Origin of the sequence: Curvibacter gracilis ATCC BAA-807, from assembly GCF_000518645.1 — a bacterium.
Taxonomy (GTDB): domain Bacteria; phylum Pseudomonadota; class Gammaproteobacteria; order Burkholderiales; family Burkholderiaceae_C; genus Curvibacter; species Curvibacter gracilis.
The window spans coordinates 340564-396780 of record NZ_JADZ01000006.1; the positions used below are offsets into that span (position 1 = coordinate 340564).

51 protein-coding genes and 1 riboswitch (2 of these 52 cut by a window edge) are annotated in these 56217 nt (G+C 67.9%); of the genes, 33 read left to right on the top strand and 18 right to left on the bottom strand.

The genetic code is table 11. The features are described 5' to 3' along the window. A protein-coding gene (locus L880_RS0106195) for a LysR family transcriptional regulator (RefSeq protein ID WP_027474937.1) crosses the window boundary here: on the bottom strand, window positions 1-948 show its 5' portion. The gene continues 12 nt to the left of window position 1, outside the view; 948 of the gene's 960 nt are visible here — the first part of the coding sequence; its start codon is at window positions 946-948; the stop codon falls past the left edge of the window. Window positions 949-1077: 129 nt separating this feature from the next. Here L880_RS0106195 and L880_RS0106200 point away from each other — a divergent pair, with 129 nt between their 5' ends. Then, on the top strand, window positions 1078-1518 hold the full coding sequence (locus L880_RS0106200; RefSeq protein ID WP_019573640.1) for a hypothetical protein: 441 nt from the start codon (window positions 1078-1080) through the stop codon (window positions 1516-1518). Window positions 1519-1714: 196 nt separating this feature from the next. On the opposite strand, the gene L880_RS0106205 is transcribed toward L880_RS0106200, so the two are convergent. The 3 genes from L880_RS0106205 to L880_RS0106215 form a co-directional block, all read right to left on the bottom strand. Beyond that, on the bottom strand, window positions 1715-3583 hold the full coding sequence (locus L880_RS0106205; RefSeq protein ID WP_027474938.1) for a phosphoenolpyruvate carboxykinase (GTP): 1869 nt from the start codon (window positions 3581-3583) through the stop codon (window positions 1715-1717). A gap of 377 nt (window positions 3584-3960) precedes the next feature. Next, window positions 3961-4104, bottom strand: a complete 144-nt coding sequence (locus L880_RS36005) for a hypothetical protein (protein WP_019573638.1) — start codon at window positions 4102-4104, stop codon at window positions 3961-3963. A 61-nt stretch (window positions 4105-4165) separates the two neighbouring features. Continuing rightward, entirely contained in the window at window positions 4166-5404 is a 1239-nt protein-coding gene (locus L880_RS0106215) for a threonine ammonia-lyase (protein ID WP_281174756.1), read from the bottom strand. A 108-nt stretch (window positions 5405-5512) separates the two neighbouring features. Between L880_RS0106215 and L880_RS0106220 the strand changes: the two genes are divergently transcribed. After that, window positions 5513-7090 (top strand): methyl-accepting chemotaxis protein, encoded by a 1578-nt coding sequence (locus L880_RS0106220; RefSeq protein ID WP_027474940.1) that lies wholly within the window; start codon window positions 5513-5515, stop codon window positions 7088-7090. Window positions 7091-7099: 9 nt separating this feature from the next. Here the strand turns inward: L880_RS0106220 and recQ are convergent, their stop codons facing one another. Both recQ and L880_RS34265 read right to left on the bottom strand, forming a co-directional pair. After that, window positions 7100-8977 (bottom strand): DNA helicase RecQ, encoded by a 1878-nt coding sequence (gene recQ / locus L880_RS0106225; protein ID WP_245614979.1) that lies wholly within the window; start codon window positions 8975-8977, stop codon window positions 7100-7102. A gap of 198 nt (window positions 8978-9175) precedes the next feature. Next, window positions 9176-10618 carry a GGDEF domain-containing protein gene (locus tag L880_RS34265; RefSeq protein ID WP_051443108.1) on the bottom strand — a complete coding sequence of 481 codons (1443 nt, stop codon included), beginning with the start codon at window positions 10616-10618 and terminating at the stop codon, window positions 9176-9178. 215 nt (window positions 10619-10833) lie between these two features. On the opposite strand from L880_RS34265, the gene L880_RS0106235 reads away from it, so the two are divergent. After that, on the top strand, window positions 10834-11919 hold the full coding sequence (locus L880_RS0106235; RefSeq protein WP_027474942.1) for a homocysteine S-methyltransferase family protein: 1086 nt from the start codon (window positions 10834-10836) through the stop codon (window positions 11917-11919). 27 nt (window positions 11920-11946) lie between these two features. On the opposite strand, the gene L880_RS0106240 is transcribed toward L880_RS0106235, so the two are convergent. Then, window positions 11947-12864, bottom strand: a complete 918-nt coding sequence (locus L880_RS0106240; protein WP_027474943.1) for a LysR substrate-binding domain-containing protein — start codon at window positions 12862-12864, stop codon at window positions 11947-11949. Between the two features lie 215 nt (window positions 12865-13079). Between L880_RS0106240 and L880_RS0106245 the strand changes: the two genes are divergently transcribed. Both L880_RS0106245 and L880_RS0106250 read left to right on the top strand, forming a co-directional pair. Next, window positions 13080-14036 carry a Bug family tripartite tricarboxylate transporter substrate binding protein gene (locus L880_RS0106245; RefSeq protein WP_043328758.1) on the top strand — a complete coding sequence of 319 codons (957 nt, stop codon included), beginning with the start codon at window positions 13080-13082 and terminating at the stop codon, window positions 14034-14036. Next, the gene (locus L880_RS0106250) at window positions 14033-14908 is read left to right on the top strand and encodes an N-formylglutamate amidohydrolase (RefSeq protein ID WP_027474945.1); all 876 of its coding nucleotides are present in this window, start codon (window positions 14033-14035) and stop codon (window positions 14906-14908) included. Before L880_RS0106245 ends, L880_RS0106250 begins: the two co-directional genes overlap by 4 nt. Before the next feature lie 25 nt (window positions 14909-14933). On the opposite strand, the gene L880_RS0106255 is transcribed toward L880_RS0106250, so the two are convergent. After that, window positions 14934-15344, bottom strand: coding sequence for a hypothetical protein (locus tag L880_RS0106255; RefSeq protein ID WP_027474946.1), 411 nt, complete (start codon window positions 15342-15344; stop codon window positions 14934-14936). After that, window positions 15341-15628: a hypothetical protein gene (locus L880_RS0106260; protein ID WP_027474947.1), complete on the bottom strand. Its 288-nt coding sequence runs from the start codon at window positions 15626-15628 to the stop codon at window positions 15341-15343. The genes L880_RS0106255 and L880_RS0106260 overlap by 4 nt, the downstream gene beginning before the upstream one ends. A 195-nt stretch (window positions 15629-15823) precedes the next feature. Between L880_RS0106260 and L880_RS36790 the strand changes: the two genes are divergently transcribed. Together L880_RS36790 and L880_RS0106270 are read left to right on the top strand one after the other, a co-directional pair. Further along, entirely contained in the window at window positions 15824-16159 is a 336-nt protein-coding gene (locus L880_RS36790; protein ID WP_157462633.1) for a DUF2834 domain-containing protein, read from the top strand. Between the two features lie 183 nt (window positions 16160-16342). Then, on the top strand, window positions 16343-17065 hold the full coding sequence (locus L880_RS0106270) for an SDR family oxidoreductase (protein WP_027474948.1): 723 nt from the start codon (window positions 16343-16345) through the stop codon (window positions 17063-17065). Between the two features lie 22 nt (window positions 17066-17087). Here L880_RS0106270 and L880_RS0106275 read toward each other — a convergent pair whose 3' ends face one another. Beyond that, on the bottom strand, window positions 17088-18032 hold the full coding sequence (locus L880_RS0106275; protein ID WP_245614981.1) for a response regulator transcription factor: 945 nt from the start codon (window positions 18030-18032) through the stop codon (window positions 17088-17090). Continuing rightward, window positions 18004-21444: a hybrid sensor histidine kinase/response regulator gene (locus L880_RS0106280; RefSeq protein WP_027474950.1), complete on the bottom strand. Its 3441-nt coding sequence runs from the start codon at window positions 21442-21444 to the stop codon at window positions 18004-18006. Before L880_RS0106280 ends, L880_RS0106275 begins: the two co-directional genes overlap by 29 nt. An 11-nt stretch (window positions 21445-21455) precedes the next feature. Between L880_RS0106280 and L880_RS35490 the strand changes: the two genes are divergently transcribed. The 12 genes from L880_RS35490 (at window position 21456) to L880_RS31790 (ending at window position 32674) form a co-directional block, all read left to right on the top strand. After that, a complete protein-coding gene (locus L880_RS35490) occupies window positions 21456-21743 on the top strand; it encodes a BrnT family toxin (RefSeq protein ID WP_157462635.1) in 288 nt (95 codons plus the stop codon). Between the two features lie 12 nt (window positions 21744-21755). Then, window positions 21756-22073: a BrnA antitoxin family protein gene (locus L880_RS31785; protein ID WP_084461062.1), complete on the top strand. Its 318-nt coding sequence runs from the start codon at window positions 21756-21758 to the stop codon at window positions 22071-22073. Between the two features lie 159 nt (window positions 22074-22232). Next, a complete protein-coding gene (urtA, locus tag L880_RS0106295; protein WP_027474951.1) occupies window positions 22233-23501 on the top strand; it encodes an urea ABC transporter substrate-binding protein in 1269 nt (422 codons plus the stop codon). Between the two features lie 209 nt (window positions 23502-23710). Beyond that, a complete protein-coding gene (gene urtB / locus L880_RS0106300) occupies window positions 23711-24625 on the top strand; it encodes an urea ABC transporter permease subunit UrtB (protein WP_019573624.1) in 915 nt (304 codons plus the stop codon). 84 nt (window positions 24626-24709) lie between these two features. Further along, window positions 24710-25915, top strand: a complete 1206-nt coding sequence (gene urtC, locus L880_RS0106305) for an urea ABC transporter permease subunit UrtC (protein WP_027474952.1) — start codon at window positions 24710-24712, stop codon at window positions 25913-25915. 17 nt (window positions 25916-25932) lie between these two features. After that, on the top strand, window positions 25933-26676 hold the full coding sequence (gene urtD, locus L880_RS0106310) for an urea ABC transporter ATP-binding protein UrtD (protein WP_027474953.1): 744 nt from the start codon (window positions 25933-25935) through the stop codon (window positions 26674-26676). A 24-nt stretch (window positions 26677-26700) separates the two neighbouring features. Next, complete coding sequence (gene urtE / locus L880_RS0106315) at window positions 26701-27390, top strand: urea ABC transporter ATP-binding subunit UrtE (RefSeq protein ID WP_019573621.1); 690 nt, start codon at window positions 26701-26703, stop codon at window positions 27388-27390. 57 nt (window positions 27391-27447) lie between these two features. Beyond that, on the top strand, window positions 27448-28677 hold the full coding sequence (fmdA, locus tag L880_RS0106320; protein WP_027474954.1) for a formamidase: 1230 nt from the start codon (window positions 27448-27450) through the stop codon (window positions 28675-28677). A 27-nt stretch (window positions 28678-28704) separates the two neighbouring features. Then, the gene (locus L880_RS0106325; RefSeq protein ID WP_027474955.1) at window positions 28705-29070 is read left to right on the top strand and encodes an FmdB family zinc ribbon protein; all 366 of its coding nucleotides are present in this window, start codon (window positions 28705-28707) and stop codon (window positions 29068-29070) included. Window positions 29071-29105: 35 nt separating this feature from the next. Next, on the top strand, window positions 29106-30146 hold the full coding sequence (locus L880_RS0106330) for an aliphatic amidase (RefSeq protein ID WP_019573618.1): 1041 nt from the start codon (window positions 29106-29108) through the stop codon (window positions 30144-30146). Continuing rightward, window positions 30130-30984, top strand: a complete 855-nt coding sequence (locus L880_RS0106335; protein ID WP_027474956.1) for a CbbQ/NirQ/NorQ/GpvN family protein — start codon at window positions 30130-30132, stop codon at window positions 30982-30984. Before L880_RS0106330 ends, L880_RS0106335 begins: the two co-directional genes overlap by 17 nt. After that, window positions 30968-32674, top strand: coding sequence for a nitric oxide reductase activation protein NorD (locus L880_RS31790; protein WP_157462638.1), 1707 nt, complete (start codon window positions 30968-30970; stop codon window positions 32672-32674). The genes L880_RS0106335 and L880_RS31790 overlap by 17 nt, the downstream gene beginning before the upstream one ends. Before the next feature lie 14 nt (window positions 32675-32688). Here L880_RS31790 and L880_RS0106345 read toward each other — a convergent pair whose 3' ends face one another. Both L880_RS0106345 and L880_RS0106350 read right to left on the bottom strand, forming a co-directional pair. Next, entirely contained in the window at window positions 32689-33783 is a 1095-nt protein-coding gene (locus L880_RS0106345) for a porin (protein WP_027474957.1), read from the bottom strand. Between the two features lie 260 nt (window positions 33784-34043). Beyond that, the gene (locus L880_RS0106350) at window positions 34044-34955 is read right to left on the bottom strand and encodes a LysR family transcriptional regulator (protein WP_027474958.1); all 912 of its coding nucleotides are present in this window, start codon (window positions 34953-34955) and stop codon (window positions 34044-34046) included. A 146-nt stretch (window positions 34956-35101) separates the two neighbouring features. Here L880_RS0106350 and L880_RS0106355 point away from each other — a divergent pair, with 146 nt between their 5' ends. Next, on the top strand, window positions 35102-35521 hold the full coding sequence (locus L880_RS0106355) for a PACE efflux transporter (protein WP_027474959.1): 420 nt from the start codon (window positions 35102-35104) through the stop codon (window positions 35519-35521). Window positions 35522-35540: 19 nt separating this feature from the next. Here L880_RS0106355 and L880_RS0106360 read toward each other — a convergent pair whose 3' ends face one another. Then, window positions 35541-36113, bottom strand: a complete 573-nt coding sequence (locus tag L880_RS0106360; RefSeq protein WP_027474960.1) for a cyclic nucleotide-binding domain-containing protein — start codon at window positions 36111-36113, stop codon at window positions 35541-35543. A gap of 86 nt (window positions 36114-36199) precedes the next feature. Further along, window positions 36200-36281: riboswitch (S-adenosyl-L-homocysteine riboswitch) on the top strand. A 26-nt stretch (window positions 36282-36307) separates the two neighbouring features. Here L880_RS0106360 and metH point away from each other — a divergent pair. Further along, entirely contained in the window at window positions 36308-39055 is a 2748-nt protein-coding gene (gene metH, locus L880_RS31795; RefSeq protein ID WP_084461064.1) for a methionine synthase, read from the top strand. A 134-nt stretch (window positions 39056-39189) separates the two neighbouring features. Further along, window positions 39190-40062, top strand: a complete 873-nt coding sequence (locus tag L880_RS0106370; protein ID WP_157462641.1) for a hypothetical protein — start codon at window positions 39190-39192, stop codon at window positions 40060-40062. A 26-nt stretch (window positions 40063-40088) separates the two neighbouring features. Here the strand turns inward: L880_RS0106370 and L880_RS0106375 are convergent, their stop codons facing one another. From L880_RS0106375 to L880_RS0106390, 4 genes are all read right to left on the bottom strand, one after another. Further along, window positions 40089-41213, bottom strand: a complete 1125-nt coding sequence (locus tag L880_RS0106375) for a serine hydrolase domain-containing protein (protein ID WP_027474962.1) — start codon at window positions 41211-41213, stop codon at window positions 40089-40091. A 77-nt stretch (window positions 41214-41290) separates the two neighbouring features. Beyond that, entirely contained in the window at window positions 41291-42490 is a 1200-nt protein-coding gene (locus tag L880_RS0106380; protein ID WP_019573608.1) for an amidohydrolase family protein, read from the bottom strand. Window positions 42491-42552: 62 nt separating this feature from the next. Continuing rightward, complete coding sequence (locus L880_RS0106385; RefSeq protein WP_027474963.1) at window positions 42553-43272, bottom strand: TetR/AcrR family transcriptional regulator; 720 nt, start codon at window positions 43270-43272, stop codon at window positions 42553-42555. Window positions 43273-43328: 56 nt separating this feature from the next. After that, window positions 43329-44102 carry a ferredoxin--NADP reductase gene (locus tag L880_RS0106390; RefSeq protein ID WP_027474964.1) on the bottom strand — a complete coding sequence of 258 codons (774 nt, stop codon included), beginning with the start codon at window positions 44100-44102 and terminating at the stop codon, window positions 43329-43331. 408 nt (window positions 44103-44510) lie between these two features. Here L880_RS0106390 and L880_RS0106395 point away from each other — a divergent pair, with 408 nt between their 5' ends. From L880_RS0106395 to L880_RS0106445, 11 genes are all read left to right on the top strand, one after another. Beyond that, entirely contained in the window at window positions 44511-46115 is a 1605-nt protein-coding gene (locus tag L880_RS0106395) for a hypothetical protein (protein ID WP_027474965.1), read from the top strand. Window positions 46116-46125: 10 nt separating this feature from the next. Beyond that, window positions 46126-47046, top strand: a complete 921-nt coding sequence (locus L880_RS0106400; protein ID WP_027474966.1) for a UPF0280 family protein — start codon at window positions 46126-46128, stop codon at window positions 47044-47046. 21 nt (window positions 47047-47067) lie between these two features. Next, complete coding sequence (locus L880_RS0106405; RefSeq protein ID WP_019573603.1) at window positions 47068-47709, top strand: amino acid synthesis family protein; 642 nt, start codon at window positions 47068-47070, stop codon at window positions 47707-47709. Between the two features lie 59 nt (window positions 47710-47768). Further along, window positions 47769-48353, top strand: coding sequence for an amino acid synthesis family protein (locus L880_RS0106410; RefSeq protein ID WP_027474967.1), 585 nt, complete (start codon window positions 47769-47771; stop codon window positions 48351-48353). An 87-nt stretch (window positions 48354-48440) separates the two neighbouring features. Next, window positions 48441-49646, top strand: a complete 1206-nt coding sequence (locus L880_RS0106415; protein WP_027474968.1) for an ABC transporter substrate-binding protein — start codon at window positions 48441-48443, stop codon at window positions 49644-49646. A gap of 119 nt (window positions 49647-49765) precedes the next feature. Further along, on the top strand, window positions 49766-51709 hold the full coding sequence (locus tag L880_RS0106420; protein WP_027474969.1) for an ABC transporter permease: 1944 nt from the start codon (window positions 49766-49768) through the stop codon (window positions 51707-51709). After that, window positions 51706-52479, top strand: a complete 774-nt coding sequence (locus tag L880_RS0106425) for an ABC transporter ATP-binding protein (protein WP_019573599.1) — start codon at window positions 51706-51708, stop codon at window positions 52477-52479. The genes L880_RS0106420 and L880_RS0106425 overlap by 4 nt, the downstream gene beginning before the upstream one ends. Beyond that, window positions 52476-53225 carry an ABC transporter ATP-binding protein gene (locus L880_RS0106430; protein ID WP_019573598.1) on the top strand — a complete coding sequence of 250 codons (750 nt, stop codon included), beginning with the start codon at window positions 52476-52478 and terminating at the stop codon, window positions 53223-53225. The genes L880_RS0106425 and L880_RS0106430 overlap by 4 nt, the downstream gene beginning before the upstream one ends. 107 nt (window positions 53226-53332) lie before the next feature. Continuing rightward, window positions 53333-54070 carry a bifunctional nicotinamidase/pyrazinamidase gene (gene pncA, locus L880_RS0106435; RefSeq protein WP_245573580.1) on the top strand — a complete coding sequence of 246 codons (738 nt, stop codon included), beginning with the start codon at window positions 53333-53335 and terminating at the stop codon, window positions 54068-54070. 127 nt (window positions 54071-54197) lie between these two features. Beyond that, complete coding sequence (locus L880_RS0106440; RefSeq protein WP_027474971.1) at window positions 54198-54689, top strand: (2Fe-2S)-binding protein; 492 nt, start codon at window positions 54198-54200, stop codon at window positions 54687-54689. Window positions 54690-54709: 20 nt separating this feature from the next. Then, on the top strand, window positions 54710-56217 hold the start of the coding sequence (locus L880_RS0106445) for a molybdopterin cofactor-binding domain-containing protein (RefSeq protein ID WP_027474972.1). The gene runs 2206 nt beyond the window's last position; only the first 1508 of its 3714 coding nucleotides appear in the window; the start codon lies at window positions 54710-54712; its stop codon lies off the right edge, out of view.

Here is a 56217-nt window from a genome sequence, read left to right on the forward strand (position 1 = left end):
TGGGTTGCGCTGGGCCGCGCGCGCGATCGCCTGGCGCAGCCAGTCGTGCCCGGGGCCGTTGCGCAGCCGTTTGTGCCACAGCGCATCCACGTGCACGGTGGGCACCTTCAGCGGCAGTTCGCGCCAGACCAGCCGGTCGGCAATGCCGGTCACGTTGATGAAGTGCCGCGGCAGCACGGTCAGCAGGTTGGAGTTGGCCACCACCCGCCCGGCCGTGAAGAACTGGTTGACCGTGAGCACGATGCGCCGTTCGCGCCCCACGGCGGTCAGGGCCTCGTCGATGAAGCCATAGGGCCTGCCCGAGAAGCTGACCAGCAGGTGACGCGCTGCACAGTAGCGGTTGAGGGTGAGCGGGCCACTGGCCAGGGGGTGATCGAGCCGCATCACGCACACGTATTCGCCGTCGTACAGGCGCTGATTGGCATAGGCCACGGCCTCGCCGGCCTGGCTGCGCGCGGTGAGGTCGGCCAGCACGGCGGGAAAGTAGCCGATGGCCATGTCCACCGATTCCTCGTCCAGCAGCCGGCGCGGGTCGCGGGTGGACAGGGGCACGACCCGGATCGACACCCCCGGCGCCTCCTCCTCGATGATGTCCACCAGGCCCGGGATCAGCGAGGCAGCGGTGGCGTCGGCCATGGTCAGCACAAACGTGGTGTTGGCCTCGGCCGGGTCGAAGGTTTCGGGCACCAGGGCCGACTGCAGGCGCTGCAGCGCCTCGCGCACCGTGGGCCACAGGGCCAGCGCCATCGGCGTGGGCTCGACACCGGCGCCCTGGCGGCGCACCAGTTCGTCACCCAGGCTGTCACGCAGGCGCCGCAGCGCGTTGCTGACGGCGGGCTGGGTCAGGGCCAGTTTGTGGGCGGCGCGGGTCAGGCTGCGCTCGGCCATCACCTCATCAAAGACGCGCAGCAGGTTGAGGTCAAGGTTTCTGAATCGGCCCTGGTGCATGGGGTTTCCTGGAAACATCATCAATGTGAATGATCATCATCAGCAATATAAATTTGAACAAGTCTAGGGTTAACCCTAGTATTCGTTCCATGACTCGGGCCACTGTCCCGATTGCGAAAGGAAAACACCATGTCCAGCTTTGTTCACACCCCTCATTCTTTCCACCACGCCGGTGTCGCCCGTGCCGAAAAGGCCGCCGAAACCCTGCGTGATGCATCCCGCCAGTTCGATGGCCCGCGCGGTACCGCCACGCTGCTGCTGGCGGCCGTGGTCGCCGCCCTGGTGGTGGCTGCCAACCAAGTGATCGACACCTGGTCGGATGGTCATCTGCTGGCCGCCTGGATCGGCCTGTGGACCGTGGCCTTTGCCGCGCTGGCCCTGCTGGCCACCCCGATCCGCCGCGCCTCGGTGGGCCTGCGTGCCGGCCTGGCCTCGTGGAAGCGTGCCCGCCACGAAGCTGCTGAAGACCGCAAGCTGTGGAGCCTGGCCCTGACCGATGCCCGCGTGATGGCCGACATCAGCCGCGCCATGAGCCGAGACGCAGCCCGCGACGTGCGCGGCTACTTCTGATGCGAGCCGGGCCCGAGCCCGGTGACCCGCTGAGATAGAACAGGCTTCAAGCCGTGTCCCGCAAGGGCCACGGCTTTTTTCTTGTCCGGCGGATTGCGGGTCGGGCGGGGCTGGATCGCCCAAGAAAAAGCCGCCGGCCCTGGCGGGGCGGCGGCGGTGTCCGGCCCACTCGGAGCCGGTGCGCTGTGGGCCTGAATCAGGCGGCCAGGCGCTTTTCGAGTTCGGCCTTGGTGTCCACCAGGGCTTGGGGCAGGTGGTAGGCCAGCTGCTCGAAGTGGGTGGCGTGCAGCTTGAGCTCGTCGGTCCAGGCCGCGCGGTCGATGCTGGTCACGGTGTTGAACTGGGCTTCGGAGAAGTCCAGGCCGTTCCAGTTGATTTCAGCGTAGGCGGGGGCCACGCCGAACATGGTGTCGGTGCCCTTGGCCTGACCTTCGATGCGGTCGATCATCCACTTCAGCACGCGCATGTTCTCGCCGTAGCCGGGCCACACGAACTTGCCGTCTTCACCCTTGCGGAACCAGTTGGTGGTGAAGATCTTGGGCTGCTTGCCACCGGCGGCGGTGATCTTGTCGCCCATGTTGAGCCAGTGCTGGAAGTAGTCGCTCATGTTGTAGCCGCAGAAGGGCAGCATGGCGAAGGGGTCGCGGCGCACCACGCCTTGCTGGCCGAAGGCCGCAGCGGTGGTTTCAGAGCCCATGGTCGAGGCCATGTACACGCCTTCGGTCCAGTTGCGGGCTTCGGTCACCAGGGGCACGGTGGTCGAGCGGCGGCCGCCGAAGATGAAGGCGTCGATCGTCACGCCAACCGGATCGTCCCAGGCGCTGTCCAGGGCCGGGTTGTTGGTGGCCGCCACGGTGAAGCGGGCGTTCGGGTGAGCGGCCTTGGCGCCGGTTTCCTTGGCGATGGCGGGGGTCCAGTCCTTGCCTTGCCAGTCGATCAGGTGGGCCGGGGTGCTGCCGCTGTCCTTTTCCATGCCTTCCCACCACACGTCGCCGTCGTCGGTCAGGGCCACGTTGGTGAAGATCACATCCTTGTCCAGGCTGGCCATGCAGTTGGGGTTGGTCAGCGTGTTGGTGCCGGGGGCCACGCCGAAGTAACCGGCTTCAGGGTTGATGGCGCGCAGCGAGCCATCGGCCTGGGGCTTGATCCAGGCGATGTCGTCACCGATGGTGGTGACCTTCCAGCCGTCGAAGGCGGCCGGGGGCACCAGCATCGAGAAGTTGGTCTTGCCGCAGGCGCTGGGGAAGGCCGCTGCCACGTGGTACTTCTTGCCTTGCGGGTTGGTCACGCCCAGGATCAGCATGTGCTCGGCCAGCCAGCCTTGCTCGCGGCCCATGTTGGAGGCGATGCGCAGGGCCAGGCACTTCTTGCCCAGCAGCGCGTTGCCGCCGTAGCCCGAACCGTAGGACCAGATCTCGCGGGTTTCCGGGTAGTGGACGATGTACTTGACGGTGGGGTTGCAGGGCCAGCTGGTCTTGTCGGTCTCGCCTGCGGCCAGGGGGGCACCCACGGTGTGCAGGCAGGGCACGAACTCGCCGTCCACACCCAGCACGTCGTACACGGCCTTGCCCATGCGGGTCATCAGCTTTTGGTTCACGGCCACGTAGGCGCTGTCGGTCAGCTCGACGCCGATGTGGGCGATGTTGGAGCCCAGCGGGCCCATGCTGAAGGGCACCACGTACATGGTGCGGCCAGCCATGCTGCCGTCAAACTGGGGCTGCAGCAGGGCGCGCATTTCGGCCGGGGCCTTCCAGTTGTTGGTCGGGCCGGCGTCTTCCTTCTTTTCGGAGCAGATGAAGGTGCGGTCTTCCACGCGGGCCACGTCGCTCGGGTCGGAGCAGGCCAGGAAGCTGTTGGGACGCTTGGCGGGGTTGAGTTTCTTGAAGGTGCCGGCGTCGACCAGTTGCTGGCACAGGCGTTGGTACTCTTCGTCGCTGCCGTCACACCACACCACGTTGGCGGGCTTGCACAGGGCCACCATGTCGGCCACCCAGGCGATCAGCTTGGCGTTCTTGACGTACGAAGGGGTGTTGAGGGTCAGGCCCTGCATCACGGGTGAGTTCATCGGAGGCTCCTAGTTTGAAAAGTCGTCTTTTCAAAAGGGCTCGATGAGGGGCCTGATGGGCTGTCCGCGTGGGGCGATGAGCATTCGCGGGAGCCTGATCTGCCGGTTGGCCACCTGGGCGCCACGGAACCTTTTGAGAAAACGGCTTGACTGCTCAGTCGGCGGGCGGGTCTCGGGGTGAACGGACTGGCTTCCGGGCACCGCGGGTCGGCTGGGATGACGATTTTATGAAGCCGGCCGCAGAAAGTCTCGCAGTTACTTTGAAAGTTCATGCAAAACTTGCATGGGGTTATGTTTGGTTTGATGGGGTCTGCCGGCCGCACAGGCATGAAAAAACCGCCTCGGAGGGCGGTTTTTGCGGGGCGTCGGGGAGGGCTTCAGGCCATGGTCACGGCAATGAAAGCCAGCAGGAAGATCAGCAGGCCGCCCACGATGGGCAGCACGAAGGGGATCAGGGGGACGACGGCTTCGACCGGATCCTGAGGCGCGTCGGTGGAGGCTGCGGCGTGGTGGTTGGACATGTGTCTCCTCGTGGGTGGGGTTGTGCCGTGCATTCTACCCAGGCCGGGCTTTTGCGTCTTCTCAGTGATGACCCTGCAGCACGGCTTCCAGCCCGGCCTCGTGCAGATGATCGAGCAGCGCGTCGATGTGGTCGGGTCCACGGGTCTGCACCACCAGTTCGATTTCGACGTTCTGCGCCGCCAGGCTGGTGAAGGCGCGCTGGTGGTGCACCTCTTCGATGTTGGCGCCCAGTTCGGCCACGATGGTGGTGATGCGCGCCAGCATGCCGGGCACGTCGCGCGCGCTCACGCGGATGCGGGCCAGTCGGCCCGAGCGCACCAGGCCGCGTTCGATGATGGCGGCCAGCAGCAGCGGATCGATGTTGCCGCCGCACAGCACCAGGCCCACCTTGCGGCCGCGGTAGCGTTCAGGTTGCTTCAGGATGGCGGCCAGGCTGGCGGCACCGGCGCCCTCGACCAGGGTCTTCTCGATTTCCAGCAGCATCACCAGCGCCTGCTCGATGTCGCCCTCGTCGACCAGCACCAGGTCGTCGATGCGCTCGGCCAGCACCTCTCGTGTGAGCTGCCCGGGCGAGCCCACGGCGATGCCCTCGGCAATCGTGCTGCTGCCCTGGGGGTGGTGGGTGCCGCGCAGGGCATTCACCATGGCCGGAAAGCGCGAGGTCTGCACCCCCACCAGTTCGATCTGCGGGCGCAGTGCGCGCGCCACTGTGGCCACCCCGGCCATCAGGCCGCCACCGCCCACGGCGATCACCAGGGCGTCGAGGTCGGGCACCACCCGCAGCATCTCGAGCGCCACCGTGCCTTGCCCGGCCATGATGGCCTCGTCGTCGTAGGGGTGCACAAAGGTCAGCTGCTGCGCTGCGGCCAGGGCCTGGGCATGCTGGCGGGCCTCGTCCAGGGTGTCGCCGTGCAGCACCACCTCGGCGCCGAAGCCGCGTGTGCGCTCCACCTTCACCCCCGGGGTGAAACGCGGCATCACGATCACGGCCCGCAGGCCCAGGCGCTGCGCGTGGTAGGCCACACCCTGGGCATGGTTGCCCGCGCTCATCGCGATCACGCCGCGCTGGCGTTGCTCCTCGCTGAGTTGGGCCAGCTTGTTGCAGGCCCCGCGTTCCTTGAAGGAGGCGGTGAACTGCAGGTTCTCGAACTTCAGGAAGATCTGGGCGCCGGTCAGTTGTGACAGCGTGCGCGATTCGACGAAGGGGGTGTCCAGCACATGGGGGGCCACGCGTGCGGCAGCCTGCTCGACGTCTTGCAATGAAAGCATGTTGGAATCCTTAGCGTGATCAAGGGTCACTTATGAGACTGGCTGAGGGGGTTATGACTTTCGTCAAGTCTTTCGGGGGTGTCCCGCGTTCCAATCGGAACCTAGCATGCCATGACCCCCACGGCGGCGGAATACCCCATGAAAATCAATCTCCCGGTCACTCAGACCGAAGTCGAAATGGCCGAAGGCATGGTCCTGGTGTCCACCACCGACACCCAGGGCCGCATCACCCACTGCAACCGGGCCTTTGTGCAAATGAGCGGCTTCTCCTATGAAGAACTGCTGGGCCAGCCACACAACCTGGTGCGCCACCCCGACATGCCCCCCGAGGCCTATGCCGACATGTGGTCCACCATCGGGCGCGGCCGCCCATGGTCGGGCATCGTCAAGAACCGTTGCAAGAACGGCGACTTCTACTGGGTGCAGGCCAACGTCTCGCCCGTGATGGAGGGCGGCAAACCCGCAGGCTACATGTCGGTGCGCCTCAAGCCCACGCGCGAGCAGGTTCGCCAGGCCGAGCAGCTCTACCGCGACATGGCCGAAGAAAAGGCCAGCGGGCGGCGCTCGTTTCGCCTGCATGCCGGCGGCATCCGTGGCGTGGGCTGGCGCGACTGGCCCAAGCGCCGATACCGGCTGACCTTGTCCCAGCGCACTGGTCTGGCCACAGGGGCGGCCCTGGCCGCGGCGGTGTGGGGTGGTTCGGCGCTGGCCGAGGGGCTCGCAGGCCTCGGCATGCCGGTGCTGCTCTGGCAAGGCCTTTGTGCGGCCTTGGCCTGGGCGGGGTTTCAGACCTGGTTTGTGCACAGCACGGCAAAACCGTTGGCCGAAGCCGCCGATGTGGCCGGCAACCTGGCCGCCTGCAACCTCGACGGCATGCTTGATTACGACCCGACCAACCCGATTGGCCAGATCAAGCGCCAGCTGTGGCTGGTGAACCTGAACATGCGCGCCATCGTGACCGATGTGCGGGCCGAGGTGGATGAAATGGTGGCCGAGGCGCGCGCCATCCGCGACGGCACGCTGGATCTGTCGGCCCGCAGCGAGCAGCAGGCCCAGGCCGTGGCCGAGACCGTGGCTTCGGTGACCCAGATGACCGCCTCGCTGAGCGAGACGTCGGCCACCGTGAGCGAGTTGTCCCAGCTCAGCGCCGACGCCCATCAGCACGCCGACGCCGGAAGCCAGGCCACCGGCGAGGTGTCGAGCTCGATGGAGCGCATCCGCGGCTCGTCCAAGCGCATCACCGACATCATCGAGCTGATGGAGCAACTGGCCTTCCAGACCAATCTGCTGGCCCTCAATGCCGCGGTCGAGGCGGCCCACGCCGGTGACCAGGGCCGCGGCTTTGCGGTGGTGGCGGCCGAGGTGCGCGCCCTGGCCCGCCGCAGCACGGACGCGGCCACCCAGATCCGCAGCCTGATCGATGCTTCGGTTTCGGATGTGGATACCGGAGGCCACCGGGTCGACGAGGCCGCCCGCACCATCCAGGATGTGGTGGGTTCGGTGCAGCGTGTGAGCAGCATGCTGCAGTCGATCGAGACGGCCGCGCGCGAGCAGCTGCACGGGGTGACGCAGATCGATCAGGCCATGCAGCTGATAGACGATGTGACGCACCGCAATGCCGAACTGGCCAGCGCTTCGGCGGTGTCCAGCGAAACCCTGGAGCGCCGCGCCGACACGCTGCAGCGCGCCGTGCGCATCTTCCGGGTCAACGCCTGAACCCGGGCTTCAGAGCTGGCACACGCGCAGCACCTCGGCGCCATAGGCCTCCAGCTTGCGCGCGCCGATGCCGCTGATGCCTTGCAGGTCTTCGGGCGTGGCCGGAAAGCGCTCGGCGATGGCCGCCAGGGTGGCGTCGTGGAAGATCACGTAGGCCGGCAGGTTGTGCTCGCGGGCCACCTCGGTGCGCCATGCCTTGAGGGCTTCGAAGCGGCGCAGCGCGCCGCCTTCCAGTGCGATCGCCGCCTTGGCCGGGCTGCCGCTGCCGGTGCTGCTGCGCGTGCGTCGGCTGCGCGGCGCTGCCGCCGTGCTTTCGCGCAGTTGGATCGGCACCTCGCCGCGCAGCACGGCGCGCGCGGCGTCGGTGAGCTGCAGGGTGTTGAAGGCCTGGGCATCCACGGCCAGCGCGCCGATGGCGATCAGCTGGCGCAGCACGCCGCGCAGCTGCTGCTCCGAGAACTCGGCCCCGATGCCGAAGGTGCTGATCTGCTCGTGCCCGTACTGCGTCACCTTGTCGGTCTTCTTGCCGCGCAGGATGTCCATGATGTGGCCGGCACCAAAGCTGATGCCGCTGGCCTGCTGCACCCGGTAGATGGTGGACAGCAGCTTGCGCGCGGCATCCGTGCCATCCCACACGGCCGGCGGCGTCAGGCAGTTGTCGCAGTTGCCACAGGGCTCGCTGTGCTGCCCGAAATAGCTCAGCAGGCGCACACGCCGGCAGTCGATGGCCTCGGCCAGGCCCAGCAAGGCGTCAAGCTTGCCCACCATCACCTGCTTGAACTCTTCGCTGGCCGGGCTCTCGTCGATCATGCGGCGCTGGTTCACCACGTCTTGCAGGCCGTAGGCCATCCAGGCGTTGGCGGCGGCCCCATCGCGGCCGGCGCGACCGGTCTCCTGGTAGTAGCCCTCGATGTTCTTGGGCATGTCCACGTGGGCGACAAAACGCACATCGGGCTTGTCGATGCCCATGCCGAAGGCGATGGTGGCGCACATGATGATGCCGTCCTCGCGCAGGAAGCGGTCCTGGTGGTGCTGGCGCACGCCGGCGTCCAGGCCCGCGTGGTAGGGCAGGGCGTTCAGCCCGTTCTCGCACAGGGTCTGGGCCAGTTCTTCGACCCGCTTGCGCGACTGGCAATACACCACGCCCGCATCATGCCCCTGCGGGGTGGTGTGCTCGTTTTCGATGAAGCGCAGCAGCTGCTGCGTCACGTCCTTCTTCTCGACGATGGTGTAGCGGATGTTGGGTCGGTCAAAGCTGCTGACGAACTGGCCCGCCTCCTGCAGTTGCAGGCGCTCCACGATGTCGGCGCGCGTGGTCGCATCGGCGGTGGCGGTCAGGGCCATGCGCGGCACGCCGGCATAGCGCTCGTGCAGCACCGTCAAGGCCCGGTACTCGGGGCGGAAGTCATGGCCCCACTGGCTCACGCAGTGCGCCTCGTCGATGGCAAACAGGCTCAGCATGCCGCGTTCGTGCAGCGAGTCGAGCTGGGACAGAAAGCGCGGCGTGGTCACCCGCTCGGGCGCCGCATACAGCAGCGTGATCTCGCCGCGCAACAGCCGGCGCTCCACCTCGCTGGCCTGGTCGTACGACAGCGTCGAATTGAGGAAGGCTGCGTCCACCCCCGACTCGTGCAAGGCCCCGACCTGGTCGTGCATCAGGGCAATCAGCGGCGACACCACCACGGTGATGCCCAGGCCTGCGCGCTGGCGCACGATGGCCGGCACCTGGTAGCACAGCGATTTGCCGCCGCCCGTGGGCATCAGCACCAGGGCGTCGCCCCCGGCCACCACGTGGTCGATGATGGCCTGCTGGGGGCCGCGAAACTGCTCGTAGCCGAACACCTCACGCAACACGGACTGGGCAGAGGACTCGGTAATGTGTGGCAAGGCGGACTCGGGTGGGGTGGGTGGCAAAGCGGCTATTCAACAGCGATTCAGCGTCGGCTGGCGCAGGCGCGCGTGCGCCGCAGGCTGACTGGGCGAGCCGGCACGACAGCGTGTCGCCCGGTGGCCGATCAGGGGCTGCCTGGTGCCGAGGCTCAGGATTATCTCAGGCCCGATGGCCCGTCCGTGTCGGTGGGCGCTTCAGCCCGCAGGGGAGAGTTGGCTTTCCAGCACCTGGATGCCCTGCGGGTAGGCCAGACCCACCCGATTGCGCCCCTGGTGCTTGGCGCGGTACAGCGCGCTGTCGGCCCGCTCCAGGAAGGCGTGGGCGGTGGCATCGCGGCGCGGGTCGAACTCGGCCACGCCAAAGCTCAGCGTGAGCAGCTTGCCCTCGGGTGAGGTGGCGTCGGGCAGGCCGCGTTCGTGCAGTGCTTGCTGGATGCGTTGCACCAGATCAAGACCCCCATTGAGCACGGTGTTGGGCAGCACCAGGGTGAATTCCTCACCGCCATACCGCGCCACCATGTCGGTGGCGCGCTGGATCACCCCGCTCAGCACCTGCCCCACTTCGCGCAGGCAGTCGTCGCCGATCAGGTGACCGTAGAAGTCGTTGAAGGCCTTGAAGTGATCGATGTCGCACATCACCAGGGCCAGGGGCTCGCTCAGGCGCAGGCTGCGCGCCACCTCGCGTTCCAGGATCACATCGAGCGCGCGCCGGTTCAGCAAGCCGGTCAGGCCGTCGCGCCAGGCCAGCTGGCGCAACTGCTCGTTGTCGGCCTGCAGGCGGCGTGCGTTGTCGTGCAGCGCCTGTTCCTTGTCCTTGATCGCGGTGACGTCGGTCAGGCGCACCATGCAGCCGTCCAGCAAGGGGCCGATGTGCACCTTGAACCAGCGGCTGGCACCGTCCTGGGTGAGTTCCAGCTCGCGCTCGCGCGGGTTGCGGGTCTGCACCACGGCCAGGCAATCGGCGTCCAGGCCCAGTCGGGGCCAGTTCGGAAACACCTCATGGGCCAGGCGCCCCTGGGCCGGCTCGTCGGTCTGGCCCGCCAAGGTCGCAAACGGGAGGTTGGCCACCGTCACCAGCCAGTGGGTGCTTTCGGGCCCGGCGCTGCGCACACGGCGCAGCGCCAGCAAACCTTCGCTGGCGCAGTTCAACACCGTCTCCAGCAGCTTGGCGCGGGCCTCCATGGGCTGGTTGAAGACCAGGATCCAGGGCTGGCCGTCGTCGCCTCGCGCCGGCATCACCAGGCGCTCCCAGGTCAGTACCCAGGGGTTGCTGTGCGCAAAATGCACCACGTACAGCGGCAGGCAGCGCGCGGCCACCTCGTCGAAATGGCTGCGCTGGAAATCGGCCAGCTCGGGCGCCTGCTGGCTCAGGCGCAGGCCGGTCGGGTCGCTCAGGGAGTCGTGGCGGAATTCGTCACCGCAGAAGTGGCCCAGGTAGTCGCCATCCGGCAAGGGCCGGTACACGGTCATGCGGGCCGCAAACGGTGACAAGGGCCCATCCAGGGCCAGGTCGGACAGGGCCGGAAGCTGCCCCGGGACAGGGCTCAGCCCCCGCCACAGGCGATGCAAGGCGACCACGTCGGCGTTGTCAACCGCGCTTTCGATGGGGCTCCAGACTTGCTTGTGCCAGATGGCCATGCGTTTCCTTGGGTCGAAGGCAGCTCCGGGCCCGAGGGGCCGCAGGCTGGTCTGCAGGGACGTGGGCAGACCTGAGTTTGAAGCCAACAAACCTGCACCGAGTAACCAATCAGTCTAGCAAAATGTCCTCGTTTGTAACAGCGAAATAGATAGCCCATTTGGGGGTAGTTCTGCCGCACGGAAATGTGCAGTGGGCGACTTTCTACAATGGCGGGATGAAACCCGTTGTCTACACGCGCGCCCAGGCGCTGCCCGAAATCCTGTCCCGTCGCATCGTCATCCTCGATGGCGCCATGGGCACCATGATCCAGCGCTTCAAGCTCAGCGAAGAGCAGTACCGCGGCGCCGGCTACACCGGTGCGGGCCACCAGGGGGAGCGCTTCAGCGCCTTCCACAAGGACGTCAAGGGCAACAACGAGCTGCTCAGCCTGACCCGGCCGGACGTCATCACCAGCATCCACGAGAGCTACCTGGCCGCTGGCGCCGACCTGATCGAGACCAACACCTTCGGTGCCACCACCATCGCCCAGGCCGACTACGACATGGCGCCGCTGGCGCGCGAGATGAACCTCGTGTCGGCCCGCCTGGCCCGCGCCGCCTGCGACAAGTACAGCACGCCCGACAAGCCACGCTTTGTGGCCGGTGCCCTGGGCCCCACGCCCAAGACCGCCAGCATCAGCCCCGATGTGAACGACCCGGGCGCCCGCAACGTCAATTTCGAAGAGCTGCGCGCGGCCTACTACGAGCAGACCGAGGCGCTGGTCGAAGGCGGCGCCGACGTGCTGCTGGTCGAGACCATCTTCGACACCCTGAACGCCAAGGCCGCGCTGTTCGCCATTGACGAGTACTTCGAGGCCAGCGGCCAGCGCCTGCCCATCCTCATCAGCGGCACCGTCACCGACGCCTCGGGCCGCATCCTGTCGGGCCAGACCGTGACCGCCTTCTGGCACAGCGTGCGCCATGCCCAGCCCCTGGCCATCGGCCTCAACTGCGCCCTGGGCGCCACGCTGATGCGCCCCTACATCCAGGAGCTCAACCGCGTTGCCCCCGACACCTTCATCAGCTGCTACCCCAACGCCGGCCTGCCCAACCCCATGAGCGACACCGGCTTTGACGAGACCCCCGAGGTCACCAGCCGCCTGATCCACGAATTTGCTGCCGAAGGCCTGGTCAACATCGTGGGCGGCTGCTGCGGCACCACCCCCGACCACATCGGGGCCATCGCCCAGGCGGTGCAGCCCCTGGCCACCCGCGAACTGCCGGTGGCCGGTCGGTTTGCGGCTTACCGCGAGGCCGCCTGAGGCGAGCGGGGCCTGTTCAGGCGCCCTTCAGTCGCCTGTGAGATGCGCCTGGATGGCGGCCACATCGGCCTGGGCCGTCTGCAGCAGCCAACGCCGGAACGCCACCAGCGCCGGCTTGGGGCGCTGCCCTGAGGGCGCGCACAGAAAATACCCCCGCGCCAAGGTGATCGGCAGGTCAAACGGCGCGGCCACGGCCCCCGAGGCCAGCTCGGTGCTGACCAGGCAGCGCTGAACCAGGGCCACCCCCATGTCGGCAATCACCGCCTGGATCAACATGGCCACCTGGTCGAAGGCCGTGCTCAGTCGCGGCGTTCGCCCGGGCGCCCCGGCCGCCTGCAGCCATTGCGCCCAGTTGCCGGGCGCGGTCGTGTGGTACAGCAAGGGCTCGTCGGCCAACTCGCCAGGGGCTTGCCAGGCCCCCACGGCCCGCCGTTGCGCCAGCCGGGCCGGGTGGCAGATCGGCACCACCTCGCGCCCGATCAGGTAATCGCAATCCCAGTGCGGCCACTGGGTGGGCCCCAGGCCGGTCAGCACCGCGGCGTCGGGCGTGGGGCCCGAGAAATCCTCGTCCTTGCGGTAGGGCACAAAGTTGATGTGTACCTCGGGGTGTTGCTGCTGAAAGGTCTTCAGGCGTGGGATCAGCCACACGCTGGCCAGGGTCGGCACCACCGACAGGTTCAGCGGCTGGTCGGCGGGGCTCTCACGCAAGCGGGCGCTGGCGGCCTCGATCGCGGCCAGCGGCTCGCGGACCGCGTCCAGCAACTGCTGCCCCGCGGCGGTCAGTGCCATCGCGTTGGCCCGGCGCAGCAGCAGCGGCTTGCCGTAGTGAAACTCCAGGCGCGCCACCGCCCGGCTGATGGCGCTCTGGGTCACGCACAGCTCCATCGCCGCCTTGGAGAAACTGCCCAGCCGCACGGCAGCCGCAAAGGCGTGGAGTTCTGACATCGAGGGCGAATGCAGGCGCATGGTGGGCGAGGGCTCAAAGAGGGGGCCGGTATGCCTGTTGCGCATACCCGTTGACCGGATTGTCGTTTGTGCTGCGGGGCGTCTGTCCGGACACTGGCCACCTCCCATCCAATGCCGAGTTGAGCACGAATGCCATGAAACCCGCCGCCCCCTTCATCGTCGCCCCGAACCTTGCGCTGATCACCCGCCGCCTCATGGTGCTGGGCCTGGCGGGCTCGGCCACGCTGGCCCCCGCCCTGGCCCGGGCCGAGTACCCTGACAAGCCGATCCGCCTGATCGTGCCCTTTGCCCCCAGCGGCTCCACCGACCTGGCGGCGCGCCTGATCGCCGAGTTCGCGGGCCGGGCCCTGGGCCAATCCATCATCGTGGACAACCGCGCCGGCGCCGGCGGCTCGCTGGGCATGGAGCAGGTGGCCAAGGCCCGCCCCGACGGCTACACCCTGGGCATGGCCACCATGAGCACCCATGGCTCCAACGTGGCGGCCTACGGCAGCCGCCTGAAATACGACCCGCTGAAAGACTTCGCCCCCATCAGCAATGTGGCCACGGTGCCCAGTGTGTTGGCCGTGAACGTCCGCACCCCCTACAAGAGCCTGGCTGATTTCATCGCCGCGGCCCGAAAGGAGCCTGGCAAGATCACCTTCGCCTCGCCCGGCACCGGCTCGCTGGGGCACGCCAATGTCGAGTACTTCTCCAGCCTGGCCAAGATCGAGTTGCTGCACGTGCCCTACAAGGGCTCGGGCATGGCCCTGAACGACGCGGTGGCCGGTCAGGTCGAGGCCATCACCGACAACCTGCCCTCCGCCCTGCCGCACATCCAGTCGGGACGACTGCGGGCGCTGGTTGTGTTGTCTGACAAACGCTCACCGGCCTTGCCCGACGTGCCCACCTATGGCGAGCTGGGTTTTCCGCAGATGGGCAACGGCGGCTGGTTCGGCGTGGTCGCGCCTGCCGGCACACCAGCCCCGGTCGTGCAAAAGCTCAACCAGGCCATCCACCAGGCCATGAAGCAGCCCGACTTCGTCAAGAAGATGAACGAGGCCGGCGCCACCCTGATCCCCACCACCCCGGCGCAGTTCCAGACCCAGATCCAGCAGGCCGTGGCCCGCTACCTCGAAGTGGCCAAGGTGGCCAAAATGGAGGCCGAATGAGCCCGCAGACCCCCGCCCTGTTCACCCTGCACCAGCCCAGCGTCCCCCAGTTGCCGTTGGTGTGCGATTCGCCCCACAGCGGCACCACCTACCCGGCTGATTTCCAGACAGTGCTGCCCCTGTCCGAACTGCGTGCCGCGGAGGACACCCACGTCGAAGCGCTCTGGGGCGCGGCACCCGCCCTGGGGGCCACCTTGCTCGAAGCCCACTTCCCGCGCAGCTACCTGGACCTGAACCGCAGCCTGGACGACATCGACCCGGCCCTGCTCGACGGCCCCTGGCCCGCGCCTCTGTCGCCGGGGGAGAAGACCCGCCTGGGCTCGGGCCTGATCTGGCGCAGCGTGAAGGGCCTGCCCCTGTACGACCGCCCGCTGTCGGTGGCCGAGGTGCAAGCCCGCATCGAGCGCTGCTACCGGCCGTATCACGCGGCCCTGTCTGACGCGGTGGCCCAGACCCAGGCCCGCTTTGGCGCCGTCTGGCACCTGAACCTGCACTCCATGCCCAACAACGCCTACGAGCGCCTGCAGATCAAGAGCCCCCACCCCCTGGCCGACTTCGTGCTGGGCGACCGCGACGGCAGCACCTGCGAGCCGGCCTTCGTCGCGCTGGTCGAAGCGCATCTGCGGGCCAAGGGCTACACCGTGGCCCGCAACGACCCCTACAAGGGCGTGGCCCTGATCGCCCGCATCGGCCAGCCCGCCCTGAACCGCCACAGCCTGCAGATCGAGATCCGCCGCCCCATCTACATGGACGAGCAGACCCGCGAGCGCAGCGCCGACTTCGGCACCGTGCAGCGCGACATCACCGAGTTGCTGCAGGCCATAGCTGGGTACCTGAGGGCGCATCCGGCGCTGCGGGCTGAGCAGGATTGAGTCAGGTCGTCTGAGCTGGGTCACCTCATGCCTTCGTGGCACGGTAGGCGGCCTGAACGGCTGGCACCAATGAAGGATGCAGCGTGCCCAGCTTGGGGTTCTGGCCATGCGGGGCGGCCGGTGGTACCGAGAACCAGACGGTGTTGTAGGGTAGAACCAAGGTGTTGTTGAGATCGAACTTGGTGTCGTAGCTGAGTCCTGCGGCTTGGTAGGCTGCAGGGTGCTTGCTTTTCAGAATCGCAAATTCGCCTTGGTACAGCACTGTTGTGCGTTGGCTGGTGCCGTAGGCGACCTGGATGTGGAACTCCGGCTCATCATCATCGAACACCGCCAGAACCAGAGCCGGCCGAGGCTTCGGGCGAGGATGGATGTTGTCGGGGAAATGGCACCAGACCAGCTCGCCTGCCGCGGGCTCCGGCCACCAGACCGGGCTCATGTCGATTCGGTTTCCAACAGGCTCGAGCGCACCGACCGCTTGCGGCCTTGCGGTACGGCCTTCTTGATCTGATCCAGCTGGGCGGCCGTGAGCGCTCCGTCGTCCGCTTCGTATTGCGGCAGCAGCTTGACGGCCAACTCGTGCAGCGCCATGTGGATGGCCTGGGTTTCATCGACACCCAGATGGTCCGCCAGGCGCTTGGCGGTTTCGCGTGTGACGCCAAAGGCGCTGTCCGTGGCGCGGTAGCGAAAGGCAATTTGCGGGGCCGGGGAACGTGTGGGCAAGGCAGCCTCCTGTATCTGTATATCTAAAAGATATCTCGGGCGGTTTGGCAAGTCAAGGCAGCTTGTCCTGCGCGATGGGCCCGTCGAGGCGGCCTTCTGACCATTCGGCGACTTTTCACCCGAGGCTGCTGCCCGAAATGCCGGTCCGGCCGAACGCACCCGTAGCCCTTCCCTCTTTTGAAACGTCCATTGGAGATGAAGACGCTTTACCTCATCTTGTGCTTGTTGGGGGCTTCCGTGCCTCTGGGGCTCTTCTTGCCTTGGCTGGGGCAGCATGGGCTGAATTTTCCTTTGTTGATTCAACAGGTGTGGGCCTCCCCGGTGGCAGCATTTGCCTGGGCCGATGTGGGGGTGTCGGCTTTGGCCTTGCTCGCTTTCATGGCGCATGACAACAAACGTCGCCCTGTCAGGCACCGAGGGTGGGTTGTCGCAGCCTTGTGCCTCATCGGCCAGTCCTTGGCTTTGCCGCTGTATCTGTGGCTTCGCGAGCCCGTGGATTCCCATGGAGTGGACGGTGGCAAAGGGTCATGAACCGCCTTTGATCTGATTTTCCTAACCGATGGGCGCCTTTTGGGCCCGATGGGAGGTAGCGAGCCCGGGGCCTTGGTTTCCAGTCGGCAGACTGAGCGGGGCATTTTCGGGCCCCTGTCCCCATTGGTGTCCAGCAGGGGCGCCATGCCATCGTCTTGCATTCCCAATTGGAGATCATCAGCCATGTTCGATTCATTTTTGCAAGGCCAGCAGGTGCTGGTCTTGGGCGGCACTTCCGGCCTGGGCCTGGCCACGGCGGCAGGGGCCTTGCGGGCGGGTGCGCAGGTGCATGTGGGCGGGCGCGATCCGCAGCGGCTGGCCGACGCGCTGGCCCCGCTGGGGCCGAAGGCCAGCGGGGCTTGCGTGGATCTGACCGACGAGGGCTCGGTGCAGGCTTTCTTCGCCTCCTTTCCCCGGGTCGATCACCTGGTGGTCTGCGCCGCCAACAACCTGCCTGCGCGCTTGATCGATGGCGATCTGGCGGCCCTGCGCACCAGCCTCGACTCGCGCTTCTGGGGGGCGGTGCATGCCCTGCGTGCCGTGGCCCCTCGCCTGGCGCCCGAGGGCTCGGTCGTGCTCACCTCGGGCATGGTCAGCCAGCGCCCGCGGCCGGGCATGGCCATGGTGGCGGCGGCGGCCTGTGCGGTGGAGTCGCTGGCGCGCTCCCTGGTGGGTGAGCTGGCGCCCCGGCGCATCAATGTGATCAACCCGGGCCCCATGCACACGCCCTTGCTGGAGCGCGCGCTGGGGGGCCAGGCCCAGGCCCTGCAGGGCCTGGCCGATCTGCAGCCGCTCAAGCGCCTGGGCCAGGCCGAAGACTTTGCGCAGACGGCGCTGTTCGCCATGGGCAACCGCCAGCTCAATGGGGCGGTGCTGCACCTCGATGGCGGGGCCCGCTGGGCCTGAGCGGGCCCGCTCCGACCCGCCCTCAGCCCGGCAGCAGCCGGGCTGCCACCGCCGCCGCGGCGGTGCGGGTCTCCACCCCCAGCTTCTCGAAGATGTGCTCCAGGTGTTTGTTCACCGTGCGCGGGCTCATGCCCAGGATGTCGGCGATGTCGCGGTTGGTCTTGCCCTTGGCCAGCCACGACAGCACCTCGGTCTCGCGCGGGGTCAGGGCCACTTCGGGCCGCTCGCGGGCGGGCGGCGTGTCGGCCGGGCCCAGGGTGAGCAGCAGCATGGATTCGGCCAGGCCGCTTTCGCCCAGGTGGCGTGCCGTTAGGGCCTGGTGGCCAGGCAGGGGCAGGCTGGCGGGGGTGCCCTGGGCCGCGCTGCGCAGCCATTGGCGGGCGGCATCGCCGGCCAGGCCCTCGGGTGCGAAGGCCTGCTCCAGCCATTGCGTGGCCTGGGGGGAGCGCCAGGCGGCGCGCCCCTGGGCGTCGAGCATCAGCACCCCCATGCCGGCCACGTCCACCGCCTCGCGGGCCAGGCGTGCCGCCTGCGCGTTGCGCACATGGGTGGCCAGGCGGGCCAGCACCTCGGGGATGCGCAGCGGCTTGACCACGTAGTCCACCCCGCCGCTGGAGAAGCCCTGCAGGATCTGCTCGGTGTCCGACAGCCCGGTCATGAAGATCACCGGCACGTGCGACCAGGGCGGGGTGGCCTTGAGCTGGCGGCACAGTGCAAAGCCGTCCTGCCCCGGCATCACCGCGTCCAGCAGCACGCCGTCGGGCACGGTGAGTTCAAAGCGTTGCAGCGCCTCTTCGGCGTCGCGTGCCACCAGCACGGTGTAGCCCTCGCCGGCCAGGGCCTCGCACAGCATGCGCAAGGTGTCCAGGGCATCGTCCACCACCAGGATCACGCGGGCGGGGGCAGGTGTCGCCGGGGGCGGGCCGATGGACTGGCTTTCAGCGGCGGGGTTCGGGGTCTTGATCATCTTCGGGCTCGGGGTCGCGCAGTTCCTGGGTGATGGCGGCAAAGTCAAAACGTTCGGCCCGGGTCAGCAGGCGGCTCAGGCAGGGCTGGTGCGTGGCCGGCAACTGCTCGCGCGCCTGCTGCAGGGCCTGTTTGAGGGCACTGGCCTGGCCTTGCCGGGCCAGGCGTGCCAGTTGCTCGCGCCAAGGCTCGGGCAGTGGTATCGGCAGGGTTGCCTCTGGCGGCTGGGCGGGGCGCTTCAGCGGCGTGTTGTCGCGGATCCACTCCAGCTGCAGGGCACGCTCCAGCGCCTCCAGCAGCTCGGACTCGATCACCGGCTTGCCGACAAAGCCCTGGCATTGCAGGGCCTGCAGGCGCTCGGGCTGGTGGTCGAACAGGTTGGCCGAGACGAACACGATGGGCAGCTCGGCCGCACTCCAGCGCTCGCGCAGCCGGGTGGCGGTCTGCCAGCCGTCCAGGTCGTCCATGCTGATGTCCAGCAGCACCAGGTCGGGGGCTTGGGTCTGCACGATGTCCAGGCACTCGCGGCCGCTGGCTGCCTCGCGCAGCTCGAAGCCCAGGGGCATCAGCAAGGCGGCCAGCAACTGGCGCTGCAGGGGCTGGTCGTCCACCACCAGCAGGGTGCGGCGCGGGGCCAGGTAGCCGATCACCGGGTGCAGCGATTCGCCGCGCAGGCGCCGCCAGCTCGGGTCGGGTGGCACGCCCGGCAGGTACAGGCGCACGCTGAAGGTGCTGCCCTGGCCCGGGGTGCTGGCCAGCACCAGCTCGCCGCCCATGAGCTGGGTCAGCAGGTGGGTGATGGTCAGGCCCAGGCCGGTGCCGGCCTCGCTCACGCGGCGGCCGGCGCTGCCGCGCTCGAAGGGGTGGAAGATGCGCTCCTGGTCTTGCGGCTCGATGCCGATGCCGGTGTCGCAGACCTCGAAGCGCGTCACATGCTGGCGAAAATCCATGCGCAGGCGCACCTCGCCGCGCTCGGTGAAGCGCACCGCGTTGGACAAGAGGTTGATCAGGATCTGGCGCAGCCGCTTGGCGTCCACCCGCACCCAGCCCGGCATCATGCCCACCGTCTCGACCACGAAGCGCAGGCCACGGGCTTCCGCCTGCGGCCGCATCATGCCTTCGAGCTGGGCCACCAGTTCGGCCAGTGGCAAGGGGGCCGGGTCCAGGCGCAGGCGACCGGCCTCGATGCGCGCCAGCTCCAGCGAGCCATCGATCAGCGCATGCATGTGTTCGCCGCTGTGCTGCATGGTCTGCAGGGTCTCGCGCGTGGCGCTGTCCAGCCGCGCGCTCTTGAGCAGGATCTGGGTGTAGCCCAGGATGCTGTTGAGCGGCGAGCGCAGCTCGTGGGTCATGCCCGCCACATAGCGCGTCTTGGCCAGGCTGGCGGATTCGGCCAGGTCCTTGGCCGACTGCAGCGCGGCATCGGTGCGCTGGTGGGCGTCGATCTCCTGCAGCAGCAGCTGGGTCTGGCGTTCGGATTCGTCCTGCGCCATGCGGCGGCTGTCGGTGCTCAGCACCACCCACCAGGCGCACACCGCGGCCAGCAGGGCCAACAGGGCAAACACCTTGAGAAAGGGCACGCGCAGGGCTTCCGAAGGCATGTTCAGGCTCTCCTGCACATACACCACGCCCAGCACAAAGGTGATCAGCGCGCACAGCGACAGCGTCACCATCAGGTACTGACCCAGGCGGAAGTTGACCTTCAGCGCCCAGCGCGCCGGCAGCAGCCGCGCGGCCAGGGCGCGCAACTGGTCCGAGGCGCGCGAGCCCGTCTTGCAGCGGTCGTGGCAGCGCGATTCCAGCGAGCAGCACAGCGAGCAGATCGGCGCCGCATAGGCCGGGCAGCGCGCCATGTCCTCGGCCTCGAAGGCGTTCTCGCAGACGGCGCAGCGCACGATCTCGCCGCGCTGCCATTGCGTGTCGGGCTGGCGCGCCAGGTAGTAGCGGCCCCCGGTGGCCCAGGCCAGCAGGGGCGACAGCAGCATCGACAAGGCCAGTGCGATCAGCGGCGAAAACGCCGCGGCCATCTCGCCCAGCCAGCCCGCGTAGGCGCAGCCGGCCACCGCGGCGCCCAGCACCATGGCACCCAGGCCCACCGGGTTGAAGTCGTACAGGTGGGCGCGGCGGAACTCGATGCCCGGCGGGCTCAGGCCCAGCGGCTTGTTGATGACCAGATCGGCCACCAGCGCGCCCACCCAGGCAATGGCCACGTTGCTGTACAGGGCCAGCACCTTCTCCAGCGCGCCGAACACGCCCAGCGTCATCAGCAGCGTGGCAATGCCCACGTTGAACACCAGCCACACCACGCGCCCCGGGTGGCTGCGCGTGACCCGGGCGAAGAAGTTCGACCACGCCAGCGAGCCCGCATAGGCATTCGTGAGGTTGATCTTGATCTGCGACACCACCACGAACACCACCGTGATCACCACCGCCAGCGTGGGCATGCCCAGGGCCTGGGTGAAGCCGGCCAGGAACATCTGCGTCGGCTCGGCCGCGCGTTGCGCCCCCACCTCGAACTGCAGTGCGGCAAAGGCCAGGAAGGCCCCGCCCGCCATCTTCAGCATGCCCATCAGGATCCAGCCCGGGCCGGCCAGCAGCACCGCGCCCCACCACTTGGCGTTGTTGGCCGGCGTGCGCGCCGGCAGAAAGCGCAGAAAGTCGACCTGCTCGCCGATCTGCACCACCAACGAGAAGATCACCGCGGTGGCGGCGCCGAACATCAGCGGGTCGAAGCCACTGCTGCCACTCTTGAGCCCCGACAGGCCGGTGAACTCGCGGTACAGCTCGGGCTGCGACAGGGCGATCCACACAAAGGGCAGCACCAGCAGGAACAGCCACAGGGGCTGCGTCCAGGCCTGCAGCTTGGAGATCAGGGTGATGCCGCGCATGGCCAGGGGCAGCACCACCACCGACGACAGCACGTAGCACCAGTTCAGCGGCCAGTCCACCACCATCTGCAGGGCCAGCGCCATGATGGCCGCCTCCAGCGCGAAGAAGATGAAGGTGAACACCGCGTAGATCAGCGAGGTGAGGGTCGAGCCCAGGTAGCCAAAGCCCGCGCCGCGGGTCAGCAAGTCCATGTCCAGCCCGTAGCGCGCCGCGTAGTACGCGATGGGCAGGCCGGTCAGAAAGATCACCAGCCCCACCACCAGGATGGCCCACATCGCGTTGCTGAAGCCGTAGTTCAGTGCGATGGCCCCGCCAATGGCCTCCAGCGCCAGAAACGACAGCGAGCCGAAGGCCGTGTTGGCCACGCGGAACTCGCTCCAGCGCCGGAAGCTCTTGGGCGTGTAGCGCAGCGCGTAGTCCTCCATGGTCTCGTCGGCCACCCAGGAGTTGTAGTCGCGCCGGAAACGAAAGATCGTCTGCGGGGCGGCCTGGGCGGTGCTGCGGTGTGGGCTGGCGCTGGACATGACGCCGAGCCATGCAAGAAGTGTTCTCGCCCCGTGCTGGTGCGTGGTGTGGGCCAAGCCTGTGGGGAGCTCATTTCGTTGGGGTGATCAGCCAGGCCTTCGGTCTGGTCGCCACCGACGCGCTGGTCAAAGCCGGGAATATAGGGGCTCCCCTGTGTCGGCGCGCGGGCTCGCCCGGTGCTTTACCCCTCATCAAATTGCATCTACATTTTTCGATGATCCTCTGGCACGAAAACAAACGTCAGACCCATCTGCGCAAGCATGGGATCGACTTGGCCGCATTGACCACGCGCACCTGATTTCCTGCCGCTATGCCGATCGCCAAGAAGCCAAAGCCTATTTCGCCCGCGTCCAACGCTGAGACCGGGCCGGTGCCTGTCGACTGGTCGCAGGCCGTCCTCACCACCGGAGGCGGTGTTCAGCAGACGCTGGATCAATTGCGCCGCACCCGCGGAAAGAACCGCCTGCCCACCAAGCAGCAAGTGCCCATCCGCCTGGACCCTGATGTCCTGGCCGCTTTCAGGGAAGGCGGCCGTGGTTGGCAGACGCGTATCAATGCCGCGCTGCGTGAGTGGCTGCAACAGAGCTCGGCGGCCGGTCTGCCGTCCACGCGCAAAAAACCGGGGTGACAAGCCTGGCACGGGGCCGGCTTTTGCTCATTGAAACCACCCTGCGCATGCCTCTACGTTAATTGACGTATGGGCTGCTCCCAGGGTTCTCCCTAATCTTTGCACCAGCGCGGCGATTCCCGCCGTCCGGTTTCAAAACCCTGTTGCAAGGAGCGTTTCATGAAGCACGTTTTCGACGTTCAAGACCCCCGGTCCACCCAGGCTGAGATCAGCCGCCGCCGCCTGCTGCAGGCCCTGGCCACGGCCTCTGCGGCCGGCCTGCCCGCCTGGTCCTTTGCCCAGCCCACCGACAAGGTCAACACCACCAAGCTGGCCGTGACCGACACCGAAGTCACCGTGGGCCAGCTGCACTCGGCCACCGGCACCATGGCCATCTCCGAGACCGGCTCCATCCAGGCCGAGCAACTGGCCATCGACCAGATCAACGCCATGGGCGGCATCCTGGGCCGCAAGATCAAGGTGATCAAGGAAGACGGCGCCTCCGACTGGCCCACTTTCGCTGAAAAATCGAAGAAGCTGCTCATCAACGACCGCTGCGCCGCCGTCTTCGGCTGCTGGACTTCGGCCTCGCGCAAGGCCGTGCTGCCGGTGTTCGAGAAGGAAAACGGCCTGCTGTACTACCCCACCTTCTACGAAGGCCTGGAGCAGTCCAAGAACGTGATCTACACCGGCCAGGAAGCCACGCAGCAGATCCTGTACAGCCTGGACTGGGCCCAGAAGGAGAAGAAGGCCAAGACCTTCTTCCTGATCGGTTCGGACTACATCTGGCCGCGCACCTCGATGAAGATCGCGCGCAAGCACATCGAGAACTTCCAGAAGGGCAAGGTCGTGGGCGAAGAGTACTACCCGCTGGGCAGCACCAACTTCGGCTCGCTGATGAACAAGATCAAGGTGCAAAAGCCCGACTGCATCTTTGTCGCCGTGGTGGGGGGCTCGAACGTGGCCTTCTACAAGGCGCTCAAGGCCGCCGGCATCACCGGCGACAAGCAACTGCTGGTGACCCTGGCCGTGACCGAGGACGAAATGACCGGCGTGGGTGGCGAGAACTTCGCGGGCTTCTACTCGTCGATGAAGTACTTCCAGTCGCTGGACAACGAGAACAACAAGAAGTTCGTGGCCGCCTTCAAGGCCAAGTACGGCGCCAGTGCGGTGATCGGTGACGTGACCCAGGCCGGCTACCTGGGCCCCTGGCTGTGGAAGGCCGCCGTCGAGAAGGCCGGCAGCTTCGATGTGGACAAGGTGGTGGCGGCGTCGGAGACCGGCATCGAGCTCAAGACCGCGCCCGAGGGCTACGTGAAGCTCGACAAGAACCACCACCTGTGGAGCAAGTCACGCATCGCCATGGGCCTGCCGGACGCGACCTTCAAGGTGGTGTCGGAGTCGCCGGACCTGATCAAGCCGGATCCGTTCCCCAAAGGGTATCAGTGACCCCCTGGCTGTGCCCCCCCTGTTGCCGGCTCACTGCGTGTAGCCGGCCTCCCCCCCAGGGGGCGATGCGTGCCGACCGGCAAAGCCGGTCCGCCGCATCCCCGAACGGGCTTCGCTTCGCTTGCCGAGGCCCGGCTTTTGGCGACACAAGCACTGCGCCCTGAGCGTGCTTTCGATTTTGCAGACCCACCCCTTCGGGAGTTCGTGCCATGACCTTTTCTGAAATGCTCAACATCGGCCTCATGCAGGGCTTTGCCGGCTTGAGCCTGTTTGCGGTGCTGCTGCTGATGGGGCTGGGCCTGGCGATCATCTTCGGGCAGATGGGCGTGATCAACATGGCGCATGGCGAGTTCATGACCATTGGCGCCTACACCATCTACCTGGGCTCGACGCTGGCGTCCACGCATGCGCCGCAGATGGTGCCCTATTACTTTCCGCTGGCCATTGCGGCGGCCTTCGGGTTTTCGTTTGCGGCGGGCTGGCTGGTGGAGTGGGGGCTGATCCGCCACCTCTACAAGCGCCCGCTGGACACCTTGCTGGCCACCTGGGGCGTGAGCCTGGCGATCCAGCAGATGTTCCGCACCTTCATCGGGCCCAAAGAGGTGAGCCCCACGCTGCCCGACTGGCTGCTGGGCTCGTGGGCGCCGGCCGAGGGGCTGGACATTCCCATCAACGGCCTGTTCGTGCTGGGCCTGACCACGGTGGTCACGTTGGGGGTGTTGCTCGCTCTGCACCGCAGCCGCTGGGGCCTGCGGGTGCGGGCCACGGTGAGCAACCGCGTGATGGCCAACGCCATCGGCATCGATACCCAAAAGACCGACCGCCTGACCTTTGCCATCGGCTGCGGCATTGCCGGTGTGGCCGGTGCCGCCTTCACCACCATCGGCTCCACCGGGCCCACCTCGGGCTCGCTCTACATCGTCGACGCCTTCCTGGTGGTCACCTTCGGCGGTGCGGCCAGCCTGCTGGGCACCGTGGTGTCGGCCTTTGGCATCGCCCAGACGCAGTCGATCACCGAGTTCTTCCTGGCCGGCTCGATGGCCAAGGTGATCACTCTGTCGCTGATCGTGCTGATCCTGATGGTGCGCCCGCAAGGCCTGTTCGCCTCCAAGGTGCGTCGCTGAGCGGCTGCGCTGAGTCGCTGAGTTGAATCGCTGCGCTGACTTGCCACCTGTTTCCCTGTTCCTGAGTTCACCGGAGTCCTCCCCATGAATGCCCTCAAAGCCTGGATCCAGCGCTACCAGCTTGCCAGCCTGGTGCTGCTGGCCGTCTTGCTCGCCGTGGTGCTGCCCCTGACGCTCGACATCTTCCGCCTCAACCTGGTGGGCAAGTACCTCACCTATGCCTTCGTGGCCATCGGCCTGGTCATGGTCTGGGGCTACGGCGGCGTGCTCAGCCTGGGGCAGGGCGTGTTCTTCGGCCTGGGCGGCTACGCCATGGCCATGTTCCTCAAGCTCGAGGCGTCTGACCCCATCAGCACCAAGATCCAGTCCACACCGGGCATCCCCGACTTCATGGACTGGAACCAGATCACCGAGCTGCCGGCCTTCTGGCTGCCGTTCAAGAGCCTGCCCCTGTCGTTGGCTGCGGTGATCGTGGTGCCCACGCTGCTGGCCTGGCTGGTGAGCTTTGCCATGTTCAAGCGCCGCGTGGGCGGGGTGTACTTCGCCATCATCACGCAGGCGGTGGCCCTGATCCTCACCGTGCTCATCATCGGCCAGCAGGGCTACACCGGCGGCGTCAACGGCATGACCGACCTGAAGACCGTGCTCGGCTGGGACACCCGCACCGACAGCGCCAAGTACATCCTGTACTACCTGTGCGTGGCCTTGCTGATCGGCGCCATCGTGCTGTGCCGCTTCATCCAGACCAGCAAGCTCGGCACCCTGCTGCTGGCCATGCGCGACAAGGAAGACCGCGTGCGCTTCTCGGGCTACGACGTGGCCAATTTCAAGATCTTCACCTTCTGCCTGGCGGCGGCGCTGTCGGGCATCGGCGGGGCGCTGTTCTCGCTGCAGGTGGGCTTCATGTCGCCCAGCTTCGTGGGCATCGTGCCCTCGATCGAGATGGTGATCTACGCCGCCGTGGGTGGGCGCATGAGCCTGGTGGGTGCGGTTTACGGCACCTTGCTGGTGAACGCGGGCAAGACCTACTTCAGTGAGAGCTTTCCCGACCTCTGGCTGTTCCTCATGGCCGGCCTGTTCATCGGCGTGACCATGGCCTTCCCCATGGGCCTGGCCGGGGTCTGGGAGGAGCACATCGTGCCCTGGTGGAAGAGCCGCCGCCAGGCCCTGAAGGAGGCCGCCGTGCCGGCCCCCGCCGCCAGTGCTGCCGTGGCCGCGCCCGCCGCCTCAGCCGCCGCCGACCCCCTCCCGGCCACGCTGCCTGACGGCGTGAGCAGCCAAAGCGTCTGACCCCGACGGAGCCCACCATGAGCAACACCGACTTCGCCCTGGCCGTGGAAGACCTGACCGTCTCGTTTGACGGCTTCAAGGCCATCGATGCCCTGACCCTGTACGTCGACAAGAACGAGCTGCGCGTGATCATCGGCCCCAATGGCGCCGGCAAGACCACGCTGCTGGACCTGATCTGCGGCAAGACCCGCGCCACCGCGGGCAGCATCAAGTTCAAGAACGAAGAGCTGACCCAGATGGCCGAACACAAGCGCGTGCGCCTGGGCATCGGCCGCAAGTTCCAGACCCCCTCGATCTACGAGAACCTCTCGGTGTTCCAGAACCTCGAGGTGTCCTTCCCCTCGGGCCGCTCGGTGTTCGGTGCCCTGGCCTTCAAGTGCACCGAGGCCGTGCGTGAACGCGTGCAGGCCGTGGCCGACGACATCGGCCTGGGCGACAAGCTCGACACCGAGGCAGGCCTGCTCTCACACGGCCAGAAGCAGTGGCTGGAGATCGGCATGCTGCTGATGCAGGAGCCCGAGCTGCTGATGCTCGACGAGCCCATTGCCGGCATGAGTGCGCGCGAGCGCGAGCTCACGGCCGAGCTGCTGCAGCGCATCTGCCAGAACCGCGCCGTGATCGTGATCGAACACGACATGGAGTTCGTCAAGCGCATCGCCCACAAGGTCACCGTCATGCACCAGGGAAAGATCCTGGCCGAAGGCTCCATGGACAAGGTGCAGGCCGACCCCAAGGTGATCGACGTCTACCTCGGCCACTGAAACACGAACCCACAGGAGCTCAGCATGCTGGAAGTCAAGGATCTGTTTGTCGCCTATGGCCAGAGCGAGGCCCTGCACGGCATCTCGTTCGAGGGCCGGGCCAATGAAACCGTGGCCATCATGGGCCGCAACGGCATGGGCAAGACCACGCTGTTCAAAAGCCTGATGGGCGTGATGCCGCTCAAGAGCGGCAGCATCCGCGTGGCCGGGCAGGACGTGTCGCGCGACGAGAGCTTTCGCCGCGTCGCCAAGGGCATTGCCTACGTGCCGCAAGGCCGCATGATCTTTCCGACCCTGACGGTCGAGGAGAACATCCAGACCGGCCTGGAGAACTCGAAGACGCGCCAGATCCCCGACGAGATCTACGCCCTGTTCCCGGTGCTGTGGGACATGCGCCGGCGCAAGGGCGGCAACCTGTCGGGCGGCCAGCAGCAGCAGCTGGCCATTGCCCGCGCGCTGGTCACCGACCCCAAGGTGCTGCTGCTGGATGAGCCCACCGAAGGCATCCAGCCCTCGATCATCAAGGACATCGCCAAGGCCCTGAACGAGATCCGCAAGCTGCGCGAGATCACCATCATCGTGAGCGAACAGGTGCTGTCCTTCGCCATGGACGTGGCCGACCGCCTGTTCGTGATCGAGGGCGGCCGCCTGGTGCACGAGACCGCCCGCGCCGACACCGACCAGCAGCACATCAAGGCCTACCTGTCGGTATGAACCGGCCCGCGCCGCACGTTTTTCCACCTCTCCCCTTTCATTACCAAGGAGCACACCATGGCTGAGACCCTGATCAAGGTTGACCTGAAGCAGTCCCCCTACGACAACCCGCTGGTGCACAACCGCTGGCATCCCGACATCCCGATGGCGGTGTGGGTCGAGCCCGGGGCTGAATTCAAGCTCGAGACCTACGACTGGACCGGTGGCGCCATCAAGAACGACGACAGTGCCGAAGACGTGCGCGATGTGGACCTGTCCACCGTCCACTTCCTGTCGGGCCCGGTGGGTGTCAAGGGCGCCGAGCCCGGCGACTTGCTGGTGGTCGACCTGCTCGACATCGGCGCGCGTGACGACAGCCTGTGGGGCTTCAACGGCTTCTTCTCCAAGCAAAACGGCGGTGGCTTTCTGGACGAGCACTTTCCGCTGGCGCAAAAGTCGATCTGGGACTTCCATGGCCTCTACACCAAGAGCCGCCACATCCCCGGCGTCAACTTTGCCGGCCTGATCCACCCCGGCCTGATCGGCTGCCTGCCCGACCGCGCCATGCTCGACGCCTGGAACAGCCGCGAAGCCGATCTGATCGCCACCAACCCCACCCGCGTGCCCGGCCTGGCCAACCCGCCGTTCGCCAGCACCGCCCACATGGGCAAGCTGCAGGGCGAAGCCGCCGCCAAGGCCGCGGCCGAGGGCGCCCGCACCGTGCCCCCGCGTGAGCATGGCGGCAACTGCGACATCAAGGATCTGTCGCGTGGCTCGCAGGTGTTCTTCCCGGTCTATGTCGAAGGCGCGGGCCTGTCGGTGGGCGACCTGCACTTCAGCCAGGGCGACGGCGAGATCACCTTCTGCGGCGCCATCGAGATGGCCGGCTGGGTGCACATGAAGGTCAGCCTGATCAAGGGGGGCATGGCCAAGTACGGCATCAAGAACCCGATCTTCAAGCCCAGCCCGATCACGCCCAACTACAAGGACTACCTGATCTTTGAAGGCATCTCGGTCGACGAGTCGGGCAAGCAGCATTACCTGGACGTCACCATCGCCTACCGCCAGGCCTGCCTGAACGCCATCGAGTACCTGAAGAAGTTCGGCTACAGCGGCGCCCAGGCCTACTCGCTGCTGGGTACGGCGCCGGTGCAGGGCCACATCAGCGGTGTGGTCGATGTGCCCAACGCCTGCGCCACGCTGTGGCTGCCCACCGAGATCTTCGACTTCGACATCAACCCCACCGCCGCGGGGCCGCAGAAGATCATCACCGGCGGGGTCGATCTGCCGATCGCGCAAGACAAGTAACCCCCCCCCAGCCCAGGAGACCGCCCCATGCCCACCTACGACTACGACTGCGCGGCCTGCGGCGGCTTTGATGCCCTGCGCAGCCTGGCGCAGCGCAACGAGCCCGCCGCCTGCCCCGTGTGCGGTGCGGCCTCGCCGCGCGTGTTCGCCCACGCGCCGCACCTGGCCTGTGTCAGCCCCGAGCAGCGCCGTGCGCATGACACCAACGAGCGCGCGCGGCATGAGCCGCGCAGCAGCTCGCGCGACGGCTCAGAGGGCACTTATGGACGCATGCGCCACCCGGCCGGCTGCGGTTGCTGCAGCAGCAACAGCGGCAAGCGCAGCGCCACCTACACCGCACCCAGCGGGGCCAAGGCCTTTCCGACCAAGCGGCCCTGGATGATCAGTCACTGAATGAAGGGCCACCCGGCCCGCAAGGAGCACCCACCATGATCCATGGCGACATATCCAGCAGCAAAGACACCGTCGGTGTGGCGGTGGTCAACTACAAGATGCCGCGTCTGCACACCAAGGCCGAGGTGCTGGACAACGCACGCAAGATCGCCGACATGCTGGTCGGCATGAAGGCCGGCCTGCCGGGCATGGACTTGGTGATCTTTCCTGAGTACAGCACCCACGGCATCATGTACGACGCCCAGGAGATGTACGACACGGCGGCCACCGTGCCCGGCGCCGAGACCGAAATCTTTGCCGAGGCCTGCCGCAAGGCCAAGGTCTGGGGTGTGTTCTCGCTCACCGGCGAGCAGCATGAAGAGCACCCCTACAAGGCCCCGTACAACACCCTGATCCTCATGAACGACCAGGGCGAGATCGTGCAGAAGTACCGCAAGATCATGCCCTGGGTGCCGGTCGAGGGCTGGTACCCCGGCAACTGCACCTATGTGAGCGAAGGCCCCAAGGGCCTGAAGATCAGCCTCATCATCTGCGACGACGGCAACTACCCCGAGATCTGGCGCGACTGCGCCATGAAGGGGGCCGAGCTGATCGTGCGTTGCCAGGGCTACATGTACCCGGCCAAGGAGCAGCAGATCCTGATCAGCAAGGCGATGGCCTTTGCCAACAACACCTATGTGGCGGTGGCCAATGCCGCGGGCTGGGACGGCGTGTACAGCTACTTCGGCCACAGCGCGCTGATCGGCTTCGACGGTCGCACCCTGGGCGAATGCGGCGAAGAGGAATATGGCGTGCAGTACGCGGCCCTGTCGACCAGCCTGATCCGCGATTTCCGCAAGAACGGCCAGTCGGAGAACCACCTGTTCAAGCTGCTGCACCGTGGCTACACCGGCACCATCAACTCCCGCGACGGCGACAAGGGCGTGGCCACCTGCCCCTACGACTTCTACAGCCGCTGGGTGAACGACCCCGAGGGCACGCAAAAGGCGGTCGAGGCCTTCACGCGCCCCATGGTGGGCACCGAGGAATGCCCGATCGAGGGCATTCCCAACCCGGGCGATGCGGGCCACCGCTGAGGCGTCCGCCCCCCGTGCGACGGGGGCGGACGCCCTGGCTGCCTGGCGCCTGCGCCGCGAGCCTTTCTACCAGCCGGTAGGTGACGAGGTGAACGCCTTCGAGGCGGCTGCCGCCTGCCGCCTGCCGGTGCTGCTCAAGGGCCCCACGGGCTGTGGCAAGACCCGCTTTGTCGAGCACATGGCCTGGCGCCTGCAGCGCCCCCTGGTCACCGTGGCCTGCCACGAGGACCTGAGCGCGGGCGACCTGGCCGGGCGCTGGCTGCTCGATGCCCAGGGCACCCACTGGCAGGACGGCCCGCTGGCGCTGGCGGCCCGCCATGGCGCGGTCTGCTACCTGGACGAGCTGGTCGAGGCCCGGGCCGATGCCACCGTGCTGCTGCACCCGCTGGCCGACACGCGCCGCGTGCTGCCGCTGGAGCGCCGCGGCGAACTGCTGCAGGCCCACCCCGACTTTCTGCTGGTGGTCAGCTACAACCCGGGCTACCAGGGCCTGCACAAGGCCCTCAAGCCTTCGATGCGGCAGCGCTTCACCGCCCTGCAGTTCGACTACCCCGCGCCCGCCCAGGAGGCCGCCGTGGTGGCGCGCGAGGCCGGTGTGGAACTGCCGCTGGCGCAGCAGTTGGTGGCTCTGGGCCAGCGCACGCGCCGCCTGCACGACCACGGGCTGGAAGAGGGCGCCTCCACCCGCATGCTGGTGCATGCCGCGGCCCTGGTGCGCGCCGGCCTGCCACCTGCGGCGGCGGCCCGGCAGGCGGTGGCCATCCCGCTCAGCGACGAGCCCGGTCTGCAGCGCACGCTGCAGGCGCTGGTGGAGGCCGTGTTTGGTCCGGTCGCCTGAGTTGCCCGCACCGTCGGAGGGTCCTCCGGCCGGGCTGGCCGCCTACCAGCAGGCCTTGTGGGGCCTGCCCGCCCGCCTGGTGGTGTTGGCGGGCGAGGAGGTTCTGTCCCCCGTCCTGACCGGCGGCCCTGAGGGCTTGCCTGGCACGACGCCCACGCTGCATCTGCCTGGCGCTGCGACAGCGCTTTCGCGCCACTGGGCCGAAGCGGTGGTCAGCCATGCGGCAGCCCACCAGCGCTTTGGCGCCGCACCTCAGCCGCGCGCCGGCCTCAAACCCGTGCAGCAGGCCCTGTACGGGGTGCTGGAAGACGCCCGGGTCGAGGCCCTGGCCTGTGCCGAGCTGCCGGGCTTGCGTGGGCTCTGGTGCGCTTTCCATGCCGGGCCCGATGCCTTGCAGGGCCTGGGCTTCGAGGCCTTGCTGGCGCGTCTGGCCCGGGTGCTGCTCGACCCCGGCTGGCACGACCCCCACCCCTGGGTCGAGAAGGTGCGCCGCGGCGTGCAAGGGTCCGATGGCCTCGGCCTGTTGCAAGCCACACCGGCCTCTTTGCGCCAGGCCGCTTCGGTGCTGGGGCATGACATCGGGCAGATGCGCCTGCCCTTCAACCCCCGTACGTACCGCCCCCATCCCGGCTACCGCGACGACAACCAGCACCTGTGGTGCCGGGATCCCGATCTGCCTCCTTCCGATCTGCCGCTGCAGGGCGAGGCGGCGCAGGGCAGCAACACCCAGGTCGACCTGCAGGCACCGCCCAGCCTGCAGGCCGCGGCCCCCTGGCCGGCCGAGCCGCCGCCTCCGGCCACGGCGCCTGGGGTCTGGCACCCCGAATGGGACCAGCGCATCGGCCGCTATCGCCCGGCCTGGTGCTGTGTGCGGGTGGAGCCCGCCGTGCCGCGGGGGCCGGCTTTGGCGGGCCCCCCGGCGCCGCCGGCCTTGCGCGCCGCGCTGTCGCGCCTGCCCGGCCCGCGCCAGCGGGCCCCCGGCTGTGCCCGTGAGGGCGAGGCCCTGCACCCGGCCGCCCTGGTCGACGCCGCGCTGGACCTGCGCCGTGGCCACGCCCCCGACCCCCGCCTGTACCAGCGTCAGCGGGCGCAGGGGGCGCCGCTGGCGGTCAGCCTGCTGCTGGACGCGTCGGCCTCCACCGCCGAGCCCGGGCCCGATGGGCAGCCGCTGCTGGCGGCCTTGCGGCCCTCGGTGGCGCACAGCCTGGCCGCCTTGCAGGCGCTGGGGCACCGCCAGGCGGCCTGGGCCTTTGCCTCGCGCGGGCGCCTGCAGGTCACGCTGCGAGGCCTCAAGAGCTGGCACGAGTCGGCCCTGGCACCCGAGGTGCAGGCGCGGCTGGCGGGCTTGCAAAGCGGCGGCTCCACCCGCCTGGGCGCGGTGCTGCGCCAGGCCCTGCAGGATCAGCTGGCCGATGCGGCCCGCCACCCGGGCTGGCGCCGGGTGATCGTGCTGCTCACCGATGGCGAGCTGCACGACATCGATGTGCACGAGGCCGGCTACCTGCAGGCCGACCTGGCCCGGGCCTGCCGCGAGGCGGCGCGCCACGGGGTGGCGGTGCGGGCGCTGGTGCTGCCCCCGGGCCGGCCCCAGGCACTGCACCCCTGTCTGGGCGCGGGGGCCTGCGCCGGGCTGCAGGGGCCGAGCCAGTTGGCTGTGCGCTTGCCGGCCCTGTTGGGTGGCGGTTGGTGAGCCCCGGTGGGCCCTCAGAACACCTGTTTGATGCCCAGTGAAATACCGGTGGCGCTGCGGCGGGTGCCCGGCAGGTGGGCCGCGCCTTGCCACTGCGTCTGGTCCAGTTCGGCGTACACCAGGCTGCGGCGCGAGAGCTTGTATTCGAGGAAGCCCACCGCCCTGTTGAACCCATCGTTGGCCAGGCCGCTCTGCTGGCGTTTCACGTGGTAGAGCGCCAGCACCAGGTCCAACTGGGCGCTCAAGGGCAGCACGCCGCCGAAGGACAGGATGTCACGCCGGGTTTCCTGGGTGGTGCTGGTCTCGGCCACGTGACGGGCATAGCTGGCCGACCAGCGCCCGCCCCAGGCGGCCAGGCCCAGGCCGGCGCTGACGGCTTTCAGGCTCAAGCCTTCGGCGGTCTTGAACTGGCTCAGGGACAGGCTGCCGTTCAGCTCGGGCGTGTCGTAGAACAGGCCCAGCTCGGTGGCGCCTGCCTGCGAGGGGGCATCGCTTTGTCGCTGGCCCTGCGCGCGCAGGGCACGCCATTCATAGGCCCCGGTCTTGAGGCTGTATTTGAGGCTGTTGTCGAGGCGGAATGAGCCGTTGGCGGAGCCCGCCGGCCCGTACTCCTGGCCCAGGCCATGGGCGCTCAGCCCGGCCAGGGCCACGTTGGGGTTGAAGGGCGCAAAGCGAAAGCCCAGGGGGTCGATCCTGCCCAGAGAGTCGCCCAACAGCGTGGTCTGGCGGCCCAGCGTCAGCGTGCCGGCCTCGCCCGACAGGCCGAGAAAGGCCGCCCGGTCAAACCATTTGTCGCGGTTGATGCTGGTGCCGTCGTTCAGGTTGAGCCCGCTTTCCAGGTTGAACAGCGCCGCCAGACCGGCGCCCAGGTCTTCTCGGCCGCGAAAGCCCAGGCGGCTGGTGGTGTCGATGCCGCTGCCGACCAGGCTGCTGTTGCCAGGGCTGGGGGCATTGCCGGGCGTCAGGCCGCTGGCTTGGCGAACGCCGAGGTCGGCAATGCCATAGACGGTGACGCCGTTGGCGGGCGTCTGGGCCTGCGCGAAGGGCCCGAGCAGGCCGAACAAACCCAGACAGCCTGCCATGCCGGCAGTACGAGCGTGAAATGTCATGAAAAGAGTCTCCGGAGCCCGGTTGCGGGCTCGTGTTGATACCGAGGGGGTGCTTGTGCCGGCGGGTTCGGCCAGGGCGCTCTGGTGGGGTGGCGCCGTTGTGAGGCGGTGGCCGGAGGGCGCTGCGGGCTTGGGCAGCGCTGCCGGCGGTCAGAGCCCTGAGAGCGTAGAGGCCGTTTGACGCGGGTACCCAACCGCTCGGTCGATCGATTCAGACCTTGGTCGGTTGACAGGGTTCTGAGAGGCTGGGCGTGCGGGGCTCAGCGCTCGCCCCGCACGTCCTGGATCAACTCGATGAAGCGCCGCGCGCCCAGGCCCAGGGGCCGCTCCTTGGACCACACCACATCCACCCACAGGGCCAGGCCGTTGGTGAGGTTCTCGAACGGCAGCACCACCAGGCTGCCGGCCGCCACCTGGCTGCGCACAAAGGACTGCGGCAGCCAGCCCCAGCCCAGGCCGGCCTCGATCAGGCGCAGGGCCACCACCTGGTTGTCGGTGCGCCAGTGGTGGCGGGCAAACACGAAGCGGGGGTCGCTCTGGCCCAGGTCGCGCCCGGCCACCACGATCTGGCGTACCTCGGTCAGCAGGTTTTCGCGAAAGGTCTGGGCCGGCTCGCCCGGCGCCGGCGGGTGGGCCAGCATGGGGTGGCCGGGGGCCATCACGGCCACCAGGGTTTCGTTGCCCACCTCCTGAAAGCCCTCGCGGCCGTCCAGGCTGGGGCGCTCGAACACCAGGGCCAGCTGGGCGCGCCCCTCATGCAGCAGCTTCAGCGCATCAGCCTGCGGGGCCGCCAGCAGTTCGACCTGCAGCAGCGGGTGCTCGGCCGCCAGCGCCGCCAAGGGGCCGCTCCAGGGCCCGGCCAGCAGCTCGGGCGCGATGGCCAGCGTGAGCCGCTCCTCCAGCCCCTGGTTGAGCGAACGGGCCTGCGAGTTGAGCTGGCGCAACTGCACCGCCAGCAGCCGCGCCTGGGGCTCCAGGGCCCGGGCGGCGGCGGTGGGCCGGGGCTCGCGGCCGCTGCGGTCGAACAGCACCAGGTCCAGCTCGGCCTCCAGTTGCGCCACCGCCATGCTCACGGCCGAAGGCACGCGCCCCAGGGCCCGGGCCGCGGCCGAAAACGAGCCGCGGTCCAGCACGCTCAGAAACAGATCCACGTTGTCGGCGCTGAAAGCCATGATGTATCAATTAATCTGAAAGGAGGTGACTTTAACTGTCAGATCAATGCACATAAAGTGCGCCCATGTCTTGCCCATCGCCCACTTCGACGTCCACCTCTTCCATCACCCCCAGCCGCCCCGGCCCACGGCCCTGGCTGTTCGCGCTGCAGGGGTGGCGTCGCCGGGTGCTGTTCGTCTCGCTTTACGAAGCCATCGCCATTGCGTTCTCGAGCTGGGGTCTGGCCGAGATGTCGGGCGATGGCCTGGCCCATGCGGGCGTGATGGGCCTGGCCGCCTCGGCCATCGCCATCGTGTGGAACCTGGTCTTCAATGCCCTGTTCGAGCGCTGGGAAGCGCGCCAGACCGTGCGCGGCCGAGGCTTTGCCCGCCGCGCCGCCCACGCCGTCGGCTTCGAGGGCGGGCTGCTGCTTTACTTTGTGCCTTTGTTCGCCTGGTGGTTTGACGTCAGCCTCTGGCAGTCCTTGGTGATGGACCTGGGCCTGCTGGTGTTCTTTCTGATCTACACCTTCGTCTTCAACTGGTGCTTCGACCGCGTCTTCGGCCTGCCCGGCAGCGCGGCCTGAGCCGCGCGCAGGGGCGGGTTCAGGACATCCGGTCCATTTCCTGCTGCATGGTCTGGATCAGGGCGGCGTAGCTCTTGAGCTTTTCGGTGCGCTCGCGCACCCGGTTGCTCATGTGCACGCCGATGGCCAGCAGCAGTTTCACGCCCAGGGCCGGGTCTTCTTCCAGCAACTCGCCCAGGGCGGCCCGGCCCAGCTTGGCGGCCAGCACCTCGGTGCAGGTGGTGCAGGTGGCCGACCGGGGCGAGCCATCGAGCAGGCCCAGCTCACCCACCAGGGCACCGGCGCCGATCACGGCGGTGGTGATGGGGGTGCGGCGGCTGACGATGAAGTTCTCCACCATCACATCGCCCTCCAGGATCAGCAGCATGTAATCGGTGTCTTCGGTCTGCCCCTCGCGCATGAAGCACTGGCCGGCCAGCAGCCGCATGGGTTCCATGTAGCTCACGATGCGGCGCGCGTCATCGGCCGACAACTGGATCAGCGCACTGGGCGCATGCAGCATCTGCGCGGCCAGTTCGGCCGCCGGCGAATCCTGGACCGAGAGGCGGCGGCGCTTGCGCGATTTGAGTGACTTCAGCAGGGCTTCGAGCATCGTGGGCGGGGACCGCAACAGGCCGGCAGGGGGTTGATGGTGGTGGACAGAGGGTGAGTCAGGGGATCACACAGTAAAATCAATGGTATCTCAAGGAGCGTTGCAGCAGGCCCGCGGGGGCTTGTCAGGCTTGAGGTGTTTCCGCGATGTCAACGACGCTCACCTGATTCCGCACGACCCTCCAGGTGAGTTCCATGTCTGATCACGCTCCAGAAAAACAATCCGCAACTTCCGTGCCTCCCATGCTGCTGTCCGGCCTGGAGCCCGTGCGCATCGGCGAGGGCAGCCTGTTCGTCAACATCGGCGAACGCACCAACGTCACCGGCTCCAAGGCCTTCGCCCGCATGATCCTCAACGGGCAGTTCGAGGAAGCCCTGGCGGTGGCCCGGCAGCAGGTCGAGAACGGCGCCCAGGTGATCGACATCAACATGGACGAGGCCATGCTCGACAGCCAGGCCGCCATGGTGCGCTTCCTGAACCTGATCGCCTCCGAGCCCGACATCGCCCGCGTGCCGATCATGATCGACTCGTCCAAGTGGAGCGTGATCGAGGCCGGCCTGCGCTGCATCCAGGGCAAGGGCATCGTCAACTCGATCAGCATGAAGGAGGGCGAGGCCGCCTTTATCCAGCAGGCCAGGTTGCTGCGCCGCTATGGCGCCGCCGCCGTGGTGATGGCCTTCGACGAAAAAGGCCAGGCCGACACCTACGAGCGCAAGATCGAGATCTGCGAACGTGCCTACCGCCTGCTGGTCGATGAGGTCGATTTCCCCGCCGAAGACATCATCTTCGACCCCAACATCTTCGCCATTGCCACCGGCATCGAAGAGCACAACAACTACGCGGTCGATTTCATCAACGCCACGCGCTGGATCAAGCAGAACCTGCCCGGCGCCAAGGTGTCGGGCGGTGTGTCCAACGTGAGCTTCAGCTTCCGTGGCAACGACCCGGTGCGCGAGGCCATCCACACCGTGTTCCTGTACCACGCCATCCAGGCGGGCATGGACATGGGCATCGTCAATGCCGGCATGGTGGGCGTGTACGACCAGCTCGAACCGGTGCTGCGCGAGCGCGTCGAAGACGTGGTGCTGAACCGCCGCCCCGATGCCGGCGAGCGCCTGGTCGAGATCGCCGAGACCGCCAAGGGCGCGGCCAAGGACGACAGCAAGAAATACGAATGGCGGGCCGGCACGGTCGAGCAGCGCCTGTCGCACGCGCTGGTGCACGGCATCACCGAGTTCATCACCGAAGACACCGAGGAGGCCTACCGCGCCATCCTGGCCAAGGGCGGGCGCCCGCTGCATGTGATCGAAGGCCCGCTCATGGACGGCATGAACGTGGTCGGCGACCTGTTCGGCCAGGGCAAGATGTTCCTGCCCCAGGTGGTCAAGAGCGCCCGCGTGATGAAGTCGGCCGTGGCCCACCTGATCCCCTACATCGAAGAGGAAAAGCGCCAGGACGAAGCCGCCGGCCGCGACGTGCGCAGCAAGGGCAAGATCATCATCGCCACCGTCAAGGGCGATGTGCACGACATCGGCAAGAACATCGTCACCGTGGTGCTGCAGTGCAACAACTTCGAGGTGGTCAACATGGGCGTGATGGTGCCCTGCCATGAGATCCTGGCCCGCGCCAAGGTCGAGGGCGCCGACATCGTGGGCCTGTCGGGCCTGATCACCCCCAGCCTCGAAGAAATGCAGTACGTGGCCGCCGAGATGCAGAAGGACGAGCATTTCCGCGTCAAGAAGATCCCGCTGCTGATCGGGGGCGCCACCACCAGCCGGGTGCACACCGCGGTCAAGATCGCGCCGCATTACGAGGGCCCGGTGGTCTATGTGCCCGATGCCTCGCGCAGCGTGAGCGTGGCGCAGAGCCTGCTGTCCGACAACGCCCAGGTCTATGTGGACGAGCTCAACGCCGACTACGACAAGGTGCGCGCCCAGCATGCCGGCAAGAAGCAGACCCCGATGTGGCCGCTGGCCAAGATCCGCGCCAACAAGACGCCGCTGGATTGGGCCGCCTACACCCCGCCGGTGCCCAAGTTCATCGGTCGGCGCGTGTTCAAGAACTTCGACCTGGCCGAGCTGGCCAAGTACATCGACTGGGGCCCGTTCTTCCAGACCTGGGATCTGGCCGGCCCCTACCCGGCCATCCTGGACGACGAGATCGTGGGCGTGGAGGCCCGCAAGGTGTTCGAAGACGGCAAGCGCATGCTGCAGAAGATCATCGACGGCCGCTGGCTCAGCGCCAGTGCCGTGATGGGCTTCTACCCGGCCAACAGCGTCAACGACGACGACATCGAGCTCTACACCGACGACACCCGCAGCCAGGTGGCCCTCACCTGGTACGGCTTGCGCCAGCAGACCGAAAAGCAGGCCATCGACGGCGTGATGCGCCCCAGCCGCTGCCTGGCCGATTTTGTGGCCCCCAAGGCCAGCGGCCGGGCCGACTACGTGGGCGTGTTTGCCGTCACCGCCGGCCTGGGCGTGGAAAAGCGCGAGCAGGCCTTCATGGACCAGCACGACGACTACTCGGCCATCATGCTCAAGGCCCTGGCCGACCGCCTGGCCGAGGCCTTTGCCGAATGCCTGCACCACCGCGTGCGCAGCGACCTGTGGGGCTATGCCGCCCACGAGGCGCTGAGCAACGAGGACATGATCGCCGAGAAGTACCAGGGCATCCGCCCCGCGCCGGGCTACCCGGCCTGCCCCGACCACAGCGTCAAGCGCGAGATGTTCGAGCTGCTGCAATGCGGCGAGATCGACATGGGCCTGACCGAAAGCCTGGCCATGACGCCGGCGGCCAGCGTCAGCGGCTTCTACCTGAGCCACCCCGACAGCACCTACTTCAACGTGGGCAAGATCGCCGAAGACCAGTTGCAGGACATGGCCCGGCGCCGTGGCCTGCCCGAAGACGCGCTGCGGCGCCTGCTGGCGCCCCAGCTCTGAGCCGGGCCCGGGCGGGTCATACCTCGTTGCCTGACAGGGCCTTGGCATTTCGCAGACACAGCGCAACACAGGCGCGCTACATTGGCAGCCTGTGCGCGTGGCCCCTGACGGGGCCTTGCTGAAGGAGGCTGATCATGATGATTTCTGCCCATCCCCACCCTCAAGCCCCTGGCATGCCGCCCCAGGAGGGCCTGCCGCCACCTTCGCTGCTGGGGCCCTTCGCCGGGCTGCTGGGCGTGGTGGCCCTGGCCTTGGCGGCCAGCCTGGTGCTGGTACAGACGCGCCCGGCTGAATTCAAGACGCCGCCGGCCCCCACCCCTTCTGCCCCGACCGCCCCGACCGCCCCCCCGCCGCCGGCCAGCGCGGCGGCCTTCACCCCCCCGGATCTGCACCCCACGCCCCCCCGCGTGTCGGCCCTGGCAGCGGCACGGCCGTCTGGCCCACCCCCGCTGTCTTTTGCCCTGCCGCGACAGGGGCCGTCGCACCACGCGCCTCTGCCGCCTTCACCGGGCAGCGCCTCGCTCAAGGGCGTTTACGGCACCCAGAAGGCCTGTGCGCAGTGCGGCTGGGTCGAGTCGGTTCAATCGCTGTCGGTGGGTTCGGGGGGCCTGCCACCCGGCGCCACCGTGGCAGCGGGGGCGGCCCTGGGCGCGCAGGCCGGTGCCAACCGTGGCACTGCAACAGGTACGTCAACAGGTGCTTATGGCAGCAACCCCGCGGCTGCCGCCGCTGGTGCCGTGCTCGGGGCCCACGTGGGGGCGCGCACCGGGCAAACCCGCCAGCAACCGGCCTACGAGGTCAACATCCGCATGGAAGACGGCAGCCAGCGTGTGTTCGAGCTGCCCGAGCCCCTACCCTTGGGCGCGGCCGTGGTGGTGGAGGGCGGCGTGCCGCGCCTGGCGCCCGAGCGGGGGGCTTCCGCCAGCGCCGGTACAGGCGTGGGCGCTGGTGTGGGCACAGGGGCTGGCGCCGCGGGCAGCGGCAAGTCCTACGGCACCAGCCGCTGACGACGGCCCGCCTCGGTCGACGCGGCTCAGAGCGCCGCGTACACCAGCGCCGGGTACAGCTCGATCCAGTGGTTCAGCAGCCCGGGCGCCTGGGTCAGCAGCACGGCGAACAGCTCTTCGGCCGGGTCGACAAAGAACACCGTGCCCCCCAGCCCGCTCCAGCCGTATTGGCCGGCCGAGCCCGGGCGGGCGGCCAGCCCGGTTTCCCGGCGCACCGACACACCCAGGCCAAAGCCATGGCCGGGCGGCAGGATGTCGCCCGCCACCGGGATGCTGCCCAGGTGGTCGGCCGTCATGAAGGCCAGGGTGGCGCGGCTGACCAGGCGCACGCCCTCGCGCTCACCGCCACCCAGCATCAGCTGCAGAAAGCGGGCGTAGTCGCCCGCCGTGGACACCAGGCCGCCGCCGCCCGATTCGAACACCGGCGGCCGGCTCACGTCGATCAGGTTCACGGCGGTGCCCGTGGCGGGGTCTTTGGCCAAGGGTTCGGCCAGGCGGTGCAGTTGCCCTTCAGGCACGGAAAAGCCGGTGTCCTCCATGCCCAGCGGCTGCAGGATCAGGCGCTGCAGCACGGCGCCCAGGGGCTGACCCTCGACCACCTCCAGCACGGCGCCCAGCACGTCGGTGGCGCGGCTGTACTCCCAGGCCGTGCCCGGGTCACGCAGCAGGGGCAAGGGGCCCAGGTTCTGGGCCAGTTGCTGGTTGCTGTGCTGGCGTGAGCCGATGCGGGCCACGCGGTAGGTCTGGGCCACCGGGGTTTCGTCCCAGGCATAGCTCAGGCCTGCGGTGTGGCGCAGCAGGTCGTGCAGCGTGGCCTCACGCCTCACGGGGCGGCCACCTTCGGGGGTGTACACGCTCTGGCCGGCAAAGCCGCCCAGGTAGCGCGACACCGGGTGGGCCAGCTGCAGTCGGCCCTGCTCCATCAGCATCAGCACCGCCAGCGAGACGATGGGCTTGGTCATCGAGTAGATGCGGAACACCGTGTCGCGCGCCATGGGCGGGGCGCCGGTGCCCGGGCCTTGCGCGCCCAGGGCCGCGTGCAGCACGCGCTGGCCCCGGTGCTCGATCAGAGCCACCGCGCCGGGCAGCAGCCCCCGGTCGATGTGGTCTTGCAGAACGGCTTGCAGTTGGAGCAGGGCAGGGGGGTGCATCGGGGCCTCGTGACAGGTGGGTGGGCCGATTCTAGGAAGGCCTTCGCCTGCGGGCGTCGCCCTGGCGACGCAGGCCTTCAGTGCGCGCTGTGCAGCACCACCGGGATCTCGGTGGCCGGGGGCGTGTTGCGGCTGCGGCCGCAGCGCACCAGGCCATCGATCATCACCATGCCGACGCCGGGCAGGTCGCCCAGCTGCACGCTTTCGAGCAGGGTGGCGCCAGCGGTGTGCTGGGCCCGGTCCATGAACACGAAGTCGGCCGCGCGGCCGACCTCGATCAGGCCGCAGTTGAGCTGGCGGATGCGCGCCGTGTTGCCGGTGGCAAAGCAGAACACCAGTTCAGCCGGGATGTTGGCAAAGCTCGAGATCAGCGCAATCATGCGCAGCATGCCCAGGGGCTGCACCCCCGAGCCCGCGGGCCCGTCGGTGCCCAGGATCACGCGGTGCGGGCATTTGAGTTCGATGGCCGCACGGGCCGCTTCGATGGCGATCTTCTCGTTGCCGTTGTGCACCAGCTCGATCGCGCGCGACGACTTCTCGCACAGCTCGCACACATGCTTCCAGGGCAGCGAGGTGTGGCCGCCGTTGATGTGGCCGATCACGTCGGCGTCGGCCTCCAGCACCACGTCCTTGTCGATCAGGCCCGAGCCCGGGATCGACGGGCCACCCGTGTGGATGGTGCTCTGGATGCCGTGCTTGCGTGCCCAGGCCACCATCTCCTTGGCCTCGTAGCCGGCCTTGACCGAGCCCAGGCCTACCTCGCCGAGCAGGGTCACGCCGGCCTCGGCCAGTTCCTTGAAGTCGTGCTCGGTCATGCCTTTTTCGATCACCGGGGCGCCTGCGATCACCTTCACGCCACCGGGGCGGAAGTTGTCGAAGGCGCGCTGCGCGGTGATCGCCAGGGCCTTCAGGCCCACGATGTCCTTGGGGCGGCCGGGCAGGTGCACCTCGCCGGCCGAGATCATGCTGGTCACGCCGCCGTTCAGGGTCGACTCGATCCAGCCCAGTTGGTTCTGCCGCGGCGTCCAGTCGCCGAACACCGGGTGCACGTGGCTGTCGATCAGGCCCGGGGCCAGGCAGGTGCCACGGGCGTCGATCACGGTGCGGGCGCCCTCGGTGTCGCAGTCCTTGTAGCGGCCCACGGCCGTGATCAGGCCGTCATGCACCACCACGGTGTCGGCGTCGAGGATGGGGTGGTCCAGATCGCCGGACAACAACAGGCCGATGTTCTGGATGACGACCTTGCCGGACTTCTCGCCGGCGACTGCTTCTGCCATGGTGTGCTCCTGTGGGGGTGGAAATGTAGGCCACCCCTGGCGGGTGGCCGCAGGGAAATCGCTCAGCCCGCTCGGGCTGGGGGGGCTGCAGTCGCTGCAGGTGCCACGGCCCGCAGTACCGTGTCGATGACGAACTCTTCCCAATGTGCCAGCGCCTCGGGGGCCTCCAGGTCTTCGCCCAGGAAGGCCGACAGCGTGTGCCGGTTGGACATGTAGAAATAGCCGTTGGCGGCGATCAGCAGGTACAGGTCGCGGGCCGAGATGTCGAGCCGGAACAGGCCCTGGGCCTGGCCGCTGGCCAGCAACTGGCGGATGATCTCGATGGCCGGGGACGAGTACTCGCGGGCGCGCACCGACTTCACGATGTGCCGCCCCTTGTGCAGGTTCTCGGTGTTGAGCAGGGTGACGAACTCGGGGTGGCGCCGGTAGTAGCCCACCACGAAGCGGATCACCGCCTGCAGGGCCTCCAGGGGCTGGTCGGGGCGCAGGTTGAGCTGCTCCTCGGCCTCGTTCATGCGGCGGTAGATCTCTTCGATGACCTCGATGTAGAGGCCTTCCTTGCTGCCGAAGTAGTAATAGATCATGCGGTCGAAAGACTTCGCCGCCTTGGAGATCTTCTCGACGCTGCCGCCGTCATAGCCGTAGCGGGCGAACACCTTGATGGCCGCCTTGAGGATGTTGTCCCGCGTGGTCTGGGCAGCCTGCTCACGCACGCCGACTGTGCGCCGGCCGGTGGGGCTCTTCTTCGCAGCAGTGCGGGTCTTTCTGGGGGTGGCCGACATGGTGGGGTCCAGAGCAAGGGCCGGGCCAGCCCGGGCGGGCCGGCCTGGTCAGGGGGTCACTGTTCAGCGAAAGCGCGTTCGATCACGAAGTCGCCGGGCTTGGTGGTGTTGCCTTCCTTGAAACCACGGGCTTCCATCATGTGCTTGAGGTCGCGCAGCATTTCGGGGCTGCCGCAGATCATCACGCGGTCTTCGGCCGGGTTCAGTGCGGGCAGGCCCAGGTCGGCGGCCAGCTGGCCGTTTTCGATCACGGTGGTCACGCGGCCCTGGTGCTTGTAGGCCTCACGGGTCACGGTGGGGTAGTACTTGAGCTGCTTGCTCACCATCTCGCCGAGGAACTCGTGCTTGGGCAGCTCTTCGGTGATGTAGTCGTGGTAGGCCAGTTCATTGACCTGGCGCACGCCGTGCACCAGCACCACTTCCTCGAACTTCTCATAGGTGTCGGGGTCGCGGATCAGGCTCAGGAAGGGGGCCAGGCCGGTGCCGGTGGACAGCATGTACAGGCGCTTGGCGGGCAGCAGGTAGTCGATCAGCAGGGTGCCGGTGGGCTTTTTGCCGACGATGATGCTGTCGCCCACCTGGATGTGCTGCAGACGCGAGGTCAGCGGGCCGTCCTGCACCTTGATGCTCAGGAACTCGAGATGCTCTTCGTAGTTCGGGCTGACGATGCTGTAGGCGCGCAGCAGCGGCTTGTTGTTCACGCGCAGGCCGATCATCGTGAAATGGCCGTTGGAGAAGCGCAAGCCGGGGTCGCGCGTGGTGGTGAAAGAGAAAAGACGATCGGTCCAGTGGTGGACCGTCAGCACGCGTTCTTCGTGAAAAGCACTCATGGATTTCAGATGGCAATGGTGGATAAACAGGGGCTGCCGAGGCAGTGAGGGGGCCTATTTCGGGCCCCGGCAACACCTCGAACATCGCATTCGCAACCCTCCATTGTTCCGCAAGTCGGGAAAGCCCTGGTTTTCAGGGCTTCGCCCGGCCCTTTTGAAGGGCACCGAAGCGGGGCATGGACGGGGTTCTGCATCAAAACGGGGCTCCGGGTGAGGCGGTTTTGGCACCCTTGCGGGGCACGCGAAAATACGGTTGCGGCAACAGATTCGATAGGCTACATTGTGCCGGAAATGTAGTGAATACCACATTTTTATTCGGTGAATGCTACACAAACGGGATGGCCTTCACAAGCTGTCTTTTCGAGCCTTCGAAGTGCCCCTCAGGGGCCTGGAAATTCGGACCCCGCGATGACTGAACACACCAAGACCGACGGCCTGCCCGGCCTCGAATCGCCAGGACTGCCACCGCTGGCCGAGCGCGCCCGCCCGCGCAATGAGCGCATGAACACCGCCAAGGTCGAATGCAATGCCTGCCCGGTGCTGTGCCAGATCTCCGAGGGCCGCGCCGGCGCCTGCGACCGCTATGCCAACCAGGGCGGCACGCTGGTGCGGCTCGACCCGGTGGTGCTGCTGCGCCGCACGCTGGAGGCTGATGAGCCGGTGCTGGTGCCTTTTGCGGGCCGAGCCGAGGACAGCGCGGGCAGCGAAGCGCCCGCCTGGTCGGGCGATCTGCTGCTGGCCGATCAGGTGTTCGTCACCGGCGTGGGCTCGTCCACCACCTACCCCGACTACAAACCGGCGCCCTTCATCGTGGGCTCGCAGGTGCAGGGCGTGGACATGGTCACCGTGGTGACCGAGGGCATCTTCAGCTACTGCAGCTTCAAGGTGAAGATCGACACCGACCGCTTTCTGGGCGCCGAGCAGGCCAATGTGCGCTGCAAGGGCGAGGTGGTGGGTCACGTCACCACCGCCGAGTACGGCTCGCAGATGCTGTCGCTGGGCGGGGTGCACCACCTCACCGGGGGCAGCAAGAAGGAAGGGCGCATCACCGCCGAGATGATGCAGGCCCTGGGCAACAAGCAGGCGGTCGAGTTCACCATCGACGGCGGCTCGCAGATCATCATCCAGGCCGGCCGCGCACCCATCGTCAATGGCGTCGAAGAGCAGCGCATGCGCGTGGGCTGCGGCTCGGCGGCGGTGGGTATCTTCGCGCGCCAGCTGTTCGGCCTGGCCGACGAGGTGGTGGTGGTCGACGACCACATCACCGGCGTGCTGACCGAGCACCAGGCCGGCCGCTGCCTGGACATGCGGCCCTCGGGCATCCAGATGCTGGGCCGCAAGTCCACCCCGGGACGCTACTTCCAGGTGGCCAACCCGGGCACGGGCTGGGGTGGCACCGACATCGCCGACCCGCTGGCCATCATCGAAGGCTGGAACGCCGAGGTCGCCTGGCCCGGCCTGCGCCTGCTCATGACCAGCACCACCGGCGAGCACGCCAGCTGGTACGTGCTGGACGAGGATCTGCGCCCGGTCGAGACCGAGATGCCGGCCGAGGTGCGCCGCATCGTCGAGCGCATCGGTGAGAACTGTGAGCCTTCGCTGGCGTCGGTGCTGTTCCTGGCCGGGGCCGGCGGCAGCCTGCGCGCCGGCGTCACCGAAAACCCGGTGCTGCTCACCCGCTCCATCAAGCAGGCCCTGGTGAACGTCACCTGTGGCGGGGCGCCGGCCTATGTGTGGCCCGGCGGCGGCATCACCGTGATGGCCGATGTGCTGCGCATGCCCGACAACAGTTTCGGCACCGTGCCCACACCGGCCATCGTGGCGCCCATCGAGTTCAGCATGCGCCGCAGCGATTACGTCGCCCTGGGCGGCCATGGGGACCAGATCCGCTCCCTGGCCGAGGTGCTGTCGCGCGGCGCCTGGCACAACGAGGGCGCGCCCCAGGCCCTGCAGTGGCAACGCCAGCCCGATGCCAACCCCTGGCCCCTGGGCCGTCCGCCCCTGCTGGGCTGAGGCGCCCCCCATGCAAGCCACCCGACAGGCCCTCGACAGCGCACGCTGGCACTTCCAGCATGGCCCCATCGACCTGGTGATCGCGGCCGAGGGCCAGGCCCAGGCCGTGGCGCAGGCGCATGAGCAGGCCTGGCAGCGCTTTCAGGGCCTGCTGGCCGAGCTGGTGGCCGAGCTGCCTGCGCTGCGCGAGCCGGTGGGGGCGCATTGCCCGCTGCAAGGCCCGGTGGCCCGCCTGATGTGGCAGGCCTGCCAGCCGCATCGCCAGCCCTTCATCACCCCCATGGCGGCCGTGGCCGGTGCCGTGGCGCAGACCGTGCTCGAGGCCTACCGCCAGCCCGGGGTGAGCCGCGCCTGGGTCAACAACGGCGGCGACATCGCCCTGCACCTGACACCGGGCCAGTCGGCCCGCGTGGGCCTGTACGCCGATCTGGCCCGGCTCGATGGTGCCCAGTTGCTGCAGGGCCTGCGGCTGGATGGCCAGCTCGACATCCCGGCCCACTGGCCGGTGCGGGGCGTGGCCACCAGCGGCTGGCGCGGGCGCAGCTTCTCGCTGGGCATCGCCGACAGCGTCACCGTGCTGGCGGCCACCGCGGCCCAGGCCGACGCCGCCGCCACCGTGATCGCCAATGCGGTGCAGGCCGAACACCCCGCCATCGAGCGCGCCCCGGCCCACACGCTGCGCGACGACACCGACCTGGGCGCACGCCTGGTCACGGTGCAGGTGGGCCCGCTGCCCGCAGGGGTGGTGGCCGGGGCTTTGCACCAGGGCTTGAAAAAAGCGGAAGAATTGAGGGCTGCGGGGCTGGTATGGTTCGCCTTGCTCTGCTGCCAGGGGCAGAGCCAGGCCACCAAGGTGCCTGCCACCCTGGATGGCCCGGCACAGCCCTTGCCCCTGGCCGGTCCGGCCGAAGTTGGTTCAGTATTTGCTTAACGAAATGCACAGGCTCACAGCATGATCGACATCCGACGCGTTTTCACCCATGTTGAAGAAATCCGGCACGAATTCGGGCCCCCGGCGGCCGTGCCGCTCCAGCGTGGTGCCATCGGCGCCGTGCTGACCAACCCCTTTGCCGGCCGTTACGTGGAAGACATCCTGCCCATGATGGAGGCGCTGCAGGCCGTGGGGCTGGACATGGCGCAGCGCCTGCGCGCCGCCATGGACGTGCCGGTCGAACGCATCGAGGGTTATGGCAAGGGCGCCATCGTGGGCGCGGCTGGCGAGCTGGAGCATGGCGCGCTGTGGCATGTGCCCGGTGGCTATGCCATGCGCGAGCTGCTGGGCTGGAAGGGCGACCGCGATGCCTACAAAAAGGGCCAGGCCGAGGTCAAGACCGGGCAGCCCGCCAACGCCTTGGCCATCGTGCCTTCGACCAAGAAGGTGGGTGGCCCGGGCGCGGCCCTGGATGTGCCGCTCACGCACATCAACGCCAGCTATGTGCGCAGCCATTTCGACGCCATCGAGGTGCGCGTGCCCGGTGCGCCGCGCGCCGACGAGATCGTCTTCATCCTGGCCATGAGCACCGGAGCGCGCGTGCATGCCCGCGTCGGTGGCTTGAAGGCCGCCGACATCAGCCTGTGGGACGGTCTGCGCTGAGCGCCCACCCCCACCCTGCACCCACCCTGCCCAGAACACCGAGCCCGAGGAAACACCCCATGTCTGCCAAGATCCGAAAAATCATCGTGCAAGTCGACGAAGTCCGCCGCGAAATGGGCCAGGACTTGCAACCGCCCGTGCGCAAGGCCCTGGCCATGGCCGTGATCGAGAACCCCTTTGCCGGCCGCTACGCCGAGAACCTGGACGAGTTGATCGCCATCGGCGAAGAGCTGGGTGGCTTGCTGGGCGAACGCTGCGTCAAGGCGCTGGGCATCACGCCGGCGCAGGCTCAGAGCTACGGCAAGGCCGCCATCGTGGGCGAGGCCGGCGAGCTGGAGCATGCCGCCGCCATCCTGCACCCCAAGCTGGGCGCGCCGCTGCGCGTGGCCGTTGAAAAGGGCGCCGCCCTGGTGCCCTCGGCCAAGAAGCTGGGCGGCCTGGGCACGGCCATCGACGTGCCCCTGGGCCACAAGGATGCCGCCTACGTGCGCAGCCATTTCGACGCCATGGAGGCGCGTGTGGCCGACGCCCCGCGTGCCAACGAGATCGTGGTGGCCGTGGTGGTCACCGACAGTGGTCGCCCGCTGGCCCGCATCGGCGGCCTGCAGGCCCATGAGATCAAGGGCCAGGACGGCTTGCGCTGACCCTGACCTGCCCACCCCGGCCATCCCTTCCCCCCGCTTGTTCTGCTTTTCCGCTCATCTCACCCCCACCCCAGGAGAGCCTCCACCATGAAGCTGACCCCCCACCTCATCCGCACCACCGCCTTGTTCACCCTGACCGGCGTGCTGGGCACGGTCCACGCGGCCGATGTCATCAAGATCGGTGAAATCAACAGCTACAAGGCCCAGCCCGCCTTCCTCGAGCCCTACAAGAAAGGCATGGAGCTGGCGATCGCCGAGATCAACGCCGGTGGCGGCCTGCTGGGCAAGAAGGTCGAGCTGATCAGCCGCGACGACAACGCCAGCCCGGGCGACGCCGTGCGCGCCGCCGAAGAGCTGCTCTCGCGCGAGAAGGTGGACGTGCTGACCGGCTCCTTCCTGTCGCACATCGGCCTGGCGCTGACCGATTTCGCCAAGCAGAAGAAAGTGTTCTTCCTGGCCGGCGAGCCGCTGACCGACAAGATCGTCTGGCAGAACGGCAACCGCTACACCTACCGCCTGCGCCCCTCCACCTACATGCAGGTGGCCATGATGGTGCCCGAGGCCGCCGCGCTCAAGAAAAAGCGCTGGGCCCTGGTGTTCCCCAACTACGAATACGGCCAGTCGGCCGCCGCCACCTTCAAGCAACTGCTCAAGGCCGCGCAGCCCGATGTCGAGTTTGTGGCCGAGCAGGCGCCCCCGCTGGGCAAGGTCGATGCCGGCTCGGTGGTGCAGGCCCTGGCCGATGCCAAGCCCGATGCGGTGTTCAACGTGCTGTTTGGTGCCGACCTGTCGAAGTTCGTGCGCGAGGGCAACACCCGCGGCCTGTTCGAAGGCCGCTCGGTGGTCAGCCTGCTGACCGGCGAGCCCGAGTACCTCGACCCGCTCAAGGACGAAGCCCCCAACGGCTGGATCGTCACCGGCTACCCCTGGTACGGCATCCAGACGCCTGAACACAAGGCCTTCCTGAGCGCCTACCAGGCCAAGTTCAACGACTACCCGCGGCTGGGCTCCATCGTGGGGTACAGCGCCATCAAGTCGCTGGCTGAAGGCATCAAGAAGGCCGGCAGCACCGACACCGAAAAGCTGGTGGTCTCGTTCAAGGGCCTGCAGGTGCCCACCCCGTTTGGCCGCATCACCTACCGCACCGAGGACAACCAGTCGACCATGGGCGGCTTCATCGGCCACACCAAGAACGAAGGCGGCAAGGGCGTGATGGTGGACTACCGTTACCTCGATGGTGCCAAGTTCCAGCCCAGCGCTGAGGAAGTCAAGAAAATGCGTCCGGCCGACTGAGTTCGGTTCACGCTCGACTGACTGTCGAGTGAAGGTCGGGTGATCAACGCGGCGCCGCGGGCGCCGCCGTCCCCTGGCGGGCAGAGCCGCCGGAGGTGACACGTCCTGAGGGTTTTGGCATGGGCTTTTCGAGTTTCGTGGTGCAGCTGCTCAACGGTCTGGCGGGGGCGTCCTCGCTGTTCCTGGTGGCTGCAGGTTTGTCGCTGATCTTCGGGGTCACGCGCATCGTCAATTTTGCGCACGGCTCCTTCTTCATGCTGGGCATCTACCTGGCCTACAGCCTGGTGGGGGCGCTGGGCAACAGCCTGGGCTTCTGGCCGGCCCTGTTGCTGGCGGCGCTGGGGGCCGGCCTGATCGGCGCGGCGGTCGAGATGCTGCTGCTGCGCCGCATCTACAAGGCGCCCGAGCTGTTCCAGCTGCTGGCCACCTTTGCCTTGGTGCTGGTCATCAAGGATGCCGCGCTGTGGATCTGGGGCCCCGAAGAGCTGCTGGGCCCGCGGGCCCCGGGCCTGGCCGGCTCGGTGGGCATCCTGGGGCGCAACTTCCCGGCCTATGACCTGTTCCTGATCGTGGTCGGCCCGGTGGTGCTGGGCGCGCTCACCCTGCTGCTCACCCGCACCCGCTGGGGCACCCTGGTGCGCGCCGCCACGCAAGACCGCGAGATGGTCAGCGCCCTGGGCGTGAACCAGGCTTGGCTGTTCACGGCCGTGTTCGCCCTCGGGGCCCTGTTGGCCGGCCTGGGCGGCGCCCTGCAATTGCCGCGCGAGCCCGCCACCCTGGAGATGGACCTCAACACCATCGGCGCCGCTTTCGTGGTGGTGGTGGTGGGTGGCATGGGCTCGATCCCGGGCGCCTACGCCGCCGCCTTGCTGATCGCCGAGATCAAGGCCGTGTGCATCTGGCTGGGCGTGGTCGAGCTGTTCGGCTACAGCGTGTCGTTTTCCAAGCTCACCCTGGTGGTCGAGTTCCTGGTCATGGCCGTGGTGCTGGTGGTGCGCCCCTGGGGCCTGATGGGCAAGCCCCAGGCCACCAGCCGCAACGTGGGCCTGCCCGAAGCCCCGCTGCGTCACCCCGGCACCTGGTTCAAGGTGGGCGGTGTCTTGCTGATGGCCCTGCTGGTGCTGCTGCCCTGGCTCACCGCCGATTCGCCCTACCTGTCGGTGCTGGCCATCGACCTGATGATCGCGGCCCTGTTCGCGGCCAGCCTGCACTTCATCATGGGGCCGGCCGGCATGCACTCGTTCGGCCACGCCGCCTACTTCGGCATCGGGGCCTATGCCGCCGCGCTGCTGGTGCGCAGCGCCGGCCTGCCCATGGAGCTGACCCTGCTGCTGGCGCCCCTGGTAGCGGCGGCCGGGGCCTTTCTGTATGGCTGGTTCTGCGTGCGCCTGTCGGGCGTCTACCTGGCCATGCTGACCCTGGCCTTTGCCCAGATCACCTGGGCCATCTGCTACCAGTGGGATGGTTTCACCGGCGGCAGCAACGGCCTCACCGGGGTGTGGCCGGCCGAGTGGCTGTCTGACAAGACCCACTACTACTACCTGACCCTGGCGCTGGTCACCGCCGGTGTGCTGCTGCTGCGCCGCGTGCTGTTCTCGCCCTTCGGCTATGCCTTGCGCGCCGGGCGCGACTCGGCCCTGCGGGCCGACGCCATCGGCATCGACGTCAAGCGCATGCAGTGGGTGGCCTTCATCATCGCCGGGGGCTTTGCCGGCCTGGGCGGGGCGCTGTTCGCCTTCTCCAAGGGCAGCATCTCGCCCGAGAGCCTGGCCGTGGGCAAATCGGTCGATGGTCTGGTGATGGTCTTGCTGGGCGGGTTGCAGACCCTGTCGGGCCCGGTGGTGGGCGCCGTCACCTTCACCTGGCTGCACGACACCGTGGCGCGCAACACCGACTACTGGCGCGCCATGCTGGGCGGCATCATCTTGCTGCTGGTGCTGCTGTTCCCGCAGGGCATCGCGGGCTCGATCAAGCACGCGGTGGAGCATTGGCGTGAGGGGCGCAAGCCTCGCAGCCCGAGCAACGCCGCAAGCCCTGTTTCTGCATCCAAGGAGGCCGCATGAGTCTGCTCAAAGTGTCCGGCCTGGGCAAGGCCTTTGGCGGCGTCAAGGCCGTGGACGGCATCCATTTCGAACTGGCCGCCGGCGAGTTGCTGGCCCTGATCGGCCCCAACGGGGCCGGCAAGTCCACCACCTTCAACATGGTCAACGGCCAGTTGCCGGCCGACAGTGGCTCCATCGTGCTCGACGGCCACGAGCTGGTGGGCCGCAAGCCGCGCGACATCTGGCGCCTGGGCGTGGGCCGCACCTTCCAGATCGCCGAGACCTTTGCCTCGCTCACCGTGGTCGAGAACGTGCAGATGGCCTTGATCTCGGTGGACGACCGGCTGTTCTCCTTCTGGCGCAAGGCCTCGGACCACCAACGCGACGAGGCCCTGGCCCTGCTCGATCAGGTGGGCATGAAGGCGCAGGCCGACCGGCCCTGCAGCGAGCTGGCCTATGGCGACGTCAAGCGCGTCGAGCTGGCGATCGCCATGGCCAACTCGCCCAAGCTGCTGCTGATGGACGAGCCCACCGCCGGCATGGCACCCAAGGAGCGCAATGACCTGATGGCCCTGACCAAGCAGTTGGTGATCGACCGCGGCATGGCCGTGCTGTTCACCGAGCACAGCATGGACGTGGTGTTCGCCTACGCCGACCGCATGATCGTGCTGGCCCGCGGCCGCCTGATCGCCGAGGGCAAACCCCTCGAACTGCGCGACCACCCCAAGGTGCAGGAGGTGTACTTCGGCTCCGGCAAGACCTTCGAAAAGAAAGAGACGGCATCGGCATGAGCCAGAGCAGCATCTCCACCCCCGCGACGCTGTTGCAGGCCCGGGGCCTGGCCGCCTGGTATGGCGCCGCGCAGATCCTCTACGACATCGACCTTGACGTGAAGCGCGGCGAGGTGGTGGCCCTGATGGGCCGCAACGGGGCCGGCAAATCGACCACCCTCAAGGCCTTGATGGGCATGCTGGCCAAGCGCCGCGGCCAGATCGAGTTCCTGGGCCAGGACATCTCGCGCAGCGAGCCCCATGTGGCGGCCCGCCTGGGCTTGGGCTTTGTGCCCGAGGACCGGCGCGTGTTCACCGACCTCAGCGTGACCGAGAACCTGGAGGTGGGGCGCCAGCCGCCGCGCCGTTGGCCCGACGGCAGTGCCGCCCCCGAGTGGACGCCCGAGCGCCTGTACACCCTGTTCCCCAACCTGGGCGAGATGCGCCAGCGCGCCGGCGGCCGCATGAGCGGCGGCGAGCAGCAGATGCTGACCGTTGCTCGCACCCTGATGGGCAACCCCTACCTGGTGCTGCTCGACGAGCCCAGCGAAGGCGTGGCCCCGGTCATCGTCGAGCAGATGGCGCACATGATCCTCGAGCTCAAGGCCCAGGGCGTGAGCATCCTGCTGTCCGAGCAGAACATGCACTTTGCCGAGCTGGTCTCCGACCGCGCCTATGTGCTTGAAAAAGGCCAGATCCGCTACCAGGCTTCGATGGCCGAGCTGGCCGCCAACGAAGAGGTGCGTCGGGCCTACCTCAGTGTGTAAAAGCCCGCGGGGCGGCACGGCTCCTGCTTGCCCTTGTGTTCGTGCTTTTGCTTGTGCTTGTGCCGTGTGTTGTTGTCACCTTCATCCCAACCCCCAGGAGTGATGCCATGTCTTCTCAATCTTCGATGTCTCAACGCCGCCAGTTCCTTCAATCTGCTGCCCTGCTCGGGCTGGCGGGTGCGGGCCTGACGCAACGCGCCTTCGCGGCGGCCATCAAGCCCGGTGCCGACAGCGCCCTGATCGTGGTCGATGTGCAGAACTGCTTTGTGCCCGGTGGCACGCTGCCCGTGGCCAAGGGCGATGAGGTGGTGCCCGTGATCAACCGCATCGCCCCCGCCTTCGAGAACGTGGTGGTCACGCAAGATTGGCACACCCAGGCCCATGCCTCGTTTGCCAGCAGCTACCCCGGCAAAAAGCCTTTTGAAACCACCAAGCTGAGCTATGGCCAGCAGGTGCTGTGGCCCGACCATTGCGTGCAAGGCACCGACGACGCCGCGCTGCACAAGGACCTCAAGGTGCCGCAGGCCCAGATCATCCTGCGCAAGGGCTTCCACCAGCACGTCGACAGCTACTCGGCCTTCGAAGAGGCCGACCGCAAGACCGCCACCGGTCTGGCCGGCTACCTCAAGGCCCGCGGCATCAAGACCGTGTTCGTGACCGGCCTGGCCACCGACTTCTGCGTGGCCTGGACTGCCCTCGACGCGCGCCGCCTGGGCTTCAACACCTATGTGATCGAAGACGCCTGCCGCGGCATCGACCTCAATGGCTCGCTCGAGGCCGCCTGGAAGCAGATGAGCGCCAAGGGCGTCAAGCGCATCCAGTCCAGCGACCTGGCCCTGGCCTGACCTGCTGAAAACCCCCTGTGCCGACCGGCCTTGCCCGGTCACACTGGACAGCCGTGCGTTTTCGGTTCAGTGAACACTGAATGAAATCGACGTTCGTCCTTCTCCTGCACCGCTTGTCAGATTCGCCATGCCCACCCCCAACCTTGAGGTCAACGGCCAGGCCGTGACCCTGCCCGACTCGGCCCAGGCCACCCTGCTGCACGTGCTGCGCAACGACCTGGGTCTGAACGGGCCCAAGTACGGCTGTGGCCTGGGGCAATGCGGGGCCTGCACCGTGTGGGTGGACGGCGTGCCGGCGCGGGCCTGCGTGATCCCGGCCCAAGGGGTGGCCGGGCGCTGCATCACCACGCTCGAAGGCCTGGCCGGCTTGTCGGCCCAGCCCGGCCTGCACCCGGTGCAGCAGGCCTTCATCGACGAGCAGGCCGCCCAATGCGGCTACTGCCTCAACGGCATGGTGATGATGGCGGCGGCCCTGCTGGTGCGCGATCCCGAGCCCAGCGAGGCCGCGATCCGGCGCGAGCTCTCGCGCAACCTGTGCCGTTGCGGCACCCATGTCGAGATCGTGCGCGCCGTGCAGCGTGCCGCCGTGCTGCTGCGTGGCGCAGGGGAGGGCGCATGAGCCAATCCACGATCCAGCCCATGATCCAGCCCACGATCCGGCGTGCCGAGATCCCCCAGCACCGCGCCGACTACTTTGCGGCCCAGGGCGTGCTGCTGGTCTGGCGCGATCCGCCCCCGCCGCCCATCCCCACCCCGGGCCAGCCCATGGCCGTGCCCAGCAACCCTGCCGAAGGCCCCGAGCTCCTGCTGGCCGTGTGGGACGACGGCTCGGTCACCGCGCTCAACGGCCACGTCGACCTGGGCACCGGCATCCGCACGGCGCTGGCGCAGATCGTGGCCGAAGAGCTCGATGTTCCCCTTGCCGCCGTGCACATGGTGCTGGGCGACACCACGCGCGCGCCCAACCAGGGCGCCACCATCGCCAGCGCCACGCTGCAGATCCATGCCCAGCCGCTGCGCCTGGCCGCCGCCCAGGCCCGCCATTGGCTGCTGGCCGAGGCCGCGGCCCAAGCGGGCTGCCCGCCCGAATCCCTCACCCTGCGCGACGGTCTGTTGCAAGGGCCCGGGCTCGCCGAGGCCTGGCCCCTGGGCCGGCTGTTGCAAGGCCGCCAGGCCTCCTTGCGACTCGACCCGGCCACCGCCACCAAGCCGGCCGCCGATTACCGGCTGGTCGGCCAATCCGTGCCGCGCGTGGACATCCCGGCCAAGGTCCGGGGCGAAGGGGATTTCGTCCACGACTTCCGCCTGCCCGGCATGCTGCACGGGCGAGTCGTCCGTCCGCCCTATGCCGGGGCCGACCATGGCGACTTCATCGGCAACACGCTGGAGTCCGTCGACGAGGCCTCGGTGGCCCACATCCCCGGTCTGCGGGCGGTGGTGGTGATCCGCGATTTCGTGGGCGTGGTGGCCGAGCGCGAGGAGCATGCCGAGCAGGCCCTGCGCGAGCTGCGCGTGCGCTGGAAGCCCTGGCCCGGCCTGCCCGACCTGGGCCAGCCCGAGGCCGTGCAGCAGGCGCTGCGCGACAACCCCGCCACCCAGCGCCGCCTGGTCGATGAGGGCGACGTGGACGCCGCCCTGGCGCAGGCCGCCCAGCCCATGCCGCGCACCTATGTCTGGCCCTACCAGCTGCATGCCTCGCTGGGCCCTTCGTGCGCGGTGGCCCATTGGCAGCAACAGGATCAAAACCCCCGGCTGGCCGTGTGGGCCGGCACCCAGAACCCGCATGTGCTGCGCGCCGATCTGGCCCGGCTGATGGGCCTGCCCGATGTGGCCATCGACCTGGTGCGGCTGGAGGCCTCGGGCTGCTACGGCCGCAACGGCGCCGACGACGTGGCCGCCGATGCGGCCCTGCTGTCGCGGGCCGTGGGCGCGCCGGTGCGCGTGCAGCTCACCCGCGAGCAGGAGCACCTGTGGGAGCCCAAGGGCACGGCCCAGCTCATGCAGGTGCGCGGGGGGCTGAACGCCGACGGCTCGGTGGCCGGCTACGACTTCGAAACCTCCTACCCCAGCAACGGCGCGCCCACGCTGGCCCTGCTGCTCACCCGCAGCATCGAGCCGGTGGCACAGGCCTACGAGATGGGCGACCG

What these genes read in the sequence shown, in the direction of transcription:
- L880_RS0106200 (WP_019573640.1), top strand. Translation starts at nt 1,078, where the DNA reads ATGTCCAGCTTTGTTCACACCCCTCATTCTTTCCACCACGCCGGTGTC.
- L880_RS0106205 (WP_027474938.1), bottom strand. Translation starts at nt 3,583, where the DNA reads ATGAACTCACCCGTGATGCAGGGCCTGACCCTCAACACCCCTTCGTAC.
- L880_RS36005 (WP_019573638.1), bottom strand. Translation starts at nt 4,104, where the DNA reads ATGTCCAACCACCACGCCGCAGCCTCCACCGACGCGCCTCAGGATCCG.
- L880_RS0106220 (WP_027474940.1), top strand. Translation starts at nt 5,513, where the DNA reads ATGAAAATCAATCTCCCGGTCACTCAGACCGAAGTCGAAATGGCCGAA.
- L880_RS34265 (WP_051443108.1), bottom strand. Translation starts at nt 10,618, where the DNA reads ATGGCCATCTGGCACAAGCAAGTCTGGAGCCCCATCGAAAGCGCGGTT.
- L880_RS0106235 (WP_027474942.1), top strand. Translation starts at nt 10,834, where the DNA reads ATGAAACCCGTTGTCTACACGCGCGCCCAGGCGCTGCCCGAAATCCTG.
- L880_RS0106240 (WP_027474943.1), bottom strand. Translation starts at nt 12,864, where the DNA reads ATGTCAGAACTCCACGCCTTTGCGGCTGCCGTGCGGCTGGGCAGTTTC.
- L880_RS0106245 (WP_043328758.1), top strand. Translation starts at nt 13,080, where the DNA reads ATGGTGCTGGGCCTGGCGGGCTCGGCCACGCTGGCCCCCGCCCTGGCC.
- L880_RS0106250 (WP_027474945.1), top strand. Translation starts at nt 14,033, where the DNA reads ATGAGCCCGCAGACCCCCGCCCTGTTCACCCTGCACCAGCCCAGCGTC.
- L880_RS0106255 (WP_027474946.1), bottom strand. Translation starts at nt 15,344, where the DNA reads ATGAGCCCGGTCTGGTGGCCGGAGCCCGCGGCAGGCGAGCTGGTCTGG.
- L880_RS36790 (WP_157462633.1), top strand. Translation starts at nt 15,824, where the DNA reads ATGAAGACGCTTTACCTCATCTTGTGCTTGTTGGGGGCTTCCGTGCCT.
- L880_RS0106270 (WP_027474948.1), top strand. Translation starts at nt 16,343, where the DNA reads ATGTTCGATTCATTTTTGCAAGGCCAGCAGGTGCTGGTCTTGGGCGGC.
- L880_RS0106275 (WP_245614981.1), bottom strand. Translation starts at nt 18,032, where the DNA reads ATGATCAAGACCCCGAACCCCGCCGCTGAAAGCCAGTCCATCGGCCCG.
- L880_RS0106280 (WP_027474950.1), bottom strand. Translation starts at nt 21,444, where the DNA reads ATGTCCAGCGCCAGCCCACACCGCAGCACCGCCCAGGCCGCCCCGCAG.
- L880_RS35490 (WP_157462635.1), top strand. Translation starts at nt 21,456, where the DNA reads ATGCAAGAAGTGTTCTCGCCCCGTGCTGGTGCGTGGTGTGGGCCAAGC.
- L880_RS31785 (WP_084461062.1), top strand. Translation starts at nt 21,756, where the DNA reads ATGCCGATCGCCAAGAAGCCAAAGCCTATTTCGCCCGCGTCCAACGCT.
- urtA (WP_027474951.1), top strand. Translation starts at nt 22,233, where the DNA reads ATGAAGCACGTTTTCGACGTTCAAGACCCCCGGTCCACCCAGGCTGAG.
- urtB (WP_019573624.1), top strand. Translation starts at nt 23,711, where the DNA reads ATGACCTTTTCTGAAATGCTCAACATCGGCCTCATGCAGGGCTTTGCC.
- urtC (WP_027474952.1), top strand. Translation starts at nt 24,710, where the DNA reads ATGAATGCCCTCAAAGCCTGGATCCAGCGCTACCAGCTTGCCAGCCTG.
- urtD (WP_027474953.1), top strand. Translation starts at nt 25,933, where the DNA reads ATGAGCAACACCGACTTCGCCCTGGCCGTGGAAGACCTGACCGTCTCG.
- urtE (WP_019573621.1), top strand. Translation starts at nt 26,701, where the DNA reads ATGCTGGAAGTCAAGGATCTGTTTGTCGCCTATGGCCAGAGCGAGGCC.
- fmdA (WP_027474954.1), top strand. Translation starts at nt 27,448, where the DNA reads ATGGCTGAGACCCTGATCAAGGTTGACCTGAAGCAGTCCCCCTACGAC.
- L880_RS0106325 (WP_027474955.1), top strand. Translation starts at nt 28,705, where the DNA reads ATGCCCACCTACGACTACGACTGCGCGGCCTGCGGCGGCTTTGATGCC.
- L880_RS0106330 (WP_019573618.1), top strand. Translation starts at nt 29,106, where the DNA reads ATGATCCATGGCGACATATCCAGCAGCAAAGACACCGTCGGTGTGGCG.
- L880_RS0106335 (WP_027474956.1), top strand. Translation starts at nt 30,130, where the DNA reads ATGCGGGCCACCGCTGAGGCGTCCGCCCCCCGTGCGACGGGGGCGGAC.
- L880_RS0106345 (WP_027474957.1), bottom strand. Translation starts at nt 33,783, where the DNA reads ATGACATTTCACGCTCGTACTGCCGGCATGGCAGGCTGTCTGGGTTTG.
- L880_RS0106350 (WP_027474958.1), bottom strand. Translation starts at nt 34,955, where the DNA reads ATGGCTTTCAGCGCCGACAACGTGGATCTGTTTCTGAGCGTGCTGGAC.
- L880_RS0106360 (WP_027474960.1), bottom strand. Translation starts at nt 36,113, where the DNA reads ATGCTCGAAGCCCTGCTGAAGTCACTCAAATCGCGCAAGCGCCGCCGC.
- metH (WP_084461064.1), top strand. Translation starts at nt 36,308, where the DNA reads ATGTCTGATCACGCTCCAGAAAAACAATCCGCAACTTCCGTGCCTCCC.
- L880_RS0106370 (WP_157462641.1), top strand. Translation starts at nt 39,190, where the DNA reads ATGATGATTTCTGCCCATCCCCACCCTCAAGCCCCTGGCATGCCGCCC.
- L880_RS0106375 (WP_027474962.1), bottom strand. Translation starts at nt 41,213, where the DNA reads ATGCACCCCCCTGCCCTGCTCCAACTGCAAGCCGTTCTGCAAGACCAC.
- L880_RS0106380 (WP_019573608.1), bottom strand. Translation starts at nt 42,490, where the DNA reads ATGGCAGAAGCAGTCGCCGGCGAGAAGTCCGGCAAGGTCGTCATCCAG.
- L880_RS0106385 (WP_027474963.1), bottom strand. Translation starts at nt 43,272, where the DNA reads ATGTCGGCCACCCCCAGAAAGACCCGCACTGCTGCGAAGAAGAGCCCC.
- L880_RS0106390 (WP_027474964.1), bottom strand. Translation starts at nt 44,102, where the DNA reads ATGAGTGCTTTTCACGAAGAACGCGTGCTGACGGTCCACCACTGGACC.
- L880_RS0106395 (WP_027474965.1), top strand. Translation starts at nt 44,511, where the DNA reads ATGACTGAACACACCAAGACCGACGGCCTGCCCGGCCTCGAATCGCCA.
- L880_RS0106400 (WP_027474966.1), top strand. Translation starts at nt 46,126, where the DNA reads ATGCAAGCCACCCGACAGGCCCTCGACAGCGCACGCTGGCACTTCCAG.
- L880_RS0106405 (WP_019573603.1), top strand. Translation starts at nt 47,068, where the DNA reads ATGATCGACATCCGACGCGTTTTCACCCATGTTGAAGAAATCCGGCAC.
- L880_RS0106410 (WP_027474967.1), top strand. Translation starts at nt 47,769, where the DNA reads ATGTCTGCCAAGATCCGAAAAATCATCGTGCAAGTCGACGAAGTCCGC.
- L880_RS0106415 (WP_027474968.1), top strand. Translation starts at nt 48,441, where the DNA reads ATGAAGCTGACCCCCCACCTCATCCGCACCACCGCCTTGTTCACCCTG.
- L880_RS0106420 (WP_027474969.1), top strand. Translation starts at nt 49,766, where the DNA reads ATGGGCTTTTCGAGTTTCGTGGTGCAGCTGCTCAACGGTCTGGCGGGG.
- L880_RS0106425 (WP_019573599.1), top strand. Translation starts at nt 51,706, where the DNA reads ATGAGTCTGCTCAAAGTGTCCGGCCTGGGCAAGGCCTTTGGCGGCGTC.
- L880_RS0106430 (WP_019573598.1), top strand. Translation starts at nt 52,476, where the DNA reads ATGAGCCAGAGCAGCATCTCCACCCCCGCGACGCTGTTGCAGGCCCGG.
- pncA (WP_245573580.1), top strand. Translation starts at nt 53,333, where the DNA reads ATGTCTTCTCAATCTTCGATGTCTCAACGCCGCCAGTTCCTTCAATCT.
- L880_RS0106440 (WP_027474971.1), top strand. Translation starts at nt 54,198, where the DNA reads ATGCCCACCCCCAACCTTGAGGTCAACGGCCAGGCCGTGACCCTGCCC.